The organism is Methylibium sp. Root1272, assembly GCF_001425905.1.
Classification (GTDB): Bacteria; Pseudomonadota; Gammaproteobacteria; order Burkholderiales; family Burkholderiaceae_C; genus Methylibium.
The window spans coordinates 223,516-278,012 of the sequence record NZ_LMDY01000015.1 but is presented as its reverse complement, the minus strand read 5'-3'; the positions used below and the strand labels follow the sequence as shown (position 1 = coordinate 278,012).

Annotated in this window: 55 protein-coding genes and 1 tRNA gene (2 of these 56 only partly in view); 34 read left to right on the top strand and 22 right to left on the bottom strand. The window is 69.4% G+C overall.

Annotation, left to right across the window (positions count from 1 at the left end; genetic code table 11):
- The 12 genes from ubiB to ASC67_RS15485 all read left to right on the top strand — a co-directional run.
- Positions 1-253 carry the end of a ubiquinone biosynthesis regulatory protein kinase UbiB gene (gene ubiB, locus ASC67_RS15540; RefSeq protein WP_056323104.1) on the top strand. It extends 1,325 nt beyond the left edge of the window, so only the last 253 of its 1,578 coding nucleotides appear in the window; its start codon lies off the left edge, out of view; it ends in the stop codon at positions 251-253.
- A gap of 97 nt (positions 254-350) precedes the next feature.
- Positions 351-737, top strand: a complete 387-nt coding sequence (locus ASC67_RS15535; RefSeq protein ID WP_056323091.1) for an FmdB family zinc ribbon protein — start codon at positions 351-353, stop codon at positions 735-737.
- A 43-nt stretch (positions 738-780) separates the two neighbouring features.
- The gene (locus tag ASC67_RS15530; protein ID WP_056323088.1) at positions 781-1,431 is read left to right on the top strand and encodes a DUF502 domain-containing protein; all 651 of its coding nucleotides are present in this window, start codon (positions 781-783) and stop codon (positions 1,429-1,431) included.
- 107 nt (positions 1,432-1,538) lie between these two features.
- On the top strand, positions 1,539-3,338 hold the full coding sequence (gene aspS, locus ASC67_RS15525; RefSeq protein ID WP_056323083.1) for an aspartate--tRNA ligase: 1,800 nt from the start codon (positions 1,539-1,541) through the stop codon (positions 3,336-3,338).
- Positions 3,339-3,406: 68 nt separating this feature from the next.
- The gene (nudB, locus tag ASC67_RS15520) at positions 3,407-3,889 is read left to right on the top strand and encodes a dihydroneopterin triphosphate diphosphatase (RefSeq protein ID WP_056323218.1); all 483 of its coding nucleotides are present in this window, start codon (positions 3,407-3,409) and stop codon (positions 3,887-3,889) included.
- Positions 3,886-4,698, top strand: coding sequence for an endonuclease/exonuclease/phosphatase family protein (locus ASC67_RS15515; protein ID WP_056323080.1), 813 nt, complete (start codon positions 3,886-3,888; stop codon positions 4,696-4,698). Before nudB ends, ASC67_RS15515 begins: the two co-directional genes overlap by 4 nt.
- Positions 4,699-4,702: 4 nt before the next feature.
- Complete coding sequence (gene clsB, locus ASC67_RS15510; RefSeq protein ID WP_056323077.1) at positions 4,703-6,016, top strand: cardiolipin synthase ClsB; 1,314 nt, start codon at positions 4,703-4,705, stop codon at positions 6,014-6,016.
- 96 nt (positions 6,017-6,112) lie between these two features.
- On the top strand, positions 6,113-6,844 hold the full coding sequence (folE, locus tag ASC67_RS15505; protein ID WP_056323074.1) for a GTP cyclohydrolase I: 732 nt from the start codon (positions 6,113-6,115) through the stop codon (positions 6,842-6,844).
- A 5-nt stretch (positions 6,845-6,849) separates the two neighbouring features.
- Positions 6,850-7,278, top strand: coding sequence for a BLUF domain-containing protein (locus tag ASC67_RS15500; protein ID WP_056323072.1), 429 nt, complete (start codon positions 6,850-6,852; stop codon positions 7,276-7,278).
- 139 nt (positions 7,279-7,417) lie between these two features.
- A complete protein-coding gene (locus tag ASC67_RS15495) occupies positions 7,418-9,649 on the top strand; it encodes a TonB-dependent receptor (RefSeq protein ID WP_056323070.1) in 2,232 nt (743 codons plus the stop codon).
- A 119-nt stretch (positions 9,650-9,768) separates the two neighbouring features.
- Positions 9,769-10,662: a hypothetical protein gene (locus ASC67_RS15490; RefSeq protein WP_056323066.1), complete on the top strand. Its 894-nt coding sequence runs from the start codon at positions 9,769-9,771 to the stop codon at positions 10,660-10,662.
- A 117-nt stretch (positions 10,663-10,779) separates the two neighbouring features.
- Positions 10,780-11,733, top strand: coding sequence for a heparin lyase I family protein (locus ASC67_RS15485; RefSeq protein ID WP_162245637.1), 954 nt, complete (start codon positions 10,780-10,782; stop codon positions 11,731-11,733).
- Positions 11,734-11,765: 32 nt separating this feature from the next.
- Here the strand turns inward: ASC67_RS15485 and ASC67_RS15480 are convergent, their stop codons facing one another.
- Positions 11,766-12,866 (bottom strand): DUF748 domain-containing protein, encoded by a 1,101-nt coding sequence (locus ASC67_RS15480; protein WP_056323058.1) that lies wholly within the window; start codon positions 12,864-12,866, stop codon positions 11,766-11,768.
- Between the two features lie 37 nt (positions 12,867-12,903).
- On the opposite strand from ASC67_RS15480, the gene ASC67_RS15475 reads away from it, so the two are divergent.
- From ASC67_RS15475 to ASC67_RS15465, 3 genes are read left to right on the top strand one after another with little or no spacing between them, the layout of a single operon-like run.
- A complete protein-coding gene (locus ASC67_RS15475) occupies positions 12,904-13,776 on the top strand; it encodes a DUF429 domain-containing protein (protein ID WP_056323056.1) in 873 nt (290 codons plus the stop codon).
- Positions 13,773-14,168: a YkvA family protein gene (locus ASC67_RS15470; protein WP_056323052.1), complete on the top strand. Its 396-nt coding sequence runs from the start codon at positions 13,773-13,775 to the stop codon at positions 14,166-14,168. The genes ASC67_RS15475 and ASC67_RS15470 overlap by 4 nt, the downstream gene beginning before the upstream one ends.
- The gene (locus tag ASC67_RS15465) at positions 14,165-14,677 is read left to right on the top strand and encodes a thermonuclease family protein (protein ID WP_056323212.1); all 513 of its coding nucleotides are present in this window, start codon (positions 14,165-14,167) and stop codon (positions 14,675-14,677) included. The genes ASC67_RS15470 and ASC67_RS15465 overlap by 4 nt, the downstream gene beginning before the upstream one ends.
- Positions 14,678-14,693: 16 nt before the next feature.
- Here the strand turns inward: ASC67_RS15465 and rocF are convergent, their stop codons facing one another.
- The 5 genes from rocF to ASC67_RS15440 form a co-directional block, all read right to left on the bottom strand.
- A complete protein-coding gene (gene rocF, locus ASC67_RS15460; protein WP_056323048.1) occupies positions 14,694-15,629 on the bottom strand; it encodes an arginase in 936 nt (311 codons plus the stop codon).
- Between the two features lie 13 nt (positions 15,630-15,642).
- Positions 15,643-16,548, bottom strand: coding sequence for an LOG family protein (locus ASC67_RS15455; protein ID WP_056323043.1), 906 nt, complete (start codon positions 16,546-16,548; stop codon positions 15,643-15,645).
- A 9-nt stretch (positions 16,549-16,557) separates the two neighbouring features.
- Complete coding sequence (locus ASC67_RS15450; protein WP_056323040.1) at positions 16,558-17,322, bottom strand: HesA/MoeB/ThiF family protein; 765 nt, start codon at positions 17,320-17,322, stop codon at positions 16,558-16,560.
- A 97-nt stretch (positions 17,323-17,419) separates the two neighbouring features.
- Entirely contained in the window at positions 17,420-18,862 is a 1,443-nt protein-coding gene (locus tag ASC67_RS15445) for a S41 family peptidase (RefSeq protein WP_056323036.1), read from the bottom strand.
- Between the two features lie 156 nt (positions 18,863-19,018).
- Positions 19,019-20,110, bottom strand: a complete 1,092-nt coding sequence (locus ASC67_RS15440; protein WP_056323031.1) for an ABC transporter ATP-binding protein — start codon at positions 20,108-20,110, stop codon at positions 19,019-19,021.
- Positions 20,111-20,257: 147 nt separating this feature from the next.
- Between ASC67_RS15440 and ASC67_RS15435 the strand changes: the two genes are divergently transcribed.
- On the top strand, positions 20,258-21,871 hold the full coding sequence (locus ASC67_RS15435; protein WP_056323028.1) for an iron ABC transporter permease: 1,614 nt from the start codon (positions 20,258-20,260) through the stop codon (positions 21,869-21,871).
- 18 nt (positions 21,872-21,889) lie between these two features.
- On the opposite strand, the gene ASC67_RS15430 is transcribed toward ASC67_RS15435, so the two are convergent.
- The 7 genes from ASC67_RS15430 to ASC67_RS15400 all read right to left on the bottom strand — a co-directional run bounded on the left by ASC67_RS15430 (position 21,890) and on the right by ASC67_RS15400 (position 31,269).
- Positions 21,890-21,964: transfer RNA gene (locus ASC67_RS15430), tRNA-Arg, on the bottom strand.
- Between the two features lie 32 nt (positions 21,965-21,996).
- A complete protein-coding gene (locus ASC67_RS15425; RefSeq protein ID WP_056323024.1) occupies positions 21,997-26,310 on the bottom strand; it encodes a translocation/assembly module TamB domain-containing protein in 4,314 nt (1,437 codons plus the stop codon).
- Entirely contained in the window at positions 26,310-28,259 is a 1,950-nt protein-coding gene (locus tag ASC67_RS15420) for an autotransporter assembly complex family protein (protein WP_156466789.1), read from the bottom strand. Before ASC67_RS15420 ends, ASC67_RS15425 begins: the two co-directional genes overlap by 1 nt.
- A 14-nt stretch (positions 28,260-28,273) precedes the next feature.
- Positions 28,274-29,455: a VWA domain-containing protein gene (locus tag ASC67_RS15415; RefSeq protein ID WP_056323016.1), complete on the bottom strand. Its 1,182-nt coding sequence runs from the start codon at positions 29,453-29,455 to the stop codon at positions 28,274-28,276.
- Between the two features lie 118 nt (positions 29,456-29,573).
- A complete protein-coding gene (locus ASC67_RS15410) occupies positions 29,574-30,173 on the bottom strand; it encodes a GNAT family N-acetyltransferase (protein WP_200946954.1) in 600 nt (199 codons plus the stop codon).
- Positions 30,170-30,403, bottom strand: coding sequence for a hypothetical protein (locus ASC67_RS15405; RefSeq protein WP_056323008.1), 234 nt, complete (start codon positions 30,401-30,403; stop codon positions 30,170-30,172). Before ASC67_RS15405 ends, ASC67_RS15410 begins: the two co-directional genes overlap by 4 nt.
- Positions 30,404-30,414: 11 nt before the next feature.
- Positions 30,415-31,269, bottom strand: a complete 855-nt coding sequence (locus tag ASC67_RS15400) for a MoxR family ATPase (protein ID WP_056323005.1) — start codon at positions 31,267-31,269, stop codon at positions 30,415-30,417.
- An 83-nt stretch (positions 31,270-31,352) separates the two neighbouring features.
- Between ASC67_RS15400 and ASC67_RS15395 the strand changes: the two genes are divergently transcribed.
- From ASC67_RS15395 to ASC67_RS15385, 3 genes are all read left to right on the top strand, one after another.
- Positions 31,353-32,015, top strand: coding sequence for a cytochrome c (locus tag ASC67_RS15395; protein ID WP_056323001.1), 663 nt, complete (start codon positions 31,353-31,355; stop codon positions 32,013-32,015).
- Positions 32,016-32,171: 156 nt separating this feature from the next.
- Positions 32,172-33,401: an HD-GYP domain-containing protein gene (locus ASC67_RS15390; RefSeq protein ID WP_056322997.1), complete on the top strand. Its 1,230-nt coding sequence runs from the start codon at positions 32,172-32,174 to the stop codon at positions 33,399-33,401.
- Between the two features lie 59 nt (positions 33,402-33,460).
- Positions 33,461-35,047: an ABC transporter substrate-binding protein gene (locus tag ASC67_RS15385; RefSeq protein ID WP_056322992.1), complete on the top strand. Its 1,587-nt coding sequence runs from the start codon at positions 33,461-33,463 to the stop codon at positions 35,045-35,047.
- A gap of 29 nt (positions 35,048-35,076) precedes the next feature.
- Here ASC67_RS15385 and ASC67_RS15380 read toward each other — a convergent pair whose 3' ends face one another.
- The gene (locus ASC67_RS15380; RefSeq protein WP_056322989.1) at positions 35,077-35,508 is read right to left on the bottom strand and encodes a DUF1841 family protein; all 432 of its coding nucleotides are present in this window, start codon (positions 35,506-35,508) and stop codon (positions 35,077-35,079) included.
- Between the two features lie 47 nt (positions 35,509-35,555).
- A complete protein-coding gene (locus ASC67_RS15375) occupies positions 35,556-36,197 on the bottom strand; it encodes a trimeric intracellular cation channel family protein (RefSeq protein ID WP_056322984.1) in 642 nt (213 codons plus the stop codon).
- 30 nt (positions 36,198-36,227) lie between these two features.
- On the opposite strand from ASC67_RS15375, the gene ASC67_RS15370 reads away from it, so the two are divergent.
- From ASC67_RS15370 to ASC67_RS15360, 3 genes are all read left to right on the top strand, one after another.
- Positions 36,228-36,986 (top strand): sulfite exporter TauE/SafE family protein, encoded by a 759-nt coding sequence (locus tag ASC67_RS15370; RefSeq protein WP_056322980.1) that lies wholly within the window; start codon positions 36,228-36,230, stop codon positions 36,984-36,986.
- A gap of 143 nt (positions 36,987-37,129) precedes the next feature.
- Entirely contained in the window at positions 37,130-37,918 is a 789-nt protein-coding gene (locus tag ASC67_RS15365; protein WP_056322976.1) for an enoyl-CoA hydratase/isomerase family protein, read from the top strand.
- Positions 37,919-37,975: 57 nt separating this feature from the next.
- Positions 37,976-39,511, top strand: coding sequence for a malonyl-CoA synthase (locus ASC67_RS15360; protein WP_056322973.1), 1,536 nt, complete (start codon positions 37,976-37,978; stop codon positions 39,509-39,511).
- 12 nt (positions 39,512-39,523) lie between these two features.
- Here ASC67_RS15360 and ASC67_RS15355 read toward each other — a convergent pair whose 3' ends face one another.
- Complete coding sequence (locus ASC67_RS15355; protein ID WP_056322969.1) at positions 39,524-39,964, bottom strand: hypothetical protein; 441 nt, start codon at positions 39,962-39,964, stop codon at positions 39,524-39,526.
- A complete protein-coding gene (locus ASC67_RS15350; protein ID WP_056322964.1) occupies positions 39,964-40,533 on the bottom strand; it encodes a GNAT family N-acetyltransferase in 570 nt (189 codons plus the stop codon). Before ASC67_RS15350 ends, ASC67_RS15355 begins: the two co-directional genes overlap by 1 nt.
- Positions 40,534-40,720: 187 nt before the next feature.
- Between ASC67_RS15350 and rpsP the strand changes: the two genes are divergently transcribed.
- From rpsP to ASC67_RS15320, 6 genes are all read left to right on the top strand, one after another.
- The gene (gene rpsP, locus ASC67_RS15345; protein WP_036231012.1) at positions 40,721-40,981 is read left to right on the top strand and encodes a 30S ribosomal protein S16; all 261 of its coding nucleotides are present in this window, start codon (positions 40,721-40,723) and stop codon (positions 40,979-40,981) included.
- Positions 40,982-41,015: 34 nt separating this feature from the next.
- Positions 41,016-41,612: a ribosome maturation factor RimM gene (rimM, locus tag ASC67_RS15340; protein WP_056322959.1), complete on the top strand. Its 597-nt coding sequence runs from the start codon at positions 41,016-41,018 to the stop codon at positions 41,610-41,612.
- 22 nt (positions 41,613-41,634) lie between these two features.
- A complete protein-coding gene (trmD, locus tag ASC67_RS15335) occupies positions 41,635-42,405 on the top strand; it encodes a tRNA (guanosine(37)-N1)-methyltransferase TrmD (RefSeq protein ID WP_056322953.1) in 771 nt (256 codons plus the stop codon).
- 87 nt (positions 42,406-42,492) lie between these two features.
- A complete protein-coding gene (gene rplS / locus ASC67_RS15330) occupies positions 42,493-42,846 on the top strand; it encodes a 50S ribosomal protein L19 (RefSeq protein WP_011828705.1) in 354 nt (117 codons plus the stop codon).
- A 155-nt stretch (positions 42,847-43,001) separates the two neighbouring features.
- On the top strand, positions 43,002-43,685 hold the full coding sequence (locus tag ASC67_RS15325; protein ID WP_056322948.1) for a CoA pyrophosphatase: 684 nt from the start codon (positions 43,002-43,004) through the stop codon (positions 43,683-43,685).
- 62 nt (positions 43,686-43,747) lie between these two features.
- Complete coding sequence (locus ASC67_RS15320) at positions 43,748-44,737, top strand: CobD/CbiB family protein (protein ID WP_056322943.1); 990 nt, start codon at positions 43,748-43,750, stop codon at positions 44,735-44,737.
- Positions 44,738-44,760: 23 nt separating this feature from the next.
- On the opposite strand, the gene ASC67_RS15315 is transcribed toward ASC67_RS15320, so the two are convergent.
- Positions 44,761-45,639 (bottom strand): alpha/beta hydrolase, encoded by an 879-nt coding sequence (locus ASC67_RS15315; protein ID WP_056322940.1) that lies wholly within the window; start codon positions 45,637-45,639, stop codon positions 44,761-44,763.
- A 43-nt stretch (positions 45,640-45,682) separates the two neighbouring features.
- Entirely contained in the window at positions 45,683-47,086 is a 1,404-nt protein-coding gene (gene argH, locus ASC67_RS15310; protein ID WP_056322935.1) for an argininosuccinate lyase, read from the bottom strand.
- Between the two features lie 134 nt (positions 47,087-47,220).
- Here argH and ASC67_RS15305 point away from each other — a divergent pair, with 134 nt between their 5' ends.
- The 4 genes from ASC67_RS15305 (at position 47,221) to ASC67_RS15290 (ending at position 51,725) form a co-directional block, all read left to right on the top strand.
- Positions 47,221-48,300, top strand: coding sequence for a sensor histidine kinase (locus ASC67_RS15305; RefSeq protein ID WP_235566346.1), 1,080 nt, complete (start codon positions 47,221-47,223; stop codon positions 48,298-48,300).
- A complete protein-coding gene (locus ASC67_RS15300) occupies positions 48,297-49,064 on the top strand; it encodes a LytTR family DNA-binding domain-containing protein (protein ID WP_056322929.1) in 768 nt (255 codons plus the stop codon). The genes ASC67_RS15305 and ASC67_RS15300 overlap by 4 nt, the downstream gene beginning before the upstream one ends.
- Positions 49,065-49,114: 50 nt before the next feature.
- Entirely contained in the window at positions 49,115-50,374 is a 1,260-nt protein-coding gene (locus ASC67_RS15295; RefSeq protein ID WP_056322926.1) for an RsmB/NOP family class I SAM-dependent RNA methyltransferase, read from the top strand.
- 127 nt (positions 50,375-50,501) lie between these two features.
- Positions 50,502-51,725, top strand: a complete 1,224-nt coding sequence (locus tag ASC67_RS15290) for an acyl-CoA desaturase (protein WP_056322921.1) — start codon at positions 50,502-50,504, stop codon at positions 51,723-51,725.
- 144 nt (positions 51,726-51,869) lie between these two features.
- Here the strand turns inward: ASC67_RS15290 and rpmG are convergent, their stop codons facing one another.
- The 3 genes from rpmG to trxB form a co-directional block, all read right to left on the bottom strand.
- On the bottom strand, positions 51,870-52,037 hold the full coding sequence (gene rpmG / locus ASC67_RS15285) for a 50S ribosomal protein L33 (protein ID WP_011828714.1): 168 nt from the start codon (positions 52,035-52,037) through the stop codon (positions 51,870-51,872).
- A 16-nt stretch (positions 52,038-52,053) separates the two neighbouring features.
- The gene (gene rpmB / locus ASC67_RS15280; protein WP_011828715.1) at positions 52,054-52,287 is read right to left on the bottom strand and encodes a 50S ribosomal protein L28; all 234 of its coding nucleotides are present in this window, start codon (positions 52,285-52,287) and stop codon (positions 52,054-52,056) included.
- Between the two features lie 195 nt (positions 52,288-52,482).
- Positions 52,483-53,433: a thioredoxin-disulfide reductase gene (trxB, locus tag ASC67_RS15275; protein ID WP_056322918.1), complete on the bottom strand. Its 951-nt coding sequence runs from the start codon at positions 53,431-53,433 to the stop codon at positions 52,483-52,485.
- 219 nt (positions 53,434-53,652) lie between these two features.
- On the opposite strand from trxB, the gene ASC67_RS15270 reads away from it, so the two are divergent.
- Both ASC67_RS15270 and ASC67_RS15265 read left to right on the top strand, forming a co-directional pair.
- Positions 53,653-54,321, top strand: a complete 669-nt coding sequence (locus ASC67_RS15270) for a Crp/Fnr family transcriptional regulator (RefSeq protein WP_056322912.1) — start codon at positions 53,653-53,655, stop codon at positions 54,319-54,321.
- Positions 54,322-54,412: 91 nt separating this feature from the next.
- A protein-coding gene (locus ASC67_RS15265; protein WP_056322909.1) for a DNA translocase FtsK crosses the window boundary here: on the top strand, positions 54,413-54,497 show its 5' end (the start). 2,249 nt of this gene lie beyond the right edge of the window; 85 of the gene's 2,334 nt are visible here — the first part of the coding sequence; it begins with the start codon at positions 54,413-54,415; its stop codon lies off the right edge, out of view.

Sequence of the window (54,497 nt, the reverse complement as noted above, 5' to 3'; positions counted from 1 at the left end):
GCGATTCAAGGACGAAGCCCCGCGCTACGCGAAGATGCTGCCCGAGCTGCCGCGGCTCCTGCACGACGCCCTCGCGGCCCAGGCCCGGGTGCGCCCGGCAGCGCACGGCGATAGCCCGACGGAAGCGCTGCTCGCCGCGGTGCTGTCCGAGCAGCGGCGCACCAACCGCCTGCTGCAGGCGGTGCTCTATGCCGGCGTCGGCTTCCTGCTGGGACTGCTCGCGGTGGAGATCTGGCAGCGCTGGCCGGGTTGACGCGCCGACGCGCGTGCGGGCCCTGCGAAGGCCCCGGAGCCGCCGCCGGCGGTGGCCGCACCCTTACAATTCCGCTTTTCGAATCAAGGGCTTAGCCATGCCGATCTACGCTTATCGCTGCGAGTCCTGCGGCCATGCGCAGGACGTGCTCCAGAAGATCTCCGATCCGCTGCTCACGGTCTGTCCTTCCTGCGGCGCCAGCGCCTACAAGAAGCAGCTCACGGCTGCCGGGTTCCAGCTCAAGGGCTCGGGGTGGTACGTCACCGACTTCCGCAATGGCGCCCAGCCCGCAGCCGCGGCTGCAACGGCGCCCAAGACGGATGGCACTGCCGCCGCGACGCCGGCAGCGGCGCCCGCCGCCGACAGCGGTGGTGGGAACTCCGGCGGCGGCAGCTCGGGCGGTGATGCCGGCGGCGGCGCGGCTCCGACCTCGACGCCATCGGCCGCCGCGGGCGGCTGCGGTTCCTCCTGTGCCTGCCATTGAACTGCCCCCGCGCATCGCGTTTCGCCCCGTCCGAAAGCCCTGATTGAAAAAGTACCTGATCGCCGGCCTGCTGGTCTGGCTGCCGCTGGCCATCACCATCTGGGTCCTGCATGCGGTGCTCGGTCTGCTCGACGGCGTGTTCGCCTGGCTGCTCAGCGCCTCGCAGGCGCTGCTGCCGGCGGCCGCGCATTCGCCGCTGGAGATGCTCAAGCAGATCCCCGGCCTGGGCGTCATCGTGATGGTGGTCGGCTTGTTGCTGACCGGCATGTTCGCGACCAACATCGTCGGGCAATGGTGGCTCCGCCAGGGCAGCCGCTTGCTGAACCAGATTCCGATCGTCAAGTCGATCTACAGCTCGGTGAAGCAGGTCTCGGACACGCTGTTCTCCAGCAGCGGCAACGCTTTCCGCGAGGCGGTGCTGGTGCAGTACCCGCGCCAGGGCTCGTGGACCATCGCCTTCGTCACCGGTCGGCCGGGCGGTGAGGCGGGCGAACACCTGAGCGGCGACTACCTCAGCCTCTATGTGCCGACCACGCCCAACCCGACCTCGGGCTTCTTCCTGATGGTGCCGCGCGCCGATGTCGTCGCGTTGGCGATGAGCGTCGACGAAGCGCTGAAGTACATCATCTCGATGGGCGTCGTCGCGCCCCCGTTGCACCTGCCGTCGCAGCCGGTGCGAAATCTGGCGGGTTGAACGCCGCGGCCCGCGTTCAACCCCGAGGGCTTGCGACACAGCCCGCCAGCGCCCAACATTGCGCCGCCACGGCGGCCTTCGATCCAAGAGTTCCGGAGCCTTCTTCCATGCGTACCACCTACTGCGGCCTCGTCAGCGAAACGCTGCTCGGCCAGACCGTGACCCTGATGGGCTGGGCCCACCGCCGGCGCGACCACGGCGGCGTGATCTTCATCGACCTTCGCGACCGCGAGGGCCTGGTGCAGGTCGTCTGCGACCCCGACCGCGCCGAGATGTTCAAGGCGGCCGAGGGCGTGCGCAACGAGTTCTGCCTGAAGATCGTCGGCAAGGTCCGCGCCCGGCCGGCCGGCACCGAGAACGCCAACCTCGTGAGCGGCAAGATCGAGCTGTTGTGCCACGAGCTCGAGGTGCTGAACCCGAGCGTCACGCCGCCGTTCCAGCTCGACGACGACAACCTCAGCGAGACCACCCGCCTCACGCACCGCGTGCTCGACCTTCGGCGACCGGCGATGCAGAAGAACCTGATCCTGCGCTACCGGGTCGCAATGGAGGTGCGCAAGTTCCTCGACGCCAACGGCTTCATCGACATCGAGACGCCGATGCTGACCAAGAGCACGCCGGAGGGCGCGCGCGACTACCTCGTGCCGAGCCGGGTCAACGAAGGCATGTTCTTCGCGCTGCCGCAGTCGCCGCAGCTCTTCAAGCAGTTGCTGATGGTGGCCGGCTTCGACCGCTACTACCAGATCACCAAGTGCTTCCGCGACGAGGACCTGCGCGCCGACCGCCAGCCCGAGTTCACGCAGATCGACATCGAGACCTCCTTCCTCGACGAGGAAGAGATCCGCGGCATGTTCGAAGGCATGATCCGCACGGTGTTCCGTGCGGTGATGAACGTGGAACTGCCCGGCTACCCGGTGATGAAGTACACCGAGGCGATGCATCGCTTCGGCTCCGACAAGCCGGACCTGCGCGTGAAGATGGAGCTCACCGAGCTCACCGAGGTGATGAAGGACGTGGACTTCAAGGTGTTCTCGGCGCCGGCCCAGGCCAAGGGCGGTCGCGTCGTCGCACTGCGCGTGCCGGGCGGCGGCGAGATGAGCCGCAGCGAGATCGACGGCTACACCGAGTTCGTCAAGATCTACGGCGCCAAGGGCCTGGCCTGGATCAAGGTCAACGATGCGAGCAAGGGTCGCGAGGGCCTGCAGAGCCCGATCGTCAAGAACCTGCACGACGCGGCGATCGCCGAGATCATCGCGCGCAGCGGTGCGCGCAACGGCGACCTGCTGTTCTTCGGCGCCGACAAGGCGAAGGTCGTCAACGACGCCATCGGCGCGCTGCGTGTCAAGATCGGCCACAGCGACTTCGGCAAGTCGGGTGGCCTGTTCGAGGACAAGTGGGCGCCACTCTGGGTGGTCGACTTCCCGATGTTCGAGCACGACGAGGAGGGCGACCGCTGGGCCGCGGTGCACCACCCGTTCACGGCGCCGAAGGACGGCCACGAGGACCTGATGGACACCGATCCGGGCAAGTGCATCGCCAAGGCCTACGACATGGTGCTCAACGGCTGGGAGCTCGGCGGCGGCTCGGTGCGGATCCACCGCGCCGAGGTGCAGAGCAAGGTGTTCAACGCGCTCAAGATCGGCCCGGACGAGGCGCAGCTCAAGTTCGGCTTCCTGCTCGATGCGCTGCAGTACGGTGCGCCGCCGCACGGTGGCCTGGCCTTCGGGCTCGACCGTCTGGTCACGCTGATGACCAAGGCCGACTCGATCCGCGATGTGATCGCCTTCCCGAAGACGCAGCGCGCGCAGGATCTGCTGACGCACGCGCCGGGCCCGGTCGACGAGAAGCAGCTGCGCGAGCTGCACATCCGGTTGCGCAACCCGGCCGCGGGACAGAGCGGCGTCTGAGCCGGCAGCTTGCCGCACAATCGAGGGGCGCCGATCGGCGCCCCTTCTTTTTGCCCGCTTCCCACGACGTGACGACGCCATCCCGCCCGTACAAGGTCCCTGAATCCGTGCTGGTGGTGATCCACACGCCGGCGCTCGAGGTCCTGCTGATCGAGCGGGCCGACCACCCCGGCTTCTGGCAGAGCGTCACCGGATCTAAGGACACGGCCGGCGAGCCCCTGCCGGAGACCTGCATCCGCGAGGTGGCCGAGGAGACCGGTATCGAGGTCGGGTCGCTCGAGGTGCCGCGGACCGCGCTGCGCGACTGGCAGCTCGCCAACGTCTACGAGATCTATCCGGTGTGGCGCCACCGCTATGCGCCGGGCGTGACCCACAACACCGAGCACGTGTTCGGGCTGACGGTGCCGCGCGACATCGCGATCCGGCTGGCGCCGCGCGAGCACCTTCGACACGAGTGGCTGCCGTACCGAGAGGCGGCCGACCGCTGCTTCTCCCCATCGAACGCCGAGGCCTTGCTGCAGTTGCCGCGGCTGTGGCAAGGCGGGGCATGAATCCGCTGCAGTCCACGGTGCTCCCGCCGGCTTCGGGCGACGAGCGGCTGCTGCGCGTGGCCACCTACAACATCCACAAGGGCGTGCGCGGCGTCGGCCCGGCCAAGCGGCTGGAGATCCACAACCTCGGCCTCGCCATCGAAGCGCTGGACGCCGACCTGGTCTGTCTGCAGGAAGTGCGGCGCTTTCACAAGCGCGACGCACGACGCTTCGACCGCACCTCCTTCGGCTGGCCGCAGCAGGGGCAGGCGGAGTTCCTGGCGCCGGAAGGCTATGACGTTGCTTACCGCACCAACGCCGTCACGCGCCACGGCGAGCATGGCAATGCGCTGCTGTCGCGCTGGTCGATCGGGGAGCCGAACCACCACGACGTGTCGGATCATCGCTTCGAGCAGCGCGGGCTGCTGCACGTGCAGGTCCACTGGCAGGGGAGGGCGGTCGACACGATCGTCGCGCACTTCGGCCTCAGCCACTCGAGCCGCCTGCGGCAGGTGCAGCGGCTGGCGGCCTTCGTGCAGCAGGAGCTCGATCCCGCCGTTCCGCTGCTCGTGGCCGGCGACTTCAACGACTGGGGCGAGCGCCTCGACGGCGCGATGCACGAGGCCGGGCTCAGCCGCGCCGTGGCGCCGGCGGCCAGCGGCCAGCGGCGCAGCCTGACCTTCCCGTCACTCGCCCCTGTGTTCGCGCTCGACCGCGTCTACACCCGCGGCTGGCGTTGCGTGTCGACCTTCGTGCCGCGCGGCGCCACCTGGGCCCGCATGTCCGACCATCTGCCGCTGGTGGCGGAGTTCGAGCCGCTGGAGGCCTGAGAGCATGACCGCTCCGGCCGGCGCCCCGCCGCCGGACGATCCCGTTCTGTCCGAGGCCCTGGCCTGGTATGCCCATGCCCGGGCCGTGTTCAGCGGCGGCAACGAGGTGCAACTGCTGCGTGGCGGCGATGCGCTGTTCCCGGCCATGATCGAGGCGATCGGCCAGGCCCTGCACGAGGTCTGGCTCGCCACCTACATCTACGGCGACGACAGTGCTGCACAAGCCGTGTCGACGGCGCTCGTCGCGGCGGCCCGACGTGGTGTGCGCGTTCGCGTGGTGGTCGACGGCTTCGGTTCGCTGCATGCGCTGGCGGCGCTGCGCGAGCAAATCGAGCCCGCAGGCGTGGCGCTGGCCGTGTTCCGCCCGACGCAGCGCTGGTGGAGCTGGCTGCAGCCAGGCCAGTTGCGCCGCCTGCACCAGAAGCTCTGCGTCGTCGACGGGCAGGTCGGCTTCGTCGGCGGCATCAACGTGCTGGACGACCGCCACGACCTCAACCACGGCTGGAGCGACGCCCCTCGGCTGGACTACGCGGTGCGCGTGCGGGGCGCAGTGGTCGGGCCGATCGAGCAGACAGCCCGCGCGATGTGGACCCGAGCCGCCTTCGGCCGCGACTGGCGCGACGAGGTGCGCGAGATCGCGCGCAGCAGCCAGCCGATGGCGCGGGCGCGTCGCCTGCTGCGGCGTCTGCGCATCGCCGTGCGGCGCGGCTCGCCCGGAGGCTTCGGCGCCGGTGCGCTGCAGCCGGTGCGGGCGGCCTTCGTGGTGCGCGACAACCTCAGCCAGCGCCGCAGCATCGAGCGCAGCTACATCGACGCGCTGCGTCGCGCGCAGCACCGCATCGACATCGTGTCGGCCTATTTCTACCCCGGCTTCGAGTTCCGGCGTGCGCTGCTGGGCGCGGCGCGGCGCGGCGTGCGCGTGCGGCTGCTGTTGCAAGGGAAGGCCGACTACCGCTTTGCCGCACTGGCGGCACAGGCGTTGTACGACGAACTGCTGGCACACGGCGTGGCGGTGTTCGAGTACACCCCGGCCTTCCTGCACGCGAAGGTGGCGCTGGTCGATCAGCGCTGGGCCACGGTGGGAAGTTCCAACATCGACCCGCTGTCGCTGCTGGTCAACCTGGAGGCGAACGTGATCGTCGAGGACCGCGGCTTCGCCGCGAGCCTGTCGCGCGAACTGGACCGCGATTTCGCGGTCGCGCGCGAGATCACGGCTCCGGTGCCCGTCGCCGGATGGCGGCGCTGGCTGCGCCGGGGCTTCGTTTCCTGGGTGGCACGCCTCTACCTGCGCGCGGCCGGTGCAAGCGGGCGCTACTGACGGCAGAGGCCGCGAACACCGCCGGCCGCCAGGGCGATCCGACAAACGTTAAGCTAGCAGACCGCAGTCGCTGCTCGCTCCGTGCGAGATGCTCCGATGAACGCTCCCCACACCCTGCCCAGTCTCCGCGCCGTGCCCGACGACGAGGGCGTGCCGGTCTCCGTCAAGATCCGCGAACGCATCAAGGCGCAGCGCGAGCGCTTCCACGCCAACGACAACATCGCCGAGTTCATCGAACCGGGCGAACTGGAGCAGTTGCTCGACGAGGTGGCCGGCAAGATGCGCGGCGTGCTCGACAGCCTGGTGATCGACACCGAGAGCGACCACAACACCCAGGACACCGCGCGGCGCGTCGCCAAGATGTACGTGAACGAGGTGTTCAAGGGCCGCTACGTGCGCGAGCCGGCGGTCACCGAGTTCCCGAACGTCGAGCACCTGAACGAGCTGATGATCATCGGCCCGATCACCGTGCGCAGCGCCTGCTCGCACCATTTCTGCCCGATCATGGGCCGGGTGTGGATCGGCGTGATGCCCAACGAGCACTCCAACCTGATCGGCCTGTCCAAGTACGCGCGGCTCACCGAGTGGATCATGAGCCGGCCGCAGATCCAGGAGGAGGCCGTCACCCAGGTGGCCGACCTGCTGCAGGACAAGATGAGCCCCGACGGCCTGGCGATCGTGATGGAGGCCGACCACTTCTGCATGCAGTGGCGCGGCGTGCGCGATCTGGACTCCAAGATGATCAACAGCGTGATGCGCGGCGTGTTCCTGAAGGACGCCAACCTGCGCCGCGAGTTCCTTTCGCTGGTCAACAACAAGAAGGGCTGACGACCATGCTGGTGCGTCTTCTGTACGCGAGCCGCGCCGCCGGGCCGGTGACGCCGGAGGTCATCGACGGCATCCTGGCCCAGTGCCGGGCCCACAACCCGGCGCTCGGCATCACCGGCATCCTGTGCCACGGCGGCGATGTCTTCATGCAGGTGCTCGAAGGCGGCCGCGACGTCGTCAACGGGCTCTATGCCCAGATCGTGCGCGACCCGCGCCACCGCGACATCGCGGTGCTGCATTTCGAGGAAGTGACCGAGCGCCGCTTCGCGGGCTGGACGATGGGCCAGGTCAACCTGGCCAAGATCAACCCGTCGATCGTGCTGAAGTACAGCGAGCGCCCCACGCTCGACCCGTTCGGCGTGTCCGGCAAGGTCTCTATGGCCCTGCTCGAGGAACTGATCGCCACGGCGTCGATCATCGGCCGCGCGGGCTAGCGCGAGCGGCGCGCCGCCGCCGTCCTGTTGCCCCGCGTCATCCCCGATCCCTTTTGCAGATTTTCTCTATTGGGCAGGGGTGATCCTGAAGGTAGAGTCCGCGCGCTTTCGCATCCACCGGACATCTTCAGGAGTATTCATGTCGTCAGCTCAGCGTCGCGCCCCCTCCCTGTGGCGCGTGAAGCCGGTGGTCGCCGCCTGTGCCCTGATCGGCGCTGCGCCCTTGCTGCAGGCGCAGCAGGCGGCGAGCGGGACGCTCGCGCCCGTGGTCGTGACCGGCAAGGGCTTCGAGCAACGCGCCTTCGACACGCCTTATTCGGTGGGCACCGTCGACGAGGAGGTGCTGCGCAACGCCGGCCCGATGATCAATCTGTCGGAAGCGATGGCGCGGGTGCCGGGCCTGACCGTGGCGAACCGCAACAACTACGCGCAGGACCTGCAGATCAACTCGCGCGGCTACGGTGCCCGTTCGACCTTCGGCGTGCGTGGCATGCGCCTGTACAGCGACGGCATTCCGGCCACCATGCCCGACGGCCAGGGGCAGGTGTCGCACTTCGACCTCGCCGGAGCGCAGCGCGTCGAGGTGCTGCGCGGGCCGTTCAGCGCGCTCTACGGCAACAGCTCGGGCGGCGTCATCGCGCTGGTGAGCCAGCCGGTGCGGGAGCGCTACGGCGAGCTCGGCGCGGACGTCGGCCGCTTCGGCCTGCGCCAGGGGCGCGTGACGGTGCAGGCGCCGCTCGGCGACGAGCCGGGCCGCGGCTTCGACCTGCGCTTCGGCGCGAGCTACATGGATTACGACGGCTTCCGCCCGCAGAGCAGCGCGCGCCGCACGCTCGCCAACCTGCGCCTGGGGTGGACCGGCGAGCGCGATACGGTGGTCGTCAGCGTGAACCACGTCGACCAGCCCGCCGATGATCCGCTGGGCCTGAACCGTGCGCAGTTCGACGCCGATCCGCGGCAGACGGCCGCGGTCGCCACCCAGTTCAACACCCGCAAGGTCGCGCAGCAGGAGCAGATCGGCGCCACCTGGCGGCATCGCTTTGCGGACCTCGGTGCGCTGAACGAGAGTGCCGTCACGGCCTACTTCGGGCAGCGGTCGGTCACCCAGTGGCAATCCATCCCCGTGCTGACCCAGCGCAACCCGACGCCGCCGCCGAACACCGACCGGCACCCCGGTGGCGTGATCGACTTCGACCGCGACTACCAGGGCCTGGACGGCCGGCTGGTCTGGCGCTGGACGCTGGACGGGGACCGCAGCGCCCAGTTCGTGGCCGGCGCGGCATTGGAACGCAGCACCGAGGACCGTCGCGGCTACGAGAACTTCCTCGGTGATCCGCTGGCGCCCACGGCGCTCGGCGTCGCGGGCAACCAGCGCCGCGACGAGAAGAACACCGTGAAGACCACCGACCTTTACGCACAGGGCGAACTGGAATTCATCAAGGACTGGGTGGCGACGCTCGGCGCGCGCACCGGCCGCGTGCGCTTCGAGGCGGACGATCACTATGTGTCCGGTCTCAACGGCGACGACTCGGGTTCGCTGAAGTACAGCTACACCAACCCCGTCGCCGCAGTGCAGTGGCGCGGCCTGCCGGACTGGAACTTCTATGTCAGCGCCGGCGAGGGCTTCGAATCGCCGACCTTCGGTGAACTGGCCTACCGGCCCGACGGTGGCAGCGGCTTCAACAATGGGCTGAAGGCGCAGACCAGCAAGCAGATCGAGCTCGGCGCGAAGTGGCGCGACGATGCACGCGGCCTGGCTGCGGACTTCGCGGTGTTCGAGGCGCGCACCGACGACGAAATCGGCGTGGCGACCAACGCTGGAGGCCGATCGACCTTCCAGAACGTCGGTTCGACCACGCGGCGCGGTGCCGAGCTGGGCGCGGGCTGGAGCATCACCCCGCACTGGCGCACCGCGCTGGCGCTGACCTGGCTATCGGCGACCTACGACGACGCCTTCGTCACCTGCACGGCCGTGCCCTGCAATGCGGCCAACCCCGGCAACCAGGCCACCGTGCCGGCCGGCAACCGCATCGCCGGCACCAGCCCGCGCAGCGCCTTCGCCGAGCTGGCATGGCGGCCCTTCGGCACGGCGGCGATGGAGCTGGCCGCCGAGCTGAGGGCGCAGGACGAGGTGGCCGTCAACGACCGCAACACCGATTTCGCCGGCACCTGGGCCACCTGGGCCCTGCGTGCCACCCAGAGCTGGAAGCTGGCCGAAGGCAGCCGCATCGACGCGCTGGTGCGCGTGGACAACCTGTTCGATCGCGAGTACGCCGGCAGCGTGATCGTCAACGACGGCAACGGCCGCTTCTTCGAGCCCGGCATGCCGCGCAACTGGCTGCTGTCGGTGAAGTGGCGGCAGGCGTTCTGAGCGGCGTGCGTCGCTGACCGGGCGCCGTCGTCGCCGGCGCTACAGTCGGGGCACTTCCCGACTTCCGCGCGTGCCGGTGGTTGCTGTGACCTCACGGCTGCCGGCAAGCCCCCTGTCGTTTGCCCGCCTCCGCTCTTGCCCTCGTCCTGACCGCCGCGCTGCTGCATGCGCTGTGGAACCTCGTTGCCAAGCGCGCAGGCGGTGACCAGCGCTTCGTGCTGCTGACGGCGCTGATGGTCGCGGTATTGTGGGCCCCGGTCGGTTTGTGGGTGGCCTGGGAAGAGTTGCCGCACTGGGGCCTGCTGGCCTGGGCAGCGGTGCTGGCCAGCGGCCTGATGCACCTGGCCTACTTCACGATCCTGCTGCGCGGCTACAGGGCGTCGGACCTCACGGTCGTCTATCCGGTGGCGCGCGGTACCGGGCCGCTGCTGTCGGCGCTGGGTGCCGTGCTGCTGCTCGGCGAGTCGCTGTCGGCGCTCGGTGCGGCCGGTGTCCTGGCGGTGACGGTTGGCATCGTGCTGATCGCCGGCGGGCCGCGCCTGCTGAAGGCACTGAGCGGCCGGCAGGGCGACGGGGACATGGCGTCGCAGCGCGTGCGCGCCGGCCTCGGCTGGGGGGCAGCGACCGGCGCGACGATCGCCGCCTACACCCTGATCGACGGCGCGGCGGTGAAGCTGCTGGCGGTCTCGCCGATCCTGGTGGACTACTTCGGCAACCTGCTGCGCATCCCGTTCATGCTGCCGTTGCTGCGCGACCGCACGGCGTTGATGTCCGCCTGGCGCGCGCAGTGGCGCCACGCGCTGGTGGTGGCGGTGTTCAGCCCGGCCGCCTACGTGATGGTGCTGTACGCGATGCAGCTCGCACCGCTGTCGCATGTGGCGCCGGCCCGCGAGGTGTCGATGCTGTTCGCGGCGCTGCTGGGGGGGCGCTTGCTGGGCGAGGGCGAACTCGGCTGGCGGCTGGTCGGCGCGGCGTTCATCGCTGCCGGTGTCGCCGGCCTTGCGCTGGGTTGATGCGACCATCTGCGAGAGTTGGTTCGGTGCACCAAGGCTTGAGTACGGCGAGTGGCGTGCAAGACAATGGGCACGCAACCTAGCTCTGTCCGCCAGCCCAAAGCGATCGTGACGCCCATGAATCATTCGACTTCCGTGGTTTCGGCTCTTGCGTGCCTGGTACTTGCCGGATCGGCGACATGGAGCTCGGCGGCGGAAACGGCGCGCCCCGCAGCTCCTGCGGCGGAGCGCAGCGTGCCGATCGCCGAGTCGGACATCTTTGCGGAGATCGACGCGAACAAGCCTTTCCGGCAGATCCGGGGCGGCAACGCAGGCCTGGAGTGCGCCGGAGCGAAGGACATCAGCGTCGGATCTCTGGACGACACCAGCGGCTTTTCCGGTTCTGCGCAGCCCGCGGGCATGCGTTTTGGAAAAGTGGCGGATCCGCAAGATGCTTCGAAGAAGGTGCTGATGTTCGCGCCATCGACGAGCGACAGCCTGGCAGGTGCCGGGGCCAAGCGCTGCGAGGTCAGCTGGTGGATCACGCAGCCCGGGGTCGTCAAGCCGTATGTCGACATCTGGCACGCCTTCGGACTGTTGATGCCCGACGGCGGGTACGACTTCCAGGCCGTGATCAGCCAGTACCACCAACTGACGCCGCAGACGGTCAATCCCTGGGCGGCGATCCAGGCCGAGAAGAACGGCCTGGTGCTTTTCGTTCGGTACAACACCACCGTGCCGCCGACGCGCGCCACGAACCAGACGCGCAGTTTCGAATCACACGGCATCCCGACGAAGGCCTGGACCGTGATTGTCACGAAAGTGCGCATCGATCCCAACGAGGGCGGGCGGGGCTACTTCCGAGCCTGGCGCGACGGCGTCCAGTTCGCGGATTACGCCGGTCCGACGGGCTACGCGACGATCGACAAGCATCCGACATGGCAGAAATTCGGGTTCTATCCGTGGGACCACGCCAACTGGTCCAAGCCCGCCACGGCGCGCGTGCTGTTCAAGGCGCCGGTGTTCGTGAGAGATCCGACCGGCTCCAAGTACACCGAGGCCAGTCTGCGCGCCTACGTGCTGGCTCGATAAGAGATGGCCGGGCCCTTCGATGCCAACGCAAGTCAGCGTCCGAACAGCCCCTTGACGACGCTGCCGACGCCTTCGACCACACCTTCCACGCTCAGGCCCACCACGTTGCCCAGCGCCGAGGCGACGCGCGTCGCGAAGTTCTCGTTGAGCGAGAACGCCGGGTCGTCGAGCCGGCCTTCCAGAGTGAAATCGAGTTCGATGCGGTCGTGACGGCTCATGAAGGCCAGCATGGCCTTGCGTGGCAGGCCGGCGAAGTTGCCATCGCCGAGCTCCAGCTGACTCAGCGTCATGTGCCCCGGCGCATGCAGCTGCTGGTGTTTCACGGTGAGCGCCAGATCGAGATCGAGTGCGCCGTGCTTCACGCCGCCTTCGGTCACCCGGTTCATGTAGGGCTGCAGCGCGAGCAGATCGACGCGGCGCAGGCTGAGTTTCAGCGCTGCGTCACGGGTGGCCCCGGTCGCGCTTCCGCGCAACTCGAGCCGGCCTTCCTGGCCCGCCCGCGCGCCGCGGACTCCGGCGGTGATATCGATCTGCGTCGCCGTGTCCAGCGCCGGCAGCGCGAGCGGCCCGATCCGAGCCTGCATGTCCACCAGCCGCAGCGCCAGCGGTGGCCGGCTCACCGAAGCGTCGTAGAACGCGATCTCGGTCCCGTGCAATTGCACGTCGCCGATCCGCACCGCGGGCAGGCTGCCGCCGCGGCGTTCAGCACCGGCCTTTTCGCGTCGACCCAGCAGCGCGGGCAGCACCTGCAGCTGGCCGTCGCGGCCGCGCAGCAGCGAGATGTAGCCGTCCTCGATGCGCACGCTGTGCACCCCGATGCGGCCGCGCAGCGCGGACCACAGGTCCGGCGCCACCACCACGCGGGGCGCCCGCAGCTCGTCGGCGGACGGCCAACCGCTGCCCGGCGCTGCGGCGATGCGCAGACCGAGGATCTCGACTCCGCCCCAGGTGAGACCGATCGATCCCACCTCGCTGCGCGGGCCGAGCGCAGCCACCAGGTGCTGCTGCAGCCGGTGTGCCGCCAGCTGCCAGATCACTGCCAAGGTCGCCAGCGCGATGGCCAGACCGATCACCAGGCCGCGGACCAGGCGGCGCGGGGCAGGGCGGGGCAGAGGCGCGGCAGCAGTCGTCATGCCGGGATTGTCGCGGGCCGGTAGAGTCCCAGCGTCCATGTCAGCCCCCCCATCCTCCGTCGCCGCCGTCGCAACCCTGCCCTTGCTGGGTGTCGACTTCAGCAGCGCGCCCACACGACGCAAGCCCATCGTGCTGGCGCGCGGCCATGCCGACGGCTCCCTGCTGCGTCTCGATGCGATCGAGCTGCTGCCCGATCTTTCGGCGTTCTCGGCCTTGCTGCAGCGGCCCGGTCCCTGGCTGGGGGGCTTCGATCTGCCGTTCGGCCTGCCGCGCGAACTGGTCGTCGCGCAGGGCTGGCCACTGGCCTGGCTGCCCTGGCTGCGCGTCTATGCGGCGCTGCCGCGCAGCGAGATCCGCGAGCGCTTCTCGGCCTTCTGCGCGGCCCGGCCTGCCGGGGCCAAGTTCGCCCACCGTGCGACCGATGGGCCGGCCGGGTCGAGCCCGTCGATGAAGTGGGTCAATCCGCCCGTCGCCTACATGCTGCATGCAGGCGTGCCACGGCTCGTCGATGCAGGCGTGACGCTGGCCGGTCTGCACGCCGGCGATCCGCAGCGTGTGGCGCTCGAGGCCTACCCCGGGCTGCTGGCGCGCGAGCTGATCGGTGCGCGCTCGTACAAGAGCGACGAACGCGCGAAGCAGACACCCGAACGCCTGATCGCCCGCAAGGACCTGGTCGACGCCCTGGAGCAGGGCCGTTCGCGCCTCGGCCTGCGCCTGAAGTTGCGCCATGCGCAGCGCGACGAACTGGTGGCCGACGCGCGCGGCGACCGGCTCGACGCCGTGCTCTGCATGTTGCAGGCCGCGTGGGCCGCGACGCAGTCGAATCACGGCTTGCCGCCGGCGATCGATCCGCTGGAAGGCTGGATCGTCACCGCGCCCTGGAACGCCGATGTCGGGAGCGCAGCATGAAGCTCGGCGCCCTGTTCGGCCGGGCGAACCGGGCGCGGCTCGCGATCTACCTGCTGGCGCTGTGGAAGCTGTTCAAGCACCCGGACACGCCGCGCGCGCCCAAGCTCATCGCCATCCTGGTGATCGCCTACGCGCTGAGCCCGATCGATCTGATCCCTGATTTCATCCCGGTGCTGGGCATGCTCGACGAACTGGTGCTGCTGCCGCTGGGAATCGCACTGGCCGTCAAGCTGACCCCCGACGCGCTGTGGCAGGCCCGGCTGCGCGAGGCCGAGGCCAGTGGCGAGCGCGTGCCGAAGATGCTGTGGGGCGTGTTGCTGATCGCCGCGGTGTGGCTGCTGTGCGGCGGCTTGCTGGCGTGGTGGGCGTGGCGCACCTGGGGCGCTGCATGAAGCGGTGGGGTCTGCAGGCGATGGCGTGGCTGGCCGCCATGGTGGTGTCGGGCCATGCCGTGGCAGCGGAAGAACGCTTCGATGGCGTGGTCACCCGCATCACCGATGGCGACACGGTCTGGGTGCGACCCGACGTGACCGAAGGCCACGGTCGCCGCAAGCCCGTGAAGCTGCGGCTGGTGGGCCTGGACGCGCCCGAACGCTGCCAGCCGCACGGTAGCGCAGCCGGCGCCGCCCTGGCGGAGCGCGTGCAGGACCGCCGCGTCACGGTGCGACGGCGTGCGACCGACATGCACGGCCGTGCCCTCGGGACACTGTGGCTGGGCGAACAGGACGTGGGCGCCTGGCTGGTCGCCGAGGGCCACGCTTGGTCGGCTCGCTACGGCGATAACCCGGGCCCCTATGCCGGTCAGGAGCGGCGTGCCCGCGCTGCGGGGCGCGGCCTGTTCTCCGTGCCGGACCCCGAGCTGCCGCGCGATTTCCGGCGGCGCCACGGGCCGTGCGATTGAGCGCCGGCTGGTACCGCTACTTGCGCATCAGCGTGCTCTTGCCGAACAGCGACTCCACCAGATCCACCGCGAGCACCGCGGTCGCATTGCGCACGTCGAAGGCCGGGTTGAGTTCCATCACGTCGAGCGACGCCAGGCGGCCGGTGTCGGCGATCATCTCCATGCACAGCTGCGCCTCGCGATAGGTCGGGCCGCCATTGACGGTGGTGCCGACGCCGGGCGCGATGGGCGGGTCGAGGAAATCGACGTCGAAGCTCACGTGCAGGTGGGTGTTGGCGTCCAGCGTCGCGAGCGCCAGCTCCATCGTGTGGCGCATGCCCATCTCGTCGATGTAGCGCATGTCGAACACCTCGAGGTCGACCTCGTGCACCAGCCGCCGCTCGCCGGCGTCGACGCTGCGGATGCCGATCTGGCGCACCCACTTCGGGTTGATCGCCGGCACCTGGCCGCCGATCTCGATCAGCGCCTGCGGGCCGCGGCCGCACAGGCACGCGACCGGCATGCCATGCACGTTGCCGGTGGGCGTCAGCACGTTGGTGTTGAAGTCGGCGTGCGCATCGAGCCACAGCACGCGCAGCTTCTTGCCGGCCTCGCGGCAGTGGCGGGCCACCGCGCTGATGCTGCCGATCGCGAGGCAATGGTCGCCGCCCAGCAGGATGGGCAGCCGGCCCCGCTCGAGCTCCGCATGCACCGCCTCGTGCACCGCGGTGTTCCATGCCACGACCTCGGCGAGGTGGCGGTAGCCCTCGGTCGGCGGCAGCCAGGGGTTGCTGGGGCCGTTGAGGTTGCCGCGATCGACGACCTCCAGGCCATGCGCCTCGAGCGTGCTCTGCAGGTTGGCGACGCGCAGCGCCTCCGGTCCCATCGACGCGCCCCGCGCGCCGGCGCCGATGTCGGTGGGGGCACCGATCAGCGAGATCTTCGGGGCGAGGCGGCTGACGTCGGCGCTCATGGACCCTCCGGGTTCAGACGTCCTCGGCGAAGGCGCCGGTCTGGGTGTCGAGGGCGTCGAGCCCGTAGTGGCGCTCGATCACGCCCCAGGCCTCTTCGGCGCTTTCGACGAAATGGAACAGCTTCAGGTCCTCGGAATTGATCATGCCGGTGCCGACCAGCAGGTCGAAATTGATCAGCTTGGTCCAGAACTCGCGCCCGAACAGCAGTACCGGGCGGCGGCGGATCTTGCCGGTCTGCATCAGCGTCAGCGCCTCGAAGGTCTCGTCGAGCGTGCCGAAGCCACCGGGGAAGCACACCAGTGCGATCGCGCGCATCAGGAAGTGCATCTTGCGCAGCGCGAAGTAGTGGAACTGGAAGCACAGCTCCGGTGTGATGTAGTCGTTGGGCGCCTGCTCGTGCGGCAGCACGATGTTGAGGCCGATGCTCGGACCGTTGGTCTCGAAGGCGCCGCGGTTGCCGGCCTCCATGATGCCGGGGCCGCCGCCGGTGACGACGGCGATCGGCTCGTCGAGCAGCTTCGAGGCCGTCGTGACGATGCCGGCGAAGCGCCGCGCTTCCTCGTAGTGATGCGACATCGCGAGCTGCATCTCGGCGCGCTTGAGCGCGTCGGTGTCGCCCAGGGCCTGCGCGGCGGCGACGCGCTGCAGCGCCTCGTCGCGCGGCAGGATGCGCGCGCTGCCGAAAATCACGATGGTCGATTCGATGCGGTGCTCGCGCTGCACCAGTTCGGGCTTGAGCAGCTCGAGCTGCATGCGCACCGGGCGCAGTTCCTCGCGCAGCAGGAACTCCTTGTCGTCGAAGGCCAGGCGGTAGGCGCTTTCGGGGCCGGCATAGCGAGAGGCCGGCGTGACCGCGGCCACGTCTTCCTGGGCCGAGGGGAAATTGCGCGCGCGCAGATCGTGGGTCGTGTCGTCCATGCGCCCAGCTTACCTCGCAGGTCCGCGATGCAGCCCGCACACCGGGCAGTCGGTGCGGCGGGCGAGGCGGATCTCGGTCCATTCCATCGCGCGGCCGTCGAGCATCTGCAGACGCCCCGCCAGCGTCGGCCCGATGCCGGCCAGCAGCTTCAGCGCCTCGGCGGCCTGCATGCTGCCGATGATGCCGACCAGCGGCGCGAACACGCCCATCGTCGAGCAGCGCACCTCCTCGAAGGCGCTGTCCTCGGGGAACAGGCAGGCGTAGCAGGGGCTGGCGTCGTCGCGCACGTCGTAGACCGAGATCTGGCCGTCGAAGCGGATCGCCGCGCCGGCCACCAGCGGCTTGCGGTGCACGGCGCAGGCACGGTTGACCGCGTGGCGCGTCGCGAAGTTGTCGCTGCAGTCGAGTACCACGTCGGCCTCGCGCACCAGCGCGTCGAGCCGCGCGGCATCGGCTCGCTCGGCCAGGGCCCGCACCCGCACCTCGGGGTTGATGGCGGCGATGCTGCGCGCAGCCGATTGCGCCTTCGGCGTGCCGATGCGCGCCATGTCGTGCGCGATCTGGCGCTGCAGGTTGGTCAGGTCCACGGTGTCATGGTCGGCCACGGTGATCGTCCCGACCCCGGCCGTGCCCAGGTAGAGCAGCGCCGGCGAACCCAGACCGCCGGCGCCGATGACCAGCGCATGGGCATCGAGGAGGCGCTGCTGGCCCTCGATGCCGATCTCGTCGAGCAGGATGTGGCGGCTGTAGCGCAGCAGCTGGTCGTCGTTCATGGCGCGAGAATAGCTTCGCAGGCCACCGAGGGGCTGCGGAAAGCGAAGAGCCCGCCGTGGCGGGCTCTTCGCTTGGGAGCCCGAACGGGGCGCTCCGTCAGTTGGTCTTGGTGTCCTCGGGCTTGCGCTCGGTCTGGGTCTTCGAGGCCAGCACCGTCTTGCCCTTCAGGCGGTTCAGCGCCTGCTGCAACGGGAAGTCTTCGGCGCTGCCGAACTCGGGCAGGGGCTTGGGTCCCTTGTCCTTGTCCTTGGCGTTCGCCTCTTCCAGCTTTTTCAGCGCTTCCTCGCGGGCCTTCTCGCGCGCCGGATCCTTGACCTCCGGCCCCTGGCCGCTGGAGATGTGTTTCTCCAGGTCGGCCTCGCGGGTGCGGATGGCGGCGAACACGTTGCCTTCGGCCGTCTCGTCGAGCCACACGTCGGGCACGATGCCGGTGGCCTGGATCGAGCGGCCGCTCGGCGTGTAATAGCGCGCGGTGGTGATCTTCAGCGCCGTGTCGGGCGAGAGCTGGCGCACGGTCTGCACCGAGCCCTTGCCGAAGGTCTGGCTGCCCATCACGGTGGCGCGCTTGTGGTCCTGCAACGCACCGGCGACGATCTCGCTGGCGGACGCCGAGCCTTCGTTCACCAGCACGATCAGAGGCACGTTCTTCAGCCCGTCGGGCAGCTTCTTCAGCGGATCACTGCCGCGGCGCGAGTAGAACTCCGGATTGGCCTTGAAAACGGCCTTCGACTCGGCGATCTGCCCGTTCGTGGACACCACCGTCACGTCCTTCGGCAGGAAGGCGGCGGAGATCGCCACCGACGCCTCGAGCAGGCCGCCCGGGTCGTTGCGCAGGTCGAGCACGAGGCCCTTGAGGTTGGGGTCCTGCTTGTACAGGTCGGTCAGCTTGTTCGCGAAGTCCTCGACGGTGCGATCCTGGAACTGGCTCACACGCAACCATGCGTAGCCGGGCTCGACCATCTTCGAGCGCACGCTCTGCACGCGGATCTCTTCACGCGTGATGGTGACCGGGAAGCTGCGGCTCTCGGCCTTGCGGAATACCGTGAGCACGACCTTGGTGTTGGGCTCGCCGCGCATCTTCTTGACGGCCTGGTCCATCGTCAGGCCCTTGACGAAGCTGTCGTCGATCTTGGTGATCAGGTCGCCGCTCTTCACGCCAGCCCGGAAGGCCGGCGAGCCCTCGATCGGCGAGACGACCTTGACCAGCCCGTCTTCCATGCCGATCTCGATGCCGACGCCGACGAAGCGGCCGCTGGTGCCCTCGCGGAATTCCTTGAAGGTCTTCTTGTCGAAGTACTGCGAGTGCGGGTCGAGGCCGGCGACCATGCCGCCGATCGCGTCGGTGATCAGCTTCTTCTCGTCGACCGGTTCGACGTAGTCGCTCTTCACCATGCCGAAGACCGCGGCGAGCTGCTGCAGTTCCTCCAGCGGCAAGGCGGCCGACGGATTGCGTGCCGTCGCGGTCAATTGCATCGTGGTCAGTGCCCCTGCGACCGCCCCGACGACGATCCAACCAGCCACTTTTGTCTTTGCACCCATGACGTCCGGGTTCCTTTTCGATTGCTGCAGGCCAGTATAGGACTGGCATCCCCAATGTGAGTCTGCGCCAGGCCCCAAAGTTGCGTCGTTTGGAAGGCTTTGCAGGCTTTTACCTACGCTGCCGGACCGGGACGCGGTGCCGGCGCGACGCTGCGCTTAGCTCGTCTGGCGCGGGAAGGTGACCACGTGGTCGACCTCGGCGCGGATGCCGATCCACTCGCCGAGCTGGTGATCGTGATGCGAGGGCACGTGGGCGAGGACCTGTTCGCCGCTGGCCAGTTGCAGCGTGTACAGGAACTCGGAGCCACGGAAGGCCTTGCGTTCGATACGCGCCTTCACCGGCGAGCTGTCGTCGTGGACGATGTCGTCCGCACGCAGCAGCACCTCGCACTCGCCGCCCGGGTAGGCGCCGGGCAGGGGGCATTCCTCGACGTCGTTCAGATCGCCCACGGGGGTGTGCACGCGCGGGCCGTCGGCGCCGTCGACGATGCGGGCCGGCGCGAACACGCCGTGCCCGATGAAGTCGGCCACGAAGCGTGTCGCCGGGCGGTGGTAGAGCTGGTAGGCGCTGTCCCACTGGTCGAGGCGGCCACGGTGCATCACGCCGATCACGTCGCCCAGGGCGAAGGCCTCGAGCTGATCGTGGGTGACGAAGAGCGCCGTCGTGCCGGTCCGCTTGAGGATCGCACGCAGTTCCTGCGCCAGGCGCTCGCGCAGGTCGACGTCGAGGCTGGAAAAGGGTTCGTCCAGCAGCAGCAGCCGCGGGGCGGGCGCCAGGGCCCGGGCCAGGGCGATGCGCTGCTGCTGTCCGCCCGACAACTGGTGCGGCGCGCGCTTCGCGGCGCTGCCCAGGCCCACCAGGTCGAGCAGTTCGGCCACGCGCTGCTCCCGCTGCGCCCTCGGCAGGCCGTGCAGGCCGAACGCCACGTTCTGCGCGACGCTCAGGTGGGGAAACAGGGCGTAGTCCTGGAACACCATGCCGATGCGGCGCTGCTCCGGAGCGAGATGGCGGCCGCTGGCGGCATCGCCCAGCAGTTCGTCACCCAGCGAGATGCTTCCACCTGCCAGCGGCTCCAACCCGGCGACGGCGCGCAACAGCGAGGTCTTGCCGCAGCCCGAGGGGCCGATCAGCACGCCGATCTCGCCCTCGGCCAGGCCGAACGACACGCCGTCGACCGCCGGCCGTTCACCGCCGACCGGGTGCGCCGCCGGGTAGCGGATGGAGACGTCGGCGAGGCGCAACAGCATCCCTCTATGATAGCGAGCTGACTTCAAATGAAATTCGTTCGCATTCCCATCCCCGTCTTGGCGCCGCGCGTTTTTCGCGGCCGTTCCAGGGTTCCCGGCCCGCGGTGTCGTTGTGCTCGCGGCACCGGGCCGGGGCCGGGCTGAGCCATGCGACACCTTGCCGTCGTGCTGTGTGCGCTGCTGGCGCTGCCCTTGCTGGGGGTGTTCGGCGCCTGGCTGTCACCGCAGGCCCAGAGCCTGGAACTGCTGCGTCACCAGGCCGCCACGGTGTTGCCGGGCTACGCGCTGAGTTCGCTGCTGCTGGCCTTGGGCGTGGCGATCGGCGTGGCGCTGCTGGGTGGGGCCACCGCCGCTGCGGTCAGCCTGTTCGACTTTCCGGGGCGGCGCGTCTTCGAGTGGGCGCTGCTGCTGCCGCTCGCAATGCCGGCCTATGTACTGGCCTATGCCAGCACCGATTTCCTGCAGTACAGCGGCCCGCTGCAGACCACGCTGCGGGCGCTGACCGGTGCGCAGGGTCCGCTGTGGCCCGACGTGCGCAGCCTGCCCGGTGCCATCGTGCTGTTCACGCTGGCGCTCTATCCCTACGTCTACCTACTGACCCGTGGCGCACTGATGGAGCGCGGCCTGCATCTGATGGAAGCGGCGCGCCTGCTCGGTGCAGGCCTCGGCCGTCGCGTGCGCGCCGTCGCGCTGCCGTTGGCCCGGCCCGCACTGGCGGCCGGCGTGGCGCTGGCGCTGATGGAGACGCTGGCGGACTACGGGGTTGGCTCCTACTTCGGTCTGACCACCTTCACCACCGGCATCTACAAGGCCTGGCTGGCGATGGACGACCGCATCGCCGCGGCGCAGCTCGCGACGATGCTGCTGGTGGTCGTCGCGCTGCTGTTGTGGGCCGAGCGGCGCGCGCAGAGGAAGCTGCGCTATGCCAGCAGCCGCGGTGGCGCGGCGGCGCGCGAGGGCCGTCCGGTGGTGCTGCACGGCCGGCGCGCCGTGCTGGCCTTCTCGCTCTGCGCGGCACCGGTGCTGCTGGGTTTCGTGCTGCCGGTCGCGGTGCTGCTGCGCGCGGTGTGGCTGGAGGCGCGCCACGGCGAGTTCGGCCTGCCGTGGCTGCGCTTCGCCGGCTGGGCCTGGACCAGCCTGCAGCTCGCGACGATCGCGGCGACCGCGGCGGTGGCGCTGGCGGTGCTGCTCGGCTTCGTGCTGCGCGGCCGTGCCGGCGGCGCCGTGCGGCCGTTGGCGCGGTTGGTGTCGCTGGGCTATGCGGTACCGGGGGCGGTGATCGCGGTCGGCCTGTTGTTGCCGGTGGGCTGGGTGCAAGCGGCGGCGCCGGGCAGCAGTGCCGCCGGCTGGGTGACTGCGGCAGCGACCGGCAGCATCGGCGGCTTGCTCTACGCCTACCTGGTGCGCTTCTCTGCGGTGGCACTGCAGTCGGTGGAGGCGGGCTATGCGCGCATCCCGGCCAGCTTCGACGACACCGCCCGCACGCTCGGGGCGGGCGGCGGGAGGCTGTTCTTCGGCGTGCACGCGCCGCTGCTCACGCGCTCGGCACTGGCGGCCGCGCTGCTGGTGTTCGTCGACGTGATGAAGGAGCTGCCCGCCACGCTGGTGCTGCGGCCCTTCAACAGTGACACGCTGGCCGTGGTGGCGTACCAGTTCGCGCGCGACGAGCGCCTGGCCGAAGCCGCGTTGCCGTCGCTGGCGATCGTGCTCGTCGGCCTGATTCCGGTGCTGCTGCTGTCGCGCGCGATGCGGCTGCGCTGAGCGGCGGCCCGCCGCGGCTGGTGCCTCCGACAGGAATCGAACCTGTATCTGCCGCTTAGGAGGCGGCCGTTCTATCCATTGAACTACGGTGGCGGCGGGCTGGATTGTAGGAGGCCGCAGCGGCCTCAGTTCCAGCGGAAGATCCAGATCAGGTCGACGGCCGGGTCCTCGCCCGACTGGGCACGCAGCGTGAAGCGCTGGGCGATGCGGTAGATCAGTTGCCAGTTGCCGGCGGTGGCGTTCAGTCCGCGCTCGTAGCCCACGTACACCCGGTCGGAGATCTGCTTGCCGACCGTGACCACGGTGTCCTTGACGGCGCCGTCGCTCTGACGCACGGACAACTCGTCGAGTTGCAGCAGGCTCGCCACGTCCAGCGGGTTCTTGCCGTCGGCGCCGTCGCCGGCCAGTAGCGCGAAAGCCGCGCGTTGCAGCAGCAGCACGTCGCCGCCGGCCAGGCTGTCGTAGCTGCGGCCGGTGACCAGCAGCGCGAGCTTCTCGGTGCCGGGCAGCTCGGGGTCGGAGAACAGCCGCACCCGTGGCGACTGCACGTTGCCGCCGACGATGACGCCGACGCGGGTGTCGGTGTTGGCGCGAACCGCCTGGATGTCGAGCCGCGGATTGGCGATGTCGCCGACGAAGGTGATCACGCCGCGCTCGATCGCGAGCTTCTGGCCATAGGCCTCGTAGGTGCCCGCATCGGTGCGGATCTCGCCGTGCGCAGCCAGCCGGCCGCCCGGCGTGGTGAGCCGCAGGTCGCCTTCGAGCCGGGTGTCGAGGCCGCGGCCGCGCAGCTTGAAGCGCGAGCCGAGGTTGACCGCAAGACGCAGGTCGACCGTGCGCGGGGCGCGGGGCGCCGCACTCTCGGCTGCCGCGGGGGCGTCGCCGGCGCGACGCACGGTCACGTCCTCGCCGAGCGTCGGCGCGTCGCTGCGGCTGATGTCGATCAGGCCCTCGTCGGCCCGGAAGTCGCCGTCGACCTTGATCGTCTGGGCGTCGAGCGCCAGGCTGGCCTGACCGCTGGCGACGACGCGCCGGTCGACGCGGCCGAGCACCGTGGCGCGTTCTGCCGTGAGCTGCAGCCGAGCCTGGGGCGCATCGCCCAGGCGTGCGTCGCCACTGGCGCGCAGTTCGCCTTCTCCGGCCTTGAAGCGCAGCATGGTGAGCCGAGCCGTGCCGCCGTCGAAGCGGGCGTCGAGTTCGCCGTCGGACAAGGTCACGCCTTCGAGCGTGTTGCGCAGCGCGAGCTGACGGCCGGTGAGCTGACCCGTCAGGTCGGGCCCGCCGAACCGCCCGCCGACCAGCAGGGTGCCGTCCATCTGTCCGCCCGCGCGCCAGCCGGCCGGCACCCAGGCCCCCCAGGCGCCCAGGTTCTCGACCTGCACCCGCAGTGCGCCTTCGACCGGCGCGTCGGGCGCGGGCCACAGCAGGTCGGGCGCCGTGCGTACGGTCTGCGCGCCGACCACGCGCCCGAGCTGGGCGCCGGCGACGAGCTGGTTGAACTGCCACAGACCGGACTCGGCCGTGAGTTCGAGTCGCGCGTCCGTGAGGCCCAGTGGCTGGATGCTGCCGAACTCGTTGACCTGCAGATCGCCGCCGGTGCGGGCGATCTCGATGTGCGCACTGACCGCCGGATCGCTGCGGACGCGCACTTGTGCGCCGACGCGCAGATCGCCGACCCATCCGAAATCGGGCTGCAGCCGTCGCAGCAGGCGCGCCACTTCGAAGGGCTCGACATCGGCCTGCAGGTCGAGTTGCGGAGGCCGCTCGCCCTGGCGCTGCCAGCGCAGCGTCTGCCAGCGCAGCACCGCGCCCAGCACGTCCACGCTGCCCGGCTCCATCTGCCAGCGCAGCAACTGCTCGCCCTGCTGCAGTTCGAACGCGAGCTCGCGTGCGACAACCAGCGGCAGCGGTGCGACCTGTGCGCGGGCCGCCGTCACGTCGGCGGGCTCGGCGACCGCTGCTGCCGCGGGAGAGGGCACCGACCCCGCGCTCCGTGGAACGGGCAGCAGCGACAGCTCGGGCAGGCGCGCTCGCCAGATGTTCGGCGCGCCGCTCTCTCCGGCCCGCCAGGTGCCGGTCAGTCGGGCCACCAGGCTCAGCGGCGCGGGTTCGACGGCGCCGGCCTCGCTGCCTGGGGTCTGCGGCTGCCGCAACGTGGCGCGCAGGCTGGCGCGGTGCTCGCCGAGCGTGCCGTCGGCCTGCAACGCGGCCGTTGGCAGCGTCAGTCCCGGCATCCGGATCTGGGTGGCGGTGAACTCGCCCTGCAGCGCGGCGCGCGCCAGCGCGCTGCTGACGGCTTCGCTGCCGGGCAGCGTGGCGTCCCAGCGGCCCTGGGCCGCTTCGAGCTGGAGGCTGCCGAACTGCAGGCGCTCAAGCGCCAGGCTGCCGCGCGTGACGAGGGCGCCGCGCGCCGCGTCGCCAAGCAGCCAGGCGCCGATCGCTCCGTCGGCGCGGATTTCCATGCGAGCGCGGCCCGCCAGCGGCCCCAGTCCCAGCGCGTCGGCCAGCGGCGCGAGCTGGGCCAGGGCCGGTGCGTCGAGTTGCATCAGCAGCTGCTCGCCGCCGGCCGCCGGCGCGCTGCCGCCGCGGGCCGGTGCGCGCAGTTTCAACCCGAGTTCGGCACGGTTGTCGGCGGCGCGGGCGCTCGCGGTGGCGTCGAGCTGGCCTTTGCCGTCCGCGTCGGCCTGCAGTTGCAGCGCGAGCGGCTGGCCGGCGAAGGCGCTGTCGCTCAGGTCGGCGCGCAACGTGCCGCGCAGAGCCGCCAGCAGTGCGCCTGCGTCGGCCGCCGCCGGCACCTGCGCGCGCAGGCTGAGCTGGCCGTTGAGCGCATTGCGGCTGCGCCGCCAGGCTGCCGTGGGTTCGCCGGGCAACCAGGCCGCGGGGTCGAAGGCGGCGAGCTTGAGGTCGGCCTCGGTGTCCCAGCGCTCGCCGTTGCGCTGCGCGCGCCCCTTGCCGTCGAGTCGGGCCGCGCCGGCGCGCGCGCTCAGCGTGTCGATGACGGCGAGTGTCGGCGTGGCGCTGCCGCGCAATGCGAGTTGCGCGGTGCCGCGCAGCGGCGCGGGGGCGTTGCGGCGTGCCGGGCCGAGCAGCGCGCCCTCGAGCCGGGCATCGAACGCGAGGCGGCCAAAGACCGTTGCCGCGTCGGACGGTGCGGCTGGCGGCGCGACGTGCTTCAGATCGACCGGCCCGCTCAGCCGCAGCGGCGGGGCACGCTGGTCGAGTCCCTGGAGCAGCACGCCGTCGAACCGGATCTGCGCCTGCGCATCGGGCCCCTCGATGCGGCCGCTGGCCTCGACCTGACCGGCCGGCGTGCGTGCGTCGGACGCCAGCTGCACCCGGGCGCGCTCGATGTCCCACGCCGTGCCGCGGCCCCGCAGCAGCAGGTCGATCTCGCGCACCGGCGCGCGCCGCTGGTCCCAGCGGCCGGGGGCTTCGTTGCGCACCTGCGCCCGCAGCACCAGCGGCTGGTCGGTGTTGAGCTGCAGGACGGCGCTGCCGTTCAGTTCGGTGGTGGGCGCGGACGTGCCTGCGGACAGAAAGGGGGCGAGCAACCGGGCGAGGTCGAGCTGCACGAAGCGCGCATCGAGCTGCGAGACGGGCAGGGGATCGAAGGGCGTGACCTGGGCCTTGGCGTCGAGGCGCTGAGCCTGCATCACCACGGTGGCCTGCGCATCGAAACGGCTCAGCGGACCGGCCGCCTGCAGCGCCAGTGTCACGTCGCGGGCCCAGGGCGGCACTTGCGCCTCGGTGGCGTCGGCGGCGCCATGCAGCGCGAAGCGCGCCTGCAGCGGCAGCGGCGCGGCGGCCTCGATCTGGCCGCCGCCCTCGGCCTGAAGGCCGTTCCAGCGCAGCGAAAGCGCCTCGATGCGGTGGGTGCTGCCGGCTTCGACGCGGGCGCTCAGCGCCTCGATCGGCGCGGCGAGCCCCGGCAGCTGCAGGCGATCGATGCGCAGCGTGTCGATGCGAGCGCTCAGCGGCAGCTGCAGATCGGACGGGGCGCCCGCGGCGGGCGCCGGCGCGGGCGCAGGTGAGAGCTCGACCGTCACGCTGCGCGCGGCCAGCGTGCGGGCCTGCAGGTGAACGAAGGGCGCGGCGAAGCGCCAGTCGACAAGTTGCAGGCCGCTCGACTGCAGGCCGTCGATGCGGACCGTGCTGGATCCGAAGGTCACCGACAGCCGCGCCAGCGAGAACTCGCTCGCCGGCCCCAGCAGCGCGCCGCGTGGGGCTTCGAGCACGAGCCCCGGCACGTGCGTGTCGATCTGCTCGAGCCACCAGCGCGTGCCGGCCTCGGTGTGCAGCGCCTGCCACGCCGAGGCGATGACCGCCGCCGCGGCCAGCGGCAGCGCGAGCACCGCGCCCAGCAGCCAGGGCCAGCGGCGCACAGCACGCGGCGCCGCTGCGGGCGCGCCCGCGCCGCGCGGGGCCGGGGTGTCGGCCATCAGAACGTGACTCCCACGCTGATGTGCAGCCGCACGGCCTCGACCTGCTGGCCATAGGCCAGGTCGATGCGCAGCGGGCCGATCGGGCTGCGCCAGCGTACGCCGACGCCGTAGCCGACGGCCGCGTCGTACTCGCCCCAGGTCAGCGCCGCGTTGCCAGCATCGACGAACACCGCGCCGTACCAGTTGCGCCATTGCGGCGAGCTGTCCGACAGCCGGTGCGCCAGCTCGATGCTGCCGGTGGCCAGCACCGGGCCGCCGACCACGGCGCCGTCGCGCACCGGGCCGAGCGTGCGGTAGCCGTAGCCGCGCACCGAGTCGTCACCGCCGGCACGGAACAGCAGCGAATCCGGAATGCCCAGCGTGTCCTTGCGCAGCACCTGGCCGACCTCGCCGCGCACCTGGCCGAGCCAGCCGCCGATCAGCGGCTGGTACCAGACGGCCTGCAGGTACAAACGCCCGAAGGGCCCGCGATCCTTGTCGCCGTCGTAGGCCACGCCCGCACCGCTTTGCGCGCTGAGGATCACGCCGCGGGTGGGAAACACCAAGTTGTTGACGTCGCGGTGCACCCATTCGTAGTTGGCCAGCAGCGCGCGGTCGGTGGTGCGGGCGGTTGCCGTCTCCACGGTGGTGCGGTTGAACTCGAGGTAGTAGAGGCGGTCGATGCGTTCCGTGTCGCGCGTGCGGCCCACGCGCACGCGCTGGGTCTGCGTGAGCGCGCCGCCGGCGTCCAGGTAGTCCGCCTTCAGGCCCAGCAGGTTTCGGTAGCCCTCGGGTTGCGGGTAGGTGAGCAGGTCGAACGAGGCCTCGCGCTCGTCGCGGCCGACCTTGAGCTTGGTGGTGGCCACGAGGTCGTAGCCGAACACGCGACGGTGCGTGTGCTCGACGCCGACCCGCGGGCCGGTGTTGCTGGAGAAGCCGACGCTGAACGTGGCGTTCTGCAGCTTGTTCTCGCGCAGCTTCGCGTAGACGATCGCGCGGTCGGCGCCCTCCGGGCTCTGGTCGAGCTCGACCGCCACGCCCTCGTAGAGACCGGTCTTCTGCAGGGCCTCCTGGTAGTCCAGCAGCTTCTTCTCGGTGTAATCGGAGCCGATCTGGAACGGCAGCACGTTCAGCGCGGCGTCCTGCGGCGTGCGCTCCAGGCCCTCGACGCGTATCTCGCCGATGCGGTAGAGCGGCCCGCTGTCGACCACCAGGAACAGGCGCACCGTGTTGCTGGTGGCGTCTACCTCGGCGCTGGTGCCCGAGAAGCCCGCCGTTGCGTAGCCGCGCGTGCGCAAGCTGGCGAGCAGCGTGTTCTTGGCGCCGGTCCAGGCCGCCTGGCTGAAGGGCTCGCCTTCCTTCAGCGACCAGCGCGCGCTCAGTCGCTGCCAGCGGGCGCGCAGCGCGGCGTCGCCGGCATTCATTGCATCGGCGTAGGGCCCCTGGACCTCGATCTGCACCCGGCCCACCCGCACCTGCGGACCCGGATCGACGCGCACCCGCACGGTCGGTGGGCCGCCGGCCGGCGCGTCGTCGTCGCGCTTCACGTCGATGCGGGCGTTGAAGTAGCCCTCCGGCTCCAGCAGGCTGCGCGCCTGCTCCGGGGCCGCGGCGATCAGGCGGCCGATCTCGACCGCGGAGATGTCGGGCTGCTCGCGAAACCGCACCAGGTCGAGGTGGCGCACCAGCAGGTCGCGCAGCGGGTTCGGCGCCCGCACCTCCAGGTGATAGACGGCCTGCTTGCCGGCCGTCAGCGTGGTGACGCCGGTGTCGAACAGCGAGGCGCGGGCCGCATCCTCGGTGGCCTTGGCGGCAGTTTCGCTGGCCTGGTCGGCGCGGGCCTCGGCGCGGATCGCCTCGTCGTCCTCGTCGGCCTGTGCCCACGCGGCCTGCAAGGGCAGCAGGGGGCCGCTCCAGGCCACGGCGATCAGCGTCGTCGCGACGGCGCGTTGCAGCGTGGCGGTCAACGGCCGCAGTCCGGTCACTTGCTCAACAGGCGCATCGCACCTTCGAGCCCCTGCAGCGTCAGCGGGAACATGCGCTGCTGCATCAGCTGCTGGACGATCGAGATGCTCTGGCGGTAGCCCCACACGCCCTGCGGTTCCGGATTGATCCAGGCGTACTTGGGGAAGGCGTGGGTCAGGCGCTGCAGCCATTCGGCGCCCGGCTCCTCGTTGTTGTACTCGACGCTGCCGCCCGGCTGCAGGATCTCGTAGGGGCTCATCGTCGCGTCGCCGACGAAGATCAACTTGTAGTCGCGGTTGTACTTGCGGATCACGTCCCAGGTCGAGTGCTTCTCGCTGAAGCGGCGCCGGTTGTGCTTCCACATGAAGTCGTAGACGCAGTTGTGGAAGTAGTAGAACTCCAGGTGCTTGAACTCGGTCTTGGTAGCGCTGAACAGCTCTTCCACCCGGTGGATGTGCTCGTCCATCGTGCCGCCCACGTCCATCAGCAGCAGCACCTTCACCTTGTTGTGGCGCTCGGGCACCATCTTGATGTCCAGCATGCCGGCGTTGGCGGCGGTGCGGTGGATGGTGTCGTCGAGGTCGAGTTCGAGCTCGTTGCCCTCGCGCGCGAAGCGGCGCAGCCGGCGCAGCGCGACCTTGATGTTGCGCGTACCGAGCTCCTTGGTGTCGTCGTAGTCCTGGTAGGCGCGCTGGTCCCACACCTTGACCGCGCTCCTGTTCTTGCCCGAGCCGCCGATGCGGATGCCCTGCGGGTTGTAGCCGGAGTGGCCGAACGGCGAGGTGCCGCCGGTACCGATCCACTTGCTGCCGCCCTCGTGGCGGTCCTTCTGTTCCTCGAAGCGCTTCTTCAGCGTCTTCATCAGCTCGTCCCAGCCCATCTTCTCGATCGCGGCCTTCTGCTCCGGCGTGAGCTCCAGCTCCAGCGTGCGGCGCAGCCAGTCGAGCGGCAGCTCCTGGGTGAAGTCGGCCAGCATCTGAACGCCCTTGAAGTAGGCGGAGAAGGCGCGGTCGAACTTGTCGAAATGGGCCTCGTCCTTGACCAGCGTGGTGCGGGCCAGGAAGTAGAACTGCTCGACCGAGGGCTGGCCCTCGCGTTCGGCCAGGCCGGCCTGCAGCCCCTCGAGCAGCGTGAGGTACTCCTTGATCGAGACGGGCAGCTTCGCGCTGCGCAGCGTGTAGAAGAAGTCGATCAGCATGGCGTCACGGGAGAGCGGGGCGCGGGGTGCGCTGGCCGATGAACGTCGATGGTAGCCCCAGCCATTGCGGCGCGCGCGGCAGCGACCGGTAAGCCCGTGTGAGCGATCGGTCCGGGTTTCAGCGCGGCCGCAGCAACTGCCACTCGAGGTGCGTCTTCACGGTCGGCCATTCCGCCGCGGTGATGCTGTACACCGCCGTGTCGCGCAGCGTGCCGTTGGCGGCGCGCTGGTGGGCGCGCAGCACGCCGTCGAGCTGCGCGCCGAGCCGCTCGATCGCACGCCGGCTCTGGGTGTTGAGCCGGTGGGTGCGGAACTCGACCGCAATGCAGTCCAGCGTCTCGAAGGCATGCGTCAGCAGCAGCAGCTTGCATTCGGTGTTGAGCCCGGTGCGCTGCACGCGCAGCGCGTACCAGGTGGAACCGATCTCGACGCGGCGGTTCACCGCGTCGATGTTCATGTAGGTTGTCATGCCGGCCGGCGTGCCGTCGGCGTCCAGCACCGTGAACGGCAGCATCGAACCGGCCGCGTGCAGCGCCAGCCGACGCGTGATCTCGGGCCCGACGGCTTCGGGTGCCGGGATCGCCGTGTACCAGAGCCGATGCAGTTCTCCTTCCGCGCTGGCCTGGGCCAGCGCGTCGGCATGCGCTGGCGAGAGCGGCACCAGGCTGGCGTTCCGGCCCTCGAGCGTGACCGGCGCGGTAAGGGGCATGGCACTCATGAACGATCCCGCGTGAAGCTTTGCGCCAGCGTGCGCGCCAGCCACTTGCCGAGGCCGCAGCCCAGCACGATGAACACCAGCCCGACCATCTGCGCGCCGCCGTAGCCGGGCGAGCCGACGAAATCGAAGCCCATCAGCCGGCCGAGGCCCCAGCCGGCCAGCGCGCCGAGCACGAAGCCCAGGGCGTCGGCGACGCCGACGAGCAGTTCGCGACGCGTGTCGTTCTGCATGCGTGCCACGCTCAGCGATTGCGCTGCTGCATGAACACCAGCTTCTCGAACAGGCTCACGTCCTGCTCGTTCTTCAGCAGCGCGCCGAGCAGCGGCGGGATCGCGACCTTGTCGTCCTGGCTCTGCAGCGCGTCGAGCGGGATGTCCTCCGCCACCAGCAGCTTGAGCCAGTCGAGCAGTTCGCTGGTGCTGGGCTTCTTCTTCAGGCCCGGCAGGCCGCGCACGTCGTAGAAGCTCTTCAGCGCGGAGGCCAGCAGCTCCTTCTTCAGCGTGGGGAAGTGCACCTCGACGATCTTGCGCATCGTCTCGGCCTCGGGGAACTTGATGTAGTGGAAGAAGCAGCGGCGCAGGAAGGCGTCAGGCAGTTCCTTCTCGTTGTTGGAGGTGATGAACACCAGCGGCCGGTGTCTCGCCTTGACCATCTCGCGCGTCTCGTAGACGTGGAACTCCATGCGGTCGAGCTCGCGCAGCAGGTCGTTCGGAAACTCGATGTCGGCCTTGTCGATCTCGTCGATCAGCAGCGCCACCGGCTGCTCGGCGGTGAAGGCCTGCCACAGCACGCCCTTGACGATGTAGTTGCGGATGTCGCGCACGCGCTCGGCACCGTCGGCCCCCGAGAGCTGGCTGTCGCGCAGGCGGCTCACCGCGTCGTACTCGTACAGACCCTGTTGGGCCTTGGTGGTGCTCTTGATGTGCCATTGCAGCAGCGGCAGCTTCAGCGCGGCGGCCACCTCTTCGGCCAGCATCGTCTTGCCGGTGCCGGGCTCACCCTTGATCAGCAGCGGACGCTGCAGCGTGATCGCGGCGTTGACCGCCAGCATCAGGTCGGGCGTGGCGACGTACTGGTTGGAACCTGCATATTTCATGGCGCGGAGAGTCGGCTGAGGATGGCCAATTCAGTATAGGGGGCCCGTATACTCCGCCGCTGAACTCAACCCACCGCCGGACCATGAAGACACTGTTCCCCGCGATGATCGCGCTGCTTGCGATGACATTTGCCGCCACGACGCAAGCGCAAGACAAGGCCGGCGATGCCGCGGCCGGCCAGAAGAAGAACGCCATGTGCATCGGCTGCCACGGCATCGTCGGCTACCAGGCGAGCTTCCCGGAAATCTACAAGGTGCCGATGATCGCGGGCCAGAACGCGAAGTACATCGTGGCCGCACTGAACGCCTACAAGAAGGGCGACCGCAAGCACCCGACGATGCGCAGCATCGCCGACTCTCTGAGCGAGCAGGACATGGCCGACCTGGCCGCCTACTACGAAGCCGAGGGCGGAGCGCGTGCCGAGCTGCCGGCCGAGCCCGCGAAGCTTCCGGATCCGGCGGTCGCGGCCCTGCTGACCAAGGGCAGCTGTGCGGCCTGCCACGGCGCGAACTTCAGCAAGCCGATCGACGGCACCTACCCCAAGCTGGCAGGCCAGCACGCCGACTACCTGTATGTCGCGCTGAAGGCGTATGCGACCCAGGGCAACCCCAACGTCGGTCGCAGCCACGCGATCATGGGCGCCCAGGTCAAGGCGTTCAGCCATGCCGAGCTCAAGGGCCTGTCGAACTACATGGCCGCGCTCCCGACCGACCTCAAGACGGTGCCGCAGTCGAAGTTCAAGTAAGCCGCAGCCACCCTGCGCCGGCAAGCAGCCGCCCGACCGTCAGGTCCGGCGGCTTTTTTCACGCCCGGCGCGCTCGCGGGTGCGTCGGCCGTCCGGTTTCAGTTTGTCCGGCCGCTGTCGATATGACGCCATGACCACGTTCGACGGAGAAGCGGCGTGTTGAAAAGAATCGCGGTGGACCAGTTGCGCCCCGGCATGTACCTGCACGAGCTGTGCGGCTCATGGATGGAGCATCCGTTCTGGCGTTCGAAGTTCGTGCTGCGCGATCCGGCCGACATCGCGAAGATCCGCGACAGCGGGATCAGCGAGGTTTGGATCAACGTCGAGATCGGCATGGACGTCGACGGTGGCATCAGCGAGTCCGAGGTGCGCGAGGAGATCGAGCGCGAACTCGAGGCGGCGGCCACGGCGCCCAGTCCGCTGATCGAGCTGCCGCGCTCGCAGGACGAGGAGCTCGCGCAGGCCCGCAAGGTGATCGGCCGTTCGCGCGAAGCCGTGCAGTCGATGTTCGCCGAGGCCCGGCTGGGCCGCGCGATGGACGTCGAGCAGGGGCGGCAGCTCGTCGAGGAGATCGCCAGCTCGGTGATGAGCAGCCCCGGCACCCTGGTGAGCCTGGCGCGCCTCAAGACCTCCGACACCTACACCTACCTGCACTCCGTGGCCGTGTGTGCCCTGATGGTGTCGCTGGGTCGCCAACTGGGCTTGCGCGAGTCGCAGGTCCGAGAGGCGGGCCTGGCCGGTCTGATGCACGACCTGGGCAAGGCGGTGATGCCGAGCCCGGTGCTGAACAAGCCCGGGCGCCTGACCGACGAAGAATTCGCGATCATCCGCACCCACCCCGAGCGGGGCCATGCGCTGCTGCTCGAGGGAGGCAACGCGCCGCCGGACGTGCTCGACGTCTGCCTGCACCACCACGAGAAGGTCGACGGCAGCGGCTACCCGCACCGGCTGGCCGGCGACCAGATCTCGTTGATCGCCAAGATGGGCGCGGTGTGCGACGTCTACGACGCCATCACTTCGAACCGACCCTACAAGACCGGTTGGGATCCCGGCGAGTCGCTGCGTCAGATGGCGCAGTGGAAAGGCCATTTCGACCCGTTGGTGTTCCAGGCTTTCGTCAAGACGGTCGGCATCTACCCGGTCGGCTCGCTGGTGCGCCTGCAGACCGGGCGGCTGGCGGTGGTGATCCAGCAGAACCCGGCCTCGCTGCTGACGCCCAAGGTCAAGGTGTTCTTCAGCATCAAGTCCAACCAGCGCATCCTGCCGGAGGAGATCGACCTGGGCGGGCCATGGTGCCAGGACAAGGTGATCGCCTGCGAGCCGCCGGACAAGTGGCCGTTCAAGGACATCGACCGGCTCTGGGCCGGGGAGGCCGCCCGCCCCTGAGGGAATAGCGTGGCCTGTCTACACTGCGCGCTCCCCCGCTCGCGCGCAGAAGAACCGCCATGCCGACCCTCCTTCGATTCGCATCGGCGCTGCTGCTGGCCGCGCTGGCTTCGGCCGGCTCGGCACAGACGCTGCGCTGGGCCAGCCAGGGCGATGTCCAGACCCTGGACCCGCACTCCCAGAACGAGTCGCTGACCAACCAGATCAACGGCCAGGTCTACGAATCGCTGGTCAACCGCGACCGGCAGCTCGCCATCGAGCCGGTGCTCGCCACCGAGTGGCAGCAGCCTTCACCGACCGTGTGGCGGCTGAAGCTGCGTCCTCAGGTCCGCTTCCACGACGGCAGCCCGTTCACCGCCGATGACGTGGTGTTCTCGGTGCTGCGGGCGCGCGATCCGGCGTCGGCGATCCGCGTCTACGCCGGCGCGCTGGGCGAGCCGAAGACACTCGATGCGCTGACGGTGGAGTTCCGGCTGGCGCAGGTGAACCCGATCTTCCTGCAGCACCTCAGCACGGTGCAGATCATGAGCCGCGCCTGGAGCGAGAAGCACGGAGCCGCTCGGCCGCTGGACTTCAAGAACAAGCAGGAAGGCCATGCATCGCTGAACTCCAACGGCACCGGCCCGTTCATGCTGGTCTCGCGCCAGCCGGACGTGAAGACGGTCTACAAGCGCAACCCGGCCTGGTGGGGCCGCTTCGCGGGCAACCTGCAGCAGGTGGTCTACACGCCCGTGAAGAGCGATGCGACGCGCTCCGCGGCGCTGATCTCGGGCGAGCTCGACTTCGTGCTCGACCCGGCGCCGCAGGACATCGCCCGGCTGCGCAACACGGCCGGCGTGCAGGTTGTCGACGGGCCGGAGAACCGCGTCCTGTTCATCGGCATGGACCAGGCGCGCGACAAGCTGCTGTACGGCCAGGTGCCCGGCGACCGCAACCCGTTCAAGGACTTGAGGGTGCGCAAGGCGCTCTACCAGGCCATCGACATCGAGACGATCAAGACGAAGCTGATGCGGGGGCAAGCCTTGCCCACCGGCGGTATCACACCGTCGCCGCTGGGCGCCTACAACGATGCGGCGCTGGAGAAGCGCCTGCCCTTCGACCTGGCGGCGGCCCGGCAGCTGATGCAGGCGGCCGGCTACCCCGACGGCTTCGAGGTCACGCTGGACTGCCCGAACAACCGCTACATCAACGACGAGGAGATCTGCCTCGCGCTGGCGGCGATGTGGGCCCAACTCAAGGTGAAGGTGCGGGTCAACGCGATGCCGCGCAGCACCTACTTTGCAAAGCTCGAGAAGCTGGACACCTCGATGTACCTGCTGGGCTGGGGCGGCTCGATCACCGATGCCGAGACGACGCTGACGCCGGTGCTGCGCAGCCGTATCCCGGGCGATTCGGGCGGTGTGGGGAGCTGGAACTTCGGCGGCGTCAAGGACGCGAAGCTCGACGAGCTGGCTGCCGCCTCCAGCAGCGAGCCCGACGCGAAGAAGCGCGAAGCGCTGGTCAAGGCGGCGCTGGCGCGCCACAACGAGCTGGTGCTGCACCTGCCGCTGCACCGCCAGATCGTGCCCTGGGCGGCGCGCAGCAACGTGACGGTGGTCCACCGCGCCGACAACTGGCTCGAGTGGTCGTGGATCAGCGTCAAGTGACGCAGCGCCGGCGGCCCCGGCCGCCGGCGTCAGCGCGTCGCGCGGCGGCGCACGCAGTCGATGTAGGCCTCGCCGTCCGGCGGCAGACCGCTGCGCTGCGAGGCCCAGATCATCTCGCCCAGGCACTCCATCATCTCGTGCTGGGCCTCGTGGGCCGAGCCGCGGCGGGCCGCGAGCAGCTCGAAGGCCTGCTTGATCCCGCGCGGCTGATCGACGCCCACCTGCTCGGTGATCGACAGGTGCATCGACAGGTGCAGGAAAGGGTTGGTGCGGCCGTCCTCGACGCTGTAGCTGGCCGCTACCGCGGCATCGGCATCGGCCAGGTCGGCGTGGTACTCGGGGTGCTGCTCGATCCAGTCGGCAGCCATCGCCTCGATCGGCGCCAGCACTTCGGCGGCCTGGTGCTTGCGCCGGACTTCGCAGAAGAAGCGGCGGACGTCGTGCTGGGAGGGCGTGAACATCGCCCGATTGTCGCGCTGGCGCGGCCGGCACCGGGGCGCGTGGGAACTCAGTCGATGCGCCAGGCCGGCAGCTGCCAGTTGCGCCAGAGCACCAGCGCGCGCAGCAGCACGGTGAGCAGGGTCCCGGCGATCAGTGCGGCCGTCTCGCTGCCGTCGAGGCTGCGCACGGCCACCACCACCCAGCCGCCGGCGAAGGCGCACACGGCGTACGGGCGGTGGTCGCTGAAGGCCGCCGGGATCTCGTTGCACACGATGTCCCGCAGCACGCCGCCGAAGACCGCGGTGACGACGCCCATCAGCACCGATACCAGCGCCGGCAGCGGCGTGGCCAGCGCGATCAGCGTGCCACTGGCGGCGAACAGCCCGAGCCCCAGCGCATCGGGCCAGACGATCGCGCGTTCTGTTGGCTGGAAGTGGCGGCTGCGCATGAACAGCATCGCGATCACCGCCAGCGCCACGATGGCCCAGATGTACTGCGCATGCTGCACCCAGAAGAACGGCCGGCGGTCCAGCAGCACGTCGCGCAGGGTGCCACCGCCGAACGCTGTGAGCCCGGCGACCACCACGACACCGACCGCGTCGAGTCGCTTGCGCGCGGCCTCCATCAGGCCCGACAGCGCGAAGGCCAGCATGGCGGCCCACTCGGCCACGAGCAGGGCGGTCGCGAGGTTCAGCGGGTGGGCGGGCATCGGAGCGGGTGCAATGGCCGGAGCCGGGGCATGACGGCAGACATCATCACCGATCCCGTCTTCTATGCGGTGGCCGTGCCCGCGGTACTGTTGATGGGCGTGAGCAAGAGCGGCTTCGGGGCCGGCTTCGGTGCGCTCGCGACGCCGCTGATGGCGGTCGCACTGCCGGTGCCCCAGGCGGCGGCCATCATGCTGCCGCTGTTGGCGGTGATGGACGCCTTCGGTCTGGCAGCGCTGTGGCGCGAGGCCGACCGCTCGCTGCTCAAGCTGCTGCTGCCGGCCGGCCTGCTGGGCACCGTGCTGGGGACGCTCAGCTTCGGTCTGCTGCCATCGTCGACCGTGGCGGGCATCGTCGGTGCGCTGACGCTGCTGTTCCTCGCGCAGCGCCAGTTCTTCCCGCCGCGCGCCGACGCGCCACCGCCGCCACGCTGGTGGGGCTTCGGGCTGGGCATCGCCGCCGGCTACACCAGCTTCGTTGCCCATGCCGGTGGGCCTCCGGCGCTGGCCTACCTGATGCCGCTGAAGCTGCGGCCGATGGTGTTCGCCGGCACGACGGCGGTGTTCTTCGCGGCGGTCAATGCGTCGAAATGGATTCCTTACGCGTGGCTCGGCCTGATCGACCTGCGCAACCTGACGACCTCGCTGTTGCTGATGCCGCTGGCACCGCTCGGCGTGTGGATCGGCGTGCGCCTGGCTCGTCGCATCGAGCCGACGCTGTTCTACCGGCTGCTCTCGCTGGGCATGCTGCTGACCGGCGTGAAGCTGCTGTGGGACGGGCTGCGCGGCTGAGGGCCTTGGTTAGGATGCGGGCCCTGTGGCGCCATCCGGCGCCATGAGCCCGTCAGACTGGATCCTGGCATGAAGCCTCACCCGATCTTCCCCCTGCCGCGACCCTCGAATCGCTGCACGCCCCCGGGCGCGCGCCGGCCGCGATGAGCGGGGCCCTGGCATTCGAGCGCGACCCCGGCGATCCGCGCATCGGCGTCGTCACGCTGTCCCATCCCGGCAAGCTCAACGCGATCAGCGTGGCGATGTGGCGCGAGCTCGGCGCGCTGGCCGCGACGCTCGACGCGCTGCAGCCGAACCTGCATGCCGTGATCCTGCGCGGCGAAGGCGGCGATTTCGCTGCCGGGGCGGACATCGCCGAGTTTCCGGTGCATCGTTTCTCGACCGAGGCCTTGCGCGACTACCACGAGCGCCTGGTGGCGCCGGCGCTGCAGGCGCTGCTCGGGACCGATGTGCCGTTGATCGCCCAGATCGAGGGTGGATGTATCGGTGGCGGGCTGGAGATCGCCGCCTGCTGCGACCTGCGCATCGCGCAGCGCGGCGCCCGCTTCGGTATCCCGATCGCCAGGCTGGGCTTCCCGATGGCGCCCGACGAGCTGTCGGTGGTGCTGGACGTGGTGGGGCGGGCCAGCGCGGCCGAGCTGCTGTTCGAGGCGTGCCTGCTCGATGCCGACGAGGCCCTGCAGCGCGGGCTGGTGCAGCGCGTGGTGGACGACGCAGGCGCGGAAGCCCAGGCCACGGCGCAGCGCATCGCGGCGCTGCCGGCCTCGGTGGCGCGCGCCAACAAGCGCACGCTGCGCCAACTGCAGCGCGGCGGTCCGACGGAGGCCGAGCGGGCACGACACTTCGGCTACGCCGGCAGCGCGACGCATCGCGAAGGCGTGCAGGCCTTCCTGGGCCGGCGCGGGCCGGCGTTCCCGGACGATCCGGTATGACGGGCGGTGCACAGCGCGTCGCGGGATCCGTGCAGTGAAATGGAGCGAGGCAAGGACATGAACAACGACAACCTCTTCGTCGCGTTGCGCGCCGGTTTCCCGGCCGATCTGGACGGCGTGGCGATCGAGGCCGAGGGCGGCCTCGTCTACACCTGGCGCGACATCGAGCGGGCCACCGCGATGATCGCCAACCTGCTGGTGTCGCTGGAACTGCCGCCCGGCACCCGCGTTGCCGTGCACACGGACAAGTCGGTCGAGACGCTGCTGCTCTACCTGGCGACGCTGCGCGCCGGCTTCGTCTACCTGCCGCTCAACAACGGCTACCAGCAGGCCGAACTCGAGTACTTCATCGACAACGCCGAGCCGGGCGTGGTGGTGTGCGCGGGCCGCAACTTCCCCTGGGTCAGCAAGCTGGCGTTCCGGCGTGGCGTGGGCCACGTGTTCACGCTGAACGACGACCGCAGCGGCACGCTGCTGGAGCGCGCCGCGCAGCAGGGCGAGCGGCACGAACCGGCGCTGGCGAGCGCCGACCAGCTGGCCGCCATCCTGTACACCTCCGGCACGACGGGGCGCAGCAAGGGCGCGATGCTGAGCCACGGCAACCTGCTGAGCAATGCGCGCACGCTGCAGCGCTACTGGGACTGGCAGCCCGACGACGTGCTGATCCATGCGCTGCCGATCTTCCACGTGCACGGCTTGTTCGTCGCCTGTCACGGTGCCTTGCTGAACGGCAGCCGGATGCTGTGGTTAGGCCGCTTCGACCCCGCCGCGGTGATCCAGCGCCTGCCGCGTGCGACCGTGTTCATGGGCGTGCCGACGCTGTATGTGCGGTTGCTGCAGGACCCCGCGCTGACGCGGGCCGCCTGCGCCCGCCTGCGGTTGTGCATTTCCGGGTCGGCGCCCTTGCTGATCGAGACCTTTCGCGACTGGCAGTCGCGCACCGGCCTCACGATCCTCGAGCGCTATGGCATGAGCGAGACCGCGATGCTGACCTCCAATCCGTGTCGGCCGGAGGATGGCGATCGCATCGGCGGCACCGTCGGCAGGCCGTTGCCGGGCGTGGCGCTGCGCGTCGTCGATGAGGCCGGTACGGCCTGCGAGGCCGGCGAGGTGGGCGGCGTGGAGGTGCGGGGCCCGAACGTGTTCGCCGGCTACTGGCGCATGCCGGACAAGACGGCCGAGGAATTCACCGCCGATGGCTGGTTCAGGACGGGCGACGTCGGGCGGCTCGACGAGCGCGGCTACCTGACGATCGTCGGCCGCAGCAAGGACCTGATCATCAGCGGCGGCTACAACGTCTATCCGGCCGAGGTCGAGGGCTACCTCAACGACCTGCCGGGCGTTGCGGAGTCGGCGGTGATCGGTGTGCCACACCCGGATTTCGGCGAGGCGGTGGTGGCCGTCGTGGTGCTTCGGCCGGCGGCCGATGTCGATGGGCAGCAGCTGGTCTCGCAGCTCAAGTCGCGCATCGCGGCGTTCAAGTTGCCCAAGCGGGTGTTCGTCGTGGCCGAACTGCCGCGCAATGCGATGGGCAAGGTGCAGAAGAACCTGCTGCGCCAGCAGCACGCCGGGGTGTTCGCGGGCGGTGCCTGAGGCAGCGACTGCTCACTGGCTGAGTTGCCGGCCGGCCTCGACCTGGGACTCGAAGTAGCGCTGCCCGCTGAAGGCGATGGTGGCGATCAGCACACTGGCGCCGACGAACAGCGCGCCCACCACGCCGAACACCGCCAGCCAGCCGCTGGGCCGGCCGCTCGCACCGCCGTTGTAGCGCGCGTTCCAGCGGTCGTCGGGCGTCAGGCCGTAGACGATCGCTGCGAGCATGCTGGCAGCCAGGGCCAGCCCGAGCAGCGGGATCAGCGCCCAGGCCAGACGGTCGTCCTGCCCGAGTTCGAGCATGCGCTCCACGCCGTACAGGCCCAGCAGCGTCGGCGGCACGTGCAGCCAGCCCCAGACATCGCGCAGTCCGTGCAGGTAGAAGCGGTGGAAGCCCATGCTGCCGGCGATGAAGGCGAGCCAGGTCGCCAGCGTCTTGGAGCGTGCGGTCATCAGCGGCCTCCTGCCGGGGCGCGATCGAAAGGCGGCGTGGCATCGCCGTCGCCGAGCGCGCGCTGCATGATGACCACGTCGAGCCAGCGGTCGAACTTCCAGCCGGCCGCATGCATGGTGCCCACGTCGGCGAAGCCGAGCGCGCGATGCAGACCGATCGACGCGGCATTGGCGCTGTCGCCGATCACGGCGAACATCTGTCGAGCGCCCCAGGCTTCGCAGCGGGCGATCAACTCCGCCAGCAGGGCCCGACCCACGCCCTGACGGTGCGCCTGCGGGGCCAGGTAGATCGAGTCCTCGAGAGCGAAGCGGTAGGCCAGGCGCGGGCGAAATGGCGTCGCGTAGGCATAGCCGAGCAGGTCGCCGTGGCGCTCGGCCACCAGCCAGGGCAGGCCCTTGGCCAGCACGTCGTCGCGGCGCCGGGTCATCTCTTGGAGGCTCGGACCTTCCAGTTCGAAGGTGCCGCTGCCGCGCCGCGCGTGCCAGCCGTAGAGGGCGGTGAGGGCCGGCAGGTCGGTGGGGATGCTCGGCCGAAGCAGGAGCGCAGGGGCAGGGATGGTGACGCTCATCGACAACGAGTTTATAATGCGCGGTTTCGGTGGCGGTCTCACCCATCAGCAGCGCAGCAATGCACGGCGGTGGTCCGGGGCGTATCTACGACGCCGAGCACGGGCAGCGCGAGCTGCCAATGAACCGATTCGCCGGCCCCGCGTGTCCCGGGTGACGTGGATCCTGAACCAGACACAAGGAAACATCATGGTCGTGATCCGACTCGCACGTGGCGGCTCCAAGAAGCGCCCCTTCTACAACATCGTCGCCGCCCCGGCACGCAACCGTCGTGACGGTCGCTTCCTGGAGCGCGTGGGCTTCTACAACCCGGTCGCCGCCGGCGGCGAAGAGCCGCTGCGCGTCGCCTTCGATCGCATCGACCACTGGGTCAGCCACGGCGCCCAGCTGTCGCCGACCGTCGCGCGTCTGGTGAAGGACGCCAAGGCCAAGGTCGCGCCGGCGGCCTGATGCCGCTGCTGCAGCGACGAGCGTCTGCCGCACCGTGAGCGCTCCCGTGCTCGACGACGAGGTCGTCTGGCCCGAGGATGCCATCGAGGTCGGGCGCATCGTCGATGCCTGGGGAATCAAGGGCGGCATCAAGGTGCTGCCTTTCTCCAGCGATCCCCAGGCGCTGTTCTCGTCGCGCCGCTGGTTCCTGCGGCCGCCCGAGAAGCAGATCGGCTCGCCGCTGGGCGTGCCGCTGCCGACGCTCTTGCGCGTCACGAACGCGCGGGAGCAGGGCGACGTGATCGTCGCCACCGCACAGGACATCGCGGACCGCAACGCCGCCGAAGCCTTGCGGGGCTGCCGCGTGTTCGTGTCGCGCGCCAGTTTTCCCACCGCCGACACCGACGAGTACTACTGGATCGACCTGATCGGGCTGGCCGTCGTCAATCGCGAGGGGCAAGCGCTGGGCAGCGTGGCCGACCTGCTGGATACCGGAGCGCACAGTGTGCTGCGCGTGATCCAGCCCGAGGAGAGCGGCGCGGACGGCAAGACGGTCGAGCACGAGCGGCTCATTCCCTTCGTGGCGGCCTACATCGACGAGGTCAGCCTGCCGGAGCGTCGCATCACGGTCGACTGGGGTCTCGATTTCTGAGGCGAACGCGGGCCTCCTCCCCATGCGCTTCGACGTCCTGACGCTGTTCCCGGAACTGTTTGCGCCGTTCCAGGCCGTGGGCGTGACGCGCCGCGCCTTCGAGGGTGGAGGCATCGACCTGAAGCTCTGGCAGCCGCGCGACTTTGCCGACAACGCCTACCGTCGCGTCGATGACCGGCCGTACGGTGGCGGGCCGGGCATGGTGATGCTGGTCGAGCCGCTGGAACGCGCCTTGGCCGCCGTGCGTGAGGACCAGGCCGCGGCAGGGAGAGCTCGAACGCCGGTCCTGCTGTTCAGCCCGGCCGGCACGCCGCTCACGCAGGGGCGTGTCGGGTCCCTGGCGGCTGGGGCGGGCGCAGTGCTGGTGTGTGGTCGCTACGAGGGCATCGACCAGCGGTTCATCGACCGCCATGTCGACGAGGAACTGAGCCTCGGGGACTTCGTGCTGTCGGGAGGCGAATTGCCGGCCTTGGCGCTGCTTGATGCGGTGGCGCGCCTGCAGCCCGGCGTGCTGAACGACCAGGCCTCGCACCAGCAGGACAGCTTCTCCGATGGTCTGCTGGACTGCCCGCATTACAGCCGCCCCGAGCATCTGGGTGAAGGTACTGCGGATGGGGTGCCGGCGACACTGATGTCCGGCCACCATGCCGAGATCTCCCGCTGGCGGCGCGAGCGGCAGCTGGATCTGACGGCGCGGCGCCGCCCCGATCTGATCGCCGCCGCGCGTGCGCAGGGGAGGCTCTCGAAGGCGGACGAGCGCTACCTGCAGTCGCTGCAAGGACTTGGCCTATAATCGAAGGCTTTTCGATCCTCTACCCGGCCTTTCGGAAAAGATCCCTTCCCAGGGAACGCGGCGCGGGCATGATCACTTGGAGAACCCATGGACCTGATCCAAACCCTCGAGCAGGAAGAGATTGCTCGCCTGAACAAGACCATTCCGGCCTTTGCGCCGGGCGACACGGTGATCGTCAGCGTCAACGTCGTCGAAGGCACGCGCAAGCGCCTGCAGGCCTACGAAGGCGTGGTCATCGCCAAGCGCAACCGCGGATTGAACAGCTCGTTCATCGTGCGCAAGATCTCCAGCGGCGAAGGCGTCGAGCGGACCTTCCAGCTCTACAGCCCGCTGATCGCGTCGATCGAAGTCAAGCGCCGCGGCGACGTGCGCCGCGCCAAGCTGTACTACCTGCGCCAGCGCAGCGGCAAGTCGGCTCGCATCAAGGAAAAGCTCGCCTGACCCTTGGGTCAGCCGCGAGCACCGGCTCGCGGTCGCGCTCAGCGCGAAGCGAGCTTTCGATGCGACCCGGCGCAGCCAGTCGCGTCAAAAGCTGCCTTACGAAGAGCCGCCTCCGGGCGGCTTTTCTATTCCCGAACGCCTAAGCTCGCAGTTCCATGCAACGCATTCCCATCATCGATCCGCGCGCCGTGCCGGTGGTCGGGCGCGACTCGCACCTGTCTGCCGTCCCGCTCGAGCGCTTCCTGCCGGCGGCGCTGCGCCAACGCTTTCTCGCCCCGCCGGCATGGCAGGTCGAGTTTCCAGGAGATGGGCGGCTCATCGATCGGGAGCCCGCCAACGCCTCGGTGCTGGTACCGCTGGTCGTCCGCGACGGAGGTCCTGCGGTGCTGCTGACGCAGCGCACCGACCATCTGACCGACCATGCCGGCCAGATCAGCTTTCCCGGCGGCAGAGCCGAGCTGGAGGATGCCGACGCGATCGCGACGGCCTTGCGCGAGACCGAGGAGGAGGTCGGCCTGTCGCGACGGCACATCGAGGTGATCGGTACGCTGCCGACCTACACCACGGTCACCAATTTCGTCGTCACGCCGGTCGTTGCCCTGATCGAGCCCGGCTTCACGGCCAGGCCCGACCCCTTCGAGGTGGCCGAGGTGTTCGAGGTGCCTCTCGCTTTCCTGATGAACCCGGCGCATCACCAGCGCCATCTGTTCGAAGGGCCGGGCGGCCAGCGGACTTTCTACTCGATGCCGTGGTATCCGACCTCCGAGTCCCCGGGCTATTTCATCTGGGGCGCGACCGCCGCGATGCTGCGCAACTTCTACCGCTTTCTCAGCGCCTGACGACGGGGGCGCTTCGTCGTCCTCTGCGCCTTGCGTGCCGGGCGCCTCGGTATCATCGACCCATGAGTTTCTTCGCGGTCTTGCTGGCCCTCGTCATCGAGCAACTTCATCCCCTGCCACGCAGCAATGGCATCCACGACGTGATGGTGGTGTGGATCCGATGGACCGGCCGCAACTTCGACGCCGGGCGCGATCATCATTCCTGGGTCGTCTGGATCATCACCGTGGTGCTGCCCGCGCTGCTGGTGTTTGCGGTGCACTTCGCGCTGGCGCACTTCAGCATCCTGCTGGCGCTGGTGTGGGACGTGCTGGTGCTCTACCTCACGCTCGGTTTTCGCCAGTTCAGCCACTATTTCACCGACATCCGCGACGCACTGGAGCGAGGCGACGAGATCGAAGCCCGCCGGCTGCTGGCCGAGTGGCGGCAACTCGACGCCAGCGACCTGCCGCGCACCGAACTGCTGCGGCACGTGATCGAGCATTCGCTGGTCGCGGCACATCGCCATGTGTTCGGCGTGTTCTTCTGGTTCGTGCTGCTGTCCACGCTCGGTCTGGGCCCGGCGGGCGCGGTGCTGTACCGCCTGGCAGAGTTCTCGAGCCGCTACTGGGCCTTCCGCAGCCGCACGGTGGGGGTGCCGATCAACGAGCGGCTGATGCAGCGCTCGCAGCAGTTGTTCGCCTGGATCGACCACTTGCCGGCACGCCTCACGGCCTTCGGCTTCGCGGTGGTCGGTGATTTCGAAGCCGCGATCGAGTGCTGGCGGCGCGACGCCGGGCTGTGGCGCTCGCGGAACGATGGCACCATCCTCGCCGCGGCGGCCGGTGCGGTCGGCGTGCGCCTTGGCGGCAGCGCGCCGCCGCCGCTGCAGACCGATCGCTCCAAGGACTTCGCCACCGGCGCCAACCGGCAGGACACCGATGCGGTGGGCTCGACGCCCGGCCTCGCGCCAGAGCTCGGCCACCTGCGCAGTGTGGTGGGGCTGGTGTGGCGCTCGGTGGTGCTGTGGATGCTGCTGCTGGCCTTGCTGAGCCTGGCGAACCTGATCGGCTGAGTCCGTGGCGGCTGACGGCCTCGTCAGGCCGCCGGTGGCTGCTTGATGAAGGCTTCCACGTCGTCGAGCACCGGCGCCAGGAAACGCAGCGGACGGGCAAGGGCGCCGGCCAGCGTCAGGTGATTCACCCGCTCGTAGAGATGCAGGCTGACGCTCGTTCCGTGTGCCTCGAGGCGGCGCGCGAGTTGAACCGTGTTGCGCTGCGGGTCGACCAGTGAGTCCTCGGCAGCGGCGCCGAGGAAGCTGCGGATGGCGGCGCGGTCGGCATAGCGGATCGGCTGCGACTCGGGCGGCACATCGGGATGATGGAATACCGGGCGCACGTCGGGGTTGACGATCGGTACGAAGTCGTAGGGCCCGGCCAGACCGATCCAGCCGGCCAGCTGTCGCGGCGCGAGATCCTCGGCGGCCAACCAGCGCGGGTCGAGGGCCAGCATCGCGGCGTTGTAGGCGCCGGCGCTGTGGCCCATCACGAAGAGCTGGTGCGGATCTCCGCCCAAACTCCGGGCTTCGCGCAGCGTCCAGGCCAGGGCCCGCGCACAGTCGCGCAGGAAGTCGGGGTAGCTGACCTGCGGATAGAGGCGGTAGTCGGCAACGACGGTCAGCACGCCTCGCGAGGCGAGCGCCTCGCCGACGAAGCGGTAGTCGGCCCGCTCACCGTTGTTCCAGGACCCGCCGTAGAAGAACAGGGCGACCGGGTGGCCCGCGCTGGTCGCCGCGCGGGTCGGCGTGTAGATGTCGAGGCGCTGCCGTGGGTCCGGGCCGTAGGGCAGACCGATCTTCAGTGTGTGCGTGTCGGAGGCGGCGAGGGCGTTGAGCACGCGCGTCGGTGCGCAGGCCGTCAGGCCCAGCGCCAGGCCGGTCAGGCCGCCGGTCCGCAGCAGCGAGCGTCGCGAGTTCATTCGGAGAGATACGCGCGTCGCAGGCGCCTGGATGCGGAACGGCTCAGCTGCCAAGCCGTGCGCGATGCCGTGCGATCTGGAACCGCACCTGTGCTGGCGCGGTGCCGCCCAGCACCTGGCGCGCATCGAGCGAGCCGCGCAGCGTCAGCGCGGCGTGGACATCGTCGGTGATCGCCGGATGGAAGGCCTGCAGGGCCGGCAGCGGCAGCTCGCTCAGGTCGCGGCCCTGGGCGATCGCGGTCTTGACCGCATGCGCGACCACCTCGTGGGCATCGCGGAACGGCAGGCCCTTTTTCACCAGATAGTCGGCCAGGTCGGTCGCGGTCGCGTAGCCCTTCAGCGCGGCGCGTTCCATCGCCTCGGGCTTGACGCTGATGCCGCCCACCAGTTCGGCGAAGATGCGTAGCGTGTCCTTCAAGGTGTCCACCGTGTCGAACAGGGGCTCCTTGTCTTCCTGGTTGTCCTTGTTGTAGGCCAGCGGCTGGCCCTTCATCAGCGTGATCAGCGCCATCAGGTGACCGACGACGCGGCCGGTCTTGCCGCGTGCCAGTTCAGGCACGTCGGGGTTCTTCTTCTGCGGCATGATCGACGAACCGGTGCAGAAGCGATCGGCCAGGTCGATGAAGCCGAAGCTCTGGCTCATCCACAGGATCAGCTCTTCACTCAGGCGCGACACGTGCACCATGCACAGCGAGGCGGCGGCGGTGAACTCGATCGCGAAGTCGCGGTCGCTCACCGCATCGAGCGAGTTCTGGCACACGGCGTCGAAACCCAGCGTGCGGGCGACTCGCTCGCGATCGAGCGGGTAGCTGGTGCCGGCGAGCGCGGCGGCGCCGAGCGGCAGCCGGTTGACGCGCCGGCGTACGTCGAGCAGGCGCTCGGCATCGCGGGCGAACATCTCCACATAGGCCAGCAGGTGGTGGCCGAAACTCACCGGCTGGGCCACCTGGAGGTGCGTGAAGCCCGGCAGGATGACCTCGGCATTCGGCTCGGCCACATCGACCAGCGCACGCTGCAGCGCCGTCAGCAAGGCGCCGATCGCATCGATTTCGCCGCGCAGCCACAGGCGTACGTCGGTCGCGACCTGGTCGTTGCGCGAGCGCCCGGTGTGAAGCCGCTTGCCGGCGTCGCCGACGAACTGGGTCAGGCGCGCCTCGATGTTGAGGTGAACATCCTCGAGGTCGAGCTTCCACTCGAACGCACCCGATTCGATCTCGGTCGCGACCTGTGCCATGCCGCGGACGATGGCCGCGTGGTCCTCGGCCGTCAGAATCCCTTGCGCCGCCAGCATCTCGGCGTGGGCGAGCGAGCCGTCGATGTCGGCACGCCACAGGCGCTGGTCGAAATCGACGCTGGCGGTGTAGCGCTTCACCAGTTCGCTCATAGGTTCGGAAAACAGCGCCGACCAGGCCTGGGATTTCTTGTCGAGTTGGTTGTCGTTGCTCATGGCCGGACCCGCCGGGCGGTGCTTGCTGCGGGTCGTGCAGGTTGTGGACAATCGATTGTAGGAGCCCGCCCCTCGTGATCCCCCCGATTCCCGCCGCCCACCCAGCCACCCGACCCGGCGGCGGGGAGCCCGCCATGGGAGTCGACACCACGCTGTTGAATACCGGCTTCGGGGCGCTGGGGGCCGACAGCGGCCGCGATCCCGGCCGGGTTGCTGCCGCGCCCGAGCGCTCGGCATTCGACGTCTGCCACGTCGGCGTGGTGTTGCGTGCGCTGCTGTTCGTGCACGGGGTGCTGGCGCTGGGAACGGCGTTCAGCGTCGGTGAGATCACCCAGTGGGGCCTGCAGTTCGCCATCGCGTCCGGCGTCGCGATGCCGGCCTTGATGTGGTGGTTGTTGACGGCCTGCCTGGCCCAGCGCTGGCTGGCCCGGCGGTCGGTGGCGCTGCAATGGACGCTGGCCACGCTCTGGGGAGGCGCCTGCAGCGGCGCGGCATGGTGGTTGTGGAGCTGGATGCAGTGGTCCAACCCTCGACCGGTGGATGGCCTGCACGCGGTGGCCGGGGCCGCCACGGGGGCCGCGATGGCGGCGGCCTTCTTCCAATGGCTGCGGCAGCGCGCACGGCTGGAACAGCCGGCCGCGACGCGGGCGAGGCTGGCCGAGTTGCAATCGCGCATCCGGCCGCACTTCCTGTTCAACACGCTCAACACGGCCATCGCGCTGGTCCGCGTCGACCCGTCCCGTGCGGAAGCCGTGCTGGAGGACCTGGCGGAGCTCTTCCGTGTCGCGCTGAACGACACCGGCACCCAGGCTGCGGCGACCTTGCGCGACGAGGTCGAGTTGGCGCGCCGCTATCTGGCGATCGAGCAGATCCGCTTCGGCGACCGCCTGCAAGTGCGTTGGGAGATCGATCCTGCGGGCGATGCGGCCCGATTGCCGCCGTTGCTGCTGCAGCCGCTGGTCGAGAACGCGGTCAAGCACGGTGTCGAGCCGGCCGCCGCTGGCGGCCTGTTGCGCGTAAGAACACGGGTGCGGCGCGGCCAGGTCGAGATCCTGGTGGCCAACAGCGTGCCGCAGCAGGCCTCGGTGCCGGGGCACGGCATCGCGTTGCGCAACGTGCACGAGCGCCTGCGGCTGATGCACGACGTGGCGGCACATTTCCAGGCCGGGCGCGACGGTGACGTGTACCGCGTGCAGATCACCGTGCCGCTATGAGCCACCCCGTCGCGCCGCTGCGCGTGCTGATCGTCGACGACGAGCCGCTGGCGCGCATGCGGCTGGCTCAACTGGTGCGGGAGGTGTCGGCAGGCGGCGATCCGGCTGCCGAGGTCTTGGGCGAACTGGGCGAGGCGCAGGCGGCGCTCGACTGGCTGGCGCGGCAGGATGCCGACGTGCTGTTGCTCGACATCCAGATGCCCGGGCTCGATGGCACCGCCTTGGCGACCCGGCTGCAGGCGTTGCCCCGACCGCCGGCCGTCGTGTTCGTGACGGCCCACGCCGAGCACGCGCTCCGCGCCTTCGAGCTGGAAGCGACCGATTACCTGACCAAGCCGGTGCGGCGCGAGCGGCTGCAGGCGGCGCTGGTTCGGGTAGCGCGACGCTCGGCCGTCCAGGGTGTCGCGCCCGCGGTGCCGGTGATCGTGGTCAGCGAGCGGGGGCGGCTGGTGCGGGTGCCGGTGGCTGACGTGCTGTACCTGAAAGCGGAGCTCAAGTACGTGACCTTGCGCACCGCGACGCACACCTACGTGCTGGACGACGCGCTGAGCGAGATCGAGCAGCGGCTCGGCGACAGCTTCCTGCGCGTGCATCGCAATGCGGTCGTCGCCAAGGCCGCGGTCAGCGCGCTCGAGCGTCGCGCCAGCGAGGAGGAGGGCGCCGAAGGATGGGCCGTGCGGGTCGGTTCCTCCGGCGAATGGCTTGCCGTGTCGCGGCGCCAGGTCGGCGCGGTGCGCGAGGCATTGACGACCAGCGGTCTGTAGCGGGTGCACCGGGCGAAGCTGGCGACGGGGCGCCACGGATAATCGGCGCAATGCATCCTTCTGCCTTGCTCGACCTCGCCAGTGAATTGCTGCGAGCCGTTCTGAAGCTCGACGCGCCGGCCGATGGCGTGGTGTCTGCCTATTTTCGCGAGCACCGCAGCCTGGGTCACCGAGAGCGCCATGCCTTGGCCGAGACCGTGTATGCGGTGCTGCGTCGGCGCCTGCTGTTCCAGCATCTGGCGCAATCCGGCCAAGGGCCGATGGAGCGGCGCCTGGTCCTGCTCGGCTGGCAAGGCAGCGACGGCATCCTGCAAAGCCATGCTTCGCCGCCGGAGCGCGAATGGCTGGCGCGAGCGCGTGCCATCGACGTCGATACCCTGCCCGAGAAGCTGCGCCACAACCTGCCGGACTGGCTCGCGACCCCGCTCAAGGGCGTTCTGGACGAATCCGAATTCTGGGCGCTGGCGGCCAGCCTCAACGGTGCCGCGCCGCTCGATCTGCGCGTGAATGCCTTTCAGGCCAAGCGCGAGGACGTGACGGCTGCCCTGGCCGAGGCCGGCATCGAGGCCAGCGCTACGCCACATTCGCCCTGGGGGCTGCGGATCCAGGGTAAGCCGGCGCTGAACAAGCTCGAGCTCTTCAAGCGCGGCGACGTGGAGGTGCAGGACGAGGGCAGCCAGTTGCTCGCGCTGTTGACCGAGGCGCGGCGGGGGGAGATGGTGGTCGATTTCTGCGCGGGCGCCGGGGGCAAGACGCTGGCGCTGGGCGCGATGATGCGCAACACGGGGCGCCTCTATGCCTTCGACGTGTCCGGCCATCGGCTCGACGCGCTGAAGCCGCGCCTTGCCCGCAGCGGCCTGTCGAATGTCTACCCGGTGCAGATTGCCCACGAGCGGGACGACCGCATCAAGCGGCTCACGGGCAAGATCGACCGGGTGCTGATCGATGCGCCGTGTTCCGGGTTGGGCACGTTGCGTCGCAACCCCGACCTGAAGTGGCGTCAGTCGCCGAAGGCCATCGAGGAGCTGCGCGTCAAGCAGGCGGCGATCCTGGCCAGTGCCGCCCGGCTTCTCAAGCCCGGTGGCCGCCTGGTCTATGCCACCTGCAGCCTGTTGGCCAGTGAGAACGAGGCGATCGCCGAGGCCTTCTCGACGGAGCATCCGGACTTCGTGCCGCTCGCTGCCGAGGAGGCGCTCGAACGCTGCAAGGTCGACAACGCCGGGAAGTTGGTGCGGGGTGAATTTCTGCGCCTGTGGCCGCATCGGCACGCAACAGACGGCTTCTTTGCTGCAATTTGGCAGCGAAAGTAGATAAATGGTGGGGGAACGTCGGCCGCAGGATTTGCTCCAAGGCAAACAGCCGCGGGAAAGTCCGTAGTTTCCGCGGGCTTTTCAGCAGGCCGACATTTACAATGCGGCTGCAATTCAAAGGATGGCGATGGAACTGGTTTCGACGATGTGGGATGGCACGATCAACGGCTTGGCTCACGGGTGGCTGCACGCGACCTGGTGGCAGGTGCTGTTGTGCGCGCTCGTGTTCACGCACGTCACCATCGCTGCGGTGACGATCTTCCTGCACCGTTCGCAGGCCCATCGCGCTCTCGATCTTCACCCGGCCGTGGCGCATTTTTTCCGCCTCTGGCTGTGGCTGAGCACCGGCATGGTCACGAAGGAGTGGGTGGCGATCCACCGCAAGCACCACGCCAAGTGCGAGACCGAAGAAGACCCGCACAGCCCGCAGACGCGCGGCATCAAGAAGGTGCTGCTCGAGGGGGCCGAGCTCTATCGCGCCGAAGCCAAGGTCGCCGAGACGATCAGCAAATTCGGCCATGGCACACCCGACGACTGGATCGAGCGCAATCTCTACACCCGCTACAGCTGGCAGGGTGTGGGGCTGATGCTGCTGGTGAACGTGTTCCTGTTCGGCGTGGTCGGCCTCGCCGTCTGGGCGGTTCAGATGATGTGGATTCCGATCAACGCGGCCGGCATCATCAACGGCCTCGGGCACTTCTGGGGCTATCGGAACTTCGAGGCGCCCGATGCCTCGACGAACGTATCGCCGTGGGGAGTCATCATCGGCGGCGAGGAGTTGCACAACAACCATCACACCTACCCGACCTCGGCGAAGTTCTCGATCAAGCCCTACGAATTCGACATCGGTTGGGTCTACATCTCGGTGCTGGTCAAGTGCGGTCTGGCTTCGGTGCGCAAGACGGCGCCGAAGCTGGCGCTCGGCACGATCCGGCCGGTGGCCGACAGCCAGACGCTCGAGGCCATCATCGCCCACCGCTACGAGCTGATGGCCGGCTACGGCCGTGAGCTGAAGGCGGCCTGCCGAGTCGAGCTGGCGCGCCTGAAGGCCGAGGGCCAGCAACACTCGCCGAAGTGGAACCAACTCCACCTGGCGCATCGCTGGCTGCACCGCGACGACGATCGCATTCCGCAGGCCGTGCGCCTGCAGGTGGAGACCGCTCGCGCAGAACACCCGGTGCTCGACAAGCTGGTCACGATGCGCGAGGAACTGCGACAGCTGTGGACTCGCACCAATGTGTCGGCCGAGCAACTCGTGGCGGATCTTCAGGCGTGGTGCAAGAAGGCCGAAGAGAGTGGCATCGCCGCGCTGCAGGAATTCGCGCTGCGGCTGCGTTCTGCCCACGCTTGATCAGCGCGGATTGAACTGAACGAATGAAGGCGCCTGCGGGCGCCTTTTTTTGTTTGCAGCTCGAAGAGCAGGGGGCGGGGAGCAACAAAAAACCCGCCGGGCCGAGCGGCCGGGCGGGTTTCGCGACGCCGCGAAGGGAAAGCCTTACTTCAGCTTCACTTCCTTGTAGGCGACGTGCTTGCGCGCCTTCGGGTCGAATTTCATCAGCTCCATCTTCTCGGGATGCAGCTTCTTGTTCTTGTCGGTCGTGTAGAAGTGACCGGTGCCGGCTGTCGATTCCAGCTTGATCTTTTCGCGTCCACCTTTTGCCATGATCAGCTCCCGGGGTTCAGAGTTCGCCCTTGGCACGCAGGTCGGAGACGACCTGTTCGATGCCGACCTTGTCGATGAGCCGCAGCGCCGCGTTGGTCACGCGCAGGCGCACCCACCGGTTCTCGGTCTCGAGCCAGAAGCGACGGTACTGCAGGTTCGGCAGGAAGCGACGCTTGGTTTTGTTGTTGGCGTGGGAGACATTGTTCCCCACCATCGGGCCTTTGCCCGTGACTTGACAGACGCGCGCCATGACGCTTCTCCGTTCGATGTGATGCAACACAGTGCGCAGAGCAGGTGAGATGACTGGCAACCCGCCTGATGCGTACCCTTCCGGGCCTGCAACCCGCGCTGGGCGGGTCCAAGGCTCCGGGCCCTGTTTGGCAAAGACTGCGATTATAGCCAGAACTCTGCCGGTCTCGGCGGCCCGAGGCCGTCGAGCAGAAGATCAGCCCTGTTCGAGGAAGCGCTGGGCATCCAGCGCGGCCATGCAGCCGGTGCCGGCGCTGGTGATGGCCTGCCGGTAGACGTGGTCCTGCACGTCGCCCGCCGCGAACACGCCGGGTACGCTGGTCATCGTGGCAAAGCCATTCAGCCCGGTGCGGGTGATGATGTAGCCGTCCTTCATCTCCACCTGGCCTTGGAAGATCTCGGTGTTCGGCCGGTGACCGATGGCGATGAAGCAGCCCTTGAGGATCAGGTCCTGCGTTGCGTCGGTCTGGGTGTTCTTCAGGCGCACGCCGGTCACGCCGCTGCTGTCGCCCAGCACTTCATCGAGCACGTGGAAGAGCTTGAGTTCGATCTTGCCGGCTGCGACCTTCTCCATCAGTTTGTCCACGAGGATGGCCTCGGCCTTGAACTTGTCGCGCCGGTGCACCAGCGTGACCTTGCTGGCGATGTTCGACAGGTAGAGCGCCTCCTCGACGGCCGTGTTGCCACCGCCGATCACGCAGACCTCCTGGTCGCGGTAGAAGAAGCCGTCACATGTGGCGCAGCCGCTGACGCCGCGGCCCATGAAGGCCTCCTCGGACGGCAGGCCCAGGTACATGGCCGATGCGCCCGTCGCCAGGATCAGCGCGTCGCAGGTGTAGCTGCCCGAGTCCCCGGTGAGCGTGAAGGGCCGCTTGGAGAAGTCGACCGCATTGATGTGGTCGAAGACGATCCGGGTCTTGAAACGCTCGGCATGCTCCAGGAAGCGCTGCATCAGTTCGGGTCCCTGCACGCCGTGCACGTCGGCGGGCCAGTTGTCCACCTCGGTGGTGGTCATCAACTGGCCGCCCTGGGCCATGCCGGTGATCAGCATGGGCTCCAGGTTGGCGCGGGCCGCGTAGACGGCGGCCGTGTAGCCGGCCGGGCCGGAGCCGAGGATCAGGACACGGGCGTGCAGGGAAGTGCTCATGGCGGAGGGCTCTAAGACAGTTGAAGACGTTGTTGGGGGACGAAATCAGCGACGATCCGTGTTGGTAAGCGCTGACCGTCGGTTAGAGTTCGCATCGGTAAGATTTCACAGCCCGGGGCTGTCTTGCAGCGCAGGATGGAATTGTAGGTAGAGCTGCGAGCCGGCCGCGTCAAGGGGGCCAATGGCCTCGATAGTCCAACCAGACCGAAGGATGCCGCGATGGCCATGTTGTCCAACCTCGACCTGATCCGGCGCGTGCCGCTGTTTTCGCTGCTCACCGGCGAGCAGGCACAGGCCATCGCCGAGGGCGTGGTCAAGCGTCGCTACCGTCGCGGCGAAGTGATCGTCGAGCAGGGCACCAAGTCGAACGCGTTGTACATCCTGCTGACCGGCCGGGCCCGCGTGGTCACGGCCGATGCGCGCGGCCGCGAAGTCATCCTCGCCGTGCTGCAGCCCGGCGACTACCTGGGCGAGATGAGCCTCATCGACAACGAACCGCACTCCGCCACCGTGCGCGCCGAGGTGCAGTGCGACGTGCTGGTGCTCGGGCGCTCCGAGTTCGCACGCTGCCTTCCGGAGAATTCCAGCCTGTCCTACGCGATCATGCGCGGCCTCGTGGCTCGCTTGCGCGCTGCCGACCGGCAGATCGAGTCGCTGGCGCTGCTCGATGTCTACGGTCGCGTCGCGCGCGCGCTGCTCGACATGTCGGAGGAGGGTGCCGAGTACAAGTTGATCCGCAACAAGGTCTCGCGCCAGGATCTGGCCAAGGTGGTGGGCGCCTCGCGCGAGATGGTCAGCCGCGTGATGAAGGATCTGGAAGAGCGCGGCTTCATCCAGACGCAGGAGAACGGCTCGGTGCACATCATGGAGCGCCTGGCGCACCGTTGATGTCCCGGCGCCGCCAGAGCAGGACGCGAACACCTTCGCGCCTCAACAGTTGGACACGAGGCCGGCAGTCGCATCGGCCACAATCCGCGGCATGAGTTTTCCGCTGGGTTCCCTGAGCAAGGACGCCGCGCCGCGCGACGGCGTCGCCGAGTTTTCCGCGCCGCGCTGGCGCCTGC

What these genes read in the sequence shown, in the direction of transcription:
- clsB (WP_056323077.1), top strand. Translation starts at nt 4,703, where the DNA reads ATGACCGCTCCGGCCGGCGCCCCGCCGCCGGACGATCCCGTTCTGTCC.
- ASC67_RS15360 (WP_056322973.1), top strand. Translation starts at nt 37,976, where the DNA reads ATGAACAACGACAACCTCTTCGTCGCGTTGCGCGCCGGTTTCCCGGCC.
- ASC67_RS15405 (WP_056323008.1), bottom strand. Translation starts at nt 30,403, where the DNA reads ATGCAGAACGACACGCGTCGCGAACTGCTCGTCGGCGTCGCCGACGCC.
- folE (WP_056323074.1), top strand. Translation starts at nt 6,113, where the DNA reads ATGAACGCTCCCCACACCCTGCCCAGTCTCCGCGCCGTGCCCGACGAC.
- rplS (WP_011828705.1), top strand. Translation starts at nt 42,493, where the DNA reads ATGGACCTGATCCAAACCCTCGAGCAGGAAGAGATTGCTCGCCTGAAC.
- argH (WP_056322935.1), bottom strand. Translation starts at nt 47,086, where the DNA reads ATGAGCAACGACAACCAACTCGACAAGAAATCCCAGGCCTGGTCGGCG.
- ASC67_RS15355 (WP_056322969.1), bottom strand. Translation starts at nt 39,964, where the DNA reads ATGACCGCACGCTCCAAGACGCTGGCGACCTGGCTCGCCTTCATCGCC.
- ASC67_RS15465 (WP_056323212.1), top strand. Translation starts at nt 14,165, where the DNA reads ATGAAGCGGTGGGGTCTGCAGGCGATGGCGTGGCTGGCCGCCATGGTG.
- ASC67_RS15440 (WP_056323031.1), bottom strand. Translation starts at nt 20,110, where the DNA reads ATGCTGTTGCGCCTCGCCGACGTCTCCATCCGCTACCCGGCGGCGCAC.
- ASC67_RS15300 (WP_056322929.1), top strand. Translation starts at nt 48,297, where the DNA reads ATGAGCCACCCCGTCGCGCCGCTGCGCGTGCTGATCGTCGACGACGAG.
- ASC67_RS15410 (WP_200946954.1), bottom strand. Translation starts at nt 30,173, where the DNA reads ATGAGTGCCATGCCCCTTACCGCGCCGGTCACGCTCGAGGGCCGGAAC.
- ASC67_RS15455 (WP_056323043.1), bottom strand. Translation starts at nt 16,548, where the DNA reads ATGGACGACACGACCCACGATCTGCGCGCGCGCAATTTCCCCTCGGCC.
- trxB (WP_056322918.1), bottom strand. Translation starts at nt 53,433, where the DNA reads ATGAGCACTTCCCTGCACGCCCGTGTCCTGATCCTCGGCTCCGGCCCG.
- ASC67_RS15380 (WP_056322989.1), bottom strand. Translation starts at nt 35,508, where the DNA reads ATGTTCACGCCCTCCCAGCACGACGTCCGCCGCTTCTTCTGCGAAGTC.
- ASC67_RS15295 (WP_056322926.1), top strand. Translation starts at nt 49,115, where the DNA reads ATGCATCCTTCTGCCTTGCTCGACCTCGCCAGTGAATTGCTGCGAGCC.
- ASC67_RS15365 (WP_056322976.1), top strand. Translation starts at nt 37,130, where the DNA reads ATGAGCGGGGCCCTGGCATTCGAGCGCGACCCCGGCGATCCGCGCATC.
- ASC67_RS15370 (WP_056322980.1), top strand. Translation starts at nt 36,228, where the DNA reads ATGACGGCAGACATCATCACCGATCCCGTCTTCTATGCGGTGGCCGTG.
- ASC67_RS15325 (WP_056322948.1), top strand. Translation starts at nt 43,002, where the DNA reads ATGCAACGCATTCCCATCATCGATCCGCGCGCCGTGCCGGTGGTCGGG.
- ASC67_RS15290 (WP_056322921.1), top strand. Translation starts at nt 50,502, where the DNA reads ATGGAACTGGTTTCGACGATGTGGGATGGCACGATCAACGGCTTGGCT.
- rpmG (WP_011828714.1), bottom strand. Translation starts at nt 52,037, where the DNA reads ATGGCAAAAGGTGGACGCGAAAAGATCAAGCTGGAATCGACAGCCGGC.
- ASC67_RS15475 (WP_056323056.1), top strand. Translation starts at nt 12,904, where the DNA reads ATGTCAGCCCCCCCATCCTCCGTCGCCGCCGTCGCAACCCTGCCCTTG.
- aspS (WP_056323083.1), top strand. Translation starts at nt 1,539, where the DNA reads ATGCGTACCACCTACTGCGGCCTCGTCAGCGAAACGCTGCTCGGCCAG.
- ASC67_RS15375 (WP_056322984.1), bottom strand. Translation starts at nt 36,197, where the DNA reads ATGCCCGCCCACCCGCTGAACCTCGCGACCGCCCTGCTCGTGGCCGAG.
- ASC67_RS15480 (WP_056323058.1), bottom strand. Translation starts at nt 12,866, where the DNA reads ATGACGACTGCTGCCGCGCCTCTGCCCCGCCCTGCCCCGCGCCGCCTG.
- ASC67_RS15485 (WP_162245637.1), top strand. Translation starts at nt 10,780, where the DNA reads ATGAATCATTCGACTTCCGTGGTTTCGGCTCTTGCGTGCCTGGTACTT.
- ASC67_RS15515 (WP_056323080.1), top strand. Translation starts at nt 3,886, where the DNA reads ATGAATCCGCTGCAGTCCACGGTGCTCCCGCCGGCTTCGGGCGACGAG.
- ASC67_RS15435 (WP_056323028.1), top strand. Translation starts at nt 20,258, where the DNA reads ATGCGACACCTTGCCGTCGTGCTGTGTGCGCTGCTGGCGCTGCCCTTG.
- ASC67_RS15270 (WP_056322912.1), top strand. Translation starts at nt 53,653, where the DNA reads ATGGCCATGTTGTCCAACCTCGACCTGATCCGGCGCGTGCCGCTGTTT.
- ASC67_RS15400 (WP_056323005.1), bottom strand. Translation starts at nt 31,269, where the DNA reads ATGAAATATGCAGGTTCCAACCAGTACGTCGCCACGCCCGACCTGATG.
- ASC67_RS15385 (WP_056322992.1), top strand. Translation starts at nt 33,461, where the DNA reads ATGCCGACCCTCCTTCGATTCGCATCGGCGCTGCTGCTGGCCGCGCTG.
- ASC67_RS15320 (WP_056322943.1), top strand. Translation starts at nt 43,748, where the DNA reads ATGAGTTTCTTCGCGGTCTTGCTGGCCCTCGTCATCGAGCAACTTCAT.
- trmD (WP_056322953.1), top strand. Translation starts at nt 41,635, where the DNA reads ATGCGCTTCGACGTCCTGACGCTGTTCCCGGAACTGTTTGCGCCGTTC.
- ASC67_RS15350 (WP_056322964.1), bottom strand. Translation starts at nt 40,533, where the DNA reads ATGAGCGTCACCATCCCTGCCCCTGCGCTCCTGCTTCGGCCGAGCATC.
- ASC67_RS15305 (WP_235566346.1), top strand. Translation starts at nt 47,221, where the DNA reads ATGGGAGTCGACACCACGCTGTTGAATACCGGCTTCGGGGCGCTGGGG.
- rpsP (WP_036231012.1), top strand. Translation starts at nt 40,721, where the DNA reads ATGGTCGTGATCCGACTCGCACGTGGCGGCTCCAAGAAGCGCCCCTTC.
- ASC67_RS15535 (WP_056323091.1), top strand. Translation starts at nt 351, where the DNA reads ATGCCGATCTACGCTTATCGCTGCGAGTCCTGCGGCCATGCGCAGGAC.
- ASC67_RS15415 (WP_056323016.1), bottom strand. Translation starts at nt 29,455, where the DNA reads ATGCTGATCGACTTCTTCTACACGCTGCGCAGCGCGAAGCTGCCCGTC.
- ASC67_RS15445 (WP_056323036.1), bottom strand. Translation starts at nt 18,862, where the DNA reads ATGGGTGCAAAGACAAAAGTGGCTGGTTGGATCGTCGTCGGGGCGGTC.
- ASC67_RS15495 (WP_056323070.1), top strand. Translation starts at nt 7,418, where the DNA reads ATGTCGTCAGCTCAGCGTCGCGCCCCCTCCCTGTGGCGCGTGAAGCCG.
- rpmB (WP_011828715.1), bottom strand. Translation starts at nt 52,287, where the DNA reads ATGGCGCGCGTCTGTCAAGTCACGGGCAAAGGCCCGATGGTGGGGAAC.
- ASC67_RS15450 (WP_056323040.1), bottom strand. Translation starts at nt 17,322, where the DNA reads ATGAACGACGACCAGCTGCTGCGCTACAGCCGCCACATCCTGCTCGAC.
- ASC67_RS15500 (WP_056323072.1), top strand. Translation starts at nt 6,850, where the DNA reads ATGCTGGTGCGTCTTCTGTACGCGAGCCGCGCCGCCGGGCCGGTGACG.
- ASC67_RS15395 (WP_056323001.1), top strand. Translation starts at nt 31,353, where the DNA reads ATGAAGACACTGTTCCCCGCGATGATCGCGCTGCTTGCGATGACATTT.
- ASC67_RS15470 (WP_056323052.1), top strand. Translation starts at nt 13,773, where the DNA reads ATGAAGCTCGGCGCCCTGTTCGGCCGGGCGAACCGGGCGCGGCTCGCG.
- ASC67_RS15425 (WP_056323024.1), bottom strand. Translation starts at nt 26,310, where the DNA reads ATGGCCGACACCCCGGCCCCGCGCGGCGCGGGCGCGCCCGCAGCGGCG.
- rocF (WP_056323048.1), bottom strand. Translation starts at nt 15,629, where the DNA reads ATGAGCGCCGACGTCAGCCGCCTCGCCCCGAAGATCTCGCTGATCGGT.
- ASC67_RS15315 (WP_056322940.1), bottom strand. Translation starts at nt 45,639, where the DNA reads ATGAACTCGCGACGCTCGCTGCTGCGGACCGGCGGCCTGACCGGCCTG.